The 47933-nt window shown below is 70.3% G+C and carries 41 protein-coding genes and 1 riboswitch; of the genes, 13 read left to right on the plus strand and 28 right to left on the minus strand.

All coding sequences use genetic code 11. The features are described 5' to 3' along the window. The 7 genes from B0W88_RS32500 to B0W88_RS03560 all read right to left on the minus strand — a co-directional run. Positions 1-765 (minus strand): carotenoid 1,2-hydratase (locus B0W88_RS32500; RefSeq protein WP_083748557.1); only part of this gene is annotated, 765 nt, incomplete at its 3' end. A 6-nt stretch (positions 766-771) separates the two neighbouring features. Next, positions 772-3306 carry an FtsX-like permease family protein gene (locus tag B0W88_RS03535; protein WP_077033274.1) on the minus strand — a complete coding sequence of 845 codons (2535 nt, stop codon included), beginning with the start codon at positions 3304-3306 and terminating at the stop codon, positions 772-774. Beyond that, positions 3303-3950, minus strand: a complete 648-nt coding sequence (locus B0W88_RS03540) for an ABC transporter ATP-binding protein (protein WP_077033275.1) — start codon at positions 3948-3950, stop codon at positions 3303-3305. The genes B0W88_RS03535 and B0W88_RS03540 overlap by 4 nt, the downstream gene beginning before the upstream one ends. Then, complete coding sequence (miaA, locus tag B0W88_RS03545) at positions 3947-4909, minus strand: tRNA (adenosine(37)-N6)-dimethylallyltransferase MiaA (protein ID WP_233151613.1); 963 nt, start codon at positions 4907-4909, stop codon at positions 3947-3949. The genes B0W88_RS03540 and miaA overlap by 4 nt, the downstream gene beginning before the upstream one ends. Further along, positions 4876-6174, minus strand: a complete 1299-nt coding sequence (locus B0W88_RS32505; protein ID WP_083748552.1) for a pseudouridine synthase — start codon at positions 6172-6174, stop codon at positions 4876-4878. Before B0W88_RS32505 ends, miaA begins: the two co-directional genes overlap by 34 nt. A gap of 21 nt (positions 6175-6195) precedes the next feature. Continuing rightward, positions 6196-8055 (minus strand): DNA mismatch repair endonuclease MutL, encoded by a 1860-nt coding sequence (gene mutL, locus B0W88_RS03555; protein ID WP_077033276.1) that lies wholly within the window; start codon positions 8053-8055, stop codon positions 6196-6198. Between the two features lie 7 nt (positions 8056-8062). Further along, positions 8063-9304, minus strand: coding sequence for a cystathionine gamma-synthase family protein (locus B0W88_RS03560; RefSeq protein WP_077033310.1), 1242 nt, complete (start codon positions 9302-9304; stop codon positions 8063-8065). A 55-nt stretch (positions 9305-9359) separates the two neighbouring features. On the opposite strand from B0W88_RS03560, the gene B0W88_RS03565 reads away from it, so the two are divergent. From B0W88_RS03565 to B0W88_RS03575, 3 genes are all read left to right on the plus strand, one after another. Further along, positions 9360-10019, plus strand: a complete 660-nt coding sequence (locus tag B0W88_RS03565; RefSeq protein WP_077033277.1) for a VTT domain-containing protein — start codon at positions 9360-9362, stop codon at positions 10017-10019. Then, the gene (locus B0W88_RS03570; RefSeq protein WP_077033278.1) at positions 10016-13351 is read left to right on the plus strand and encodes a S41 family peptidase; all 3336 of its coding nucleotides are present in this window, start codon (positions 10016-10018) and stop codon (positions 13349-13351) included. Before B0W88_RS03565 ends, B0W88_RS03570 begins: the two co-directional genes overlap by 4 nt. A gap of 119 nt (positions 13352-13470) precedes the next feature. After that, positions 13471-13565: riboswitch (cyclic di-GMP riboswitch) on the plus strand. Positions 13566-13677: 112 nt separating this feature from the next. Beyond that, positions 13678-15720 (plus strand): bifunctional diguanylate cyclase/phosphodiesterase, encoded by a 2043-nt coding sequence (locus tag B0W88_RS03575; RefSeq protein WP_077033279.1) that lies wholly within the window; start codon positions 13678-13680, stop codon positions 15718-15720. Between the two features lie 18 nt (positions 15721-15738). Here B0W88_RS03575 and B0W88_RS03580 read toward each other — a convergent pair whose 3' ends face one another. Beyond that, positions 15739-17004 (minus strand): M28 family peptidase, encoded by a 1266-nt coding sequence (locus B0W88_RS03580; RefSeq protein WP_077033280.1) that lies wholly within the window; start codon positions 17002-17004, stop codon positions 15739-15741. Between the two features lie 87 nt (positions 17005-17091). On the opposite strand from B0W88_RS03580, the gene B0W88_RS03585 reads away from it, so the two are divergent. After that, positions 17092-17571 (plus strand): VOC family protein, encoded by a 480-nt coding sequence (locus tag B0W88_RS03585; RefSeq protein ID WP_077033281.1) that lies wholly within the window; start codon positions 17092-17094, stop codon positions 17569-17571. Between the two features lie 9 nt (positions 17572-17580). Here the strand turns inward: B0W88_RS03585 and B0W88_RS03590 are convergent, their stop codons facing one another. After that, positions 17581-18132 carry a PadR family transcriptional regulator gene (locus tag B0W88_RS03590; protein WP_077033282.1) on the minus strand — a complete coding sequence of 184 codons (552 nt, stop codon included), beginning with the start codon at positions 18130-18132 and terminating at the stop codon, positions 17581-17583. Between the two features lie 84 nt (positions 18133-18216). Here B0W88_RS03590 and B0W88_RS03595 point away from each other — a divergent pair, with 84 nt between their 5' ends. Continuing rightward, positions 18217-20247, plus strand: coding sequence for an NADPH-dependent 2,4-dienoyl-CoA reductase (locus B0W88_RS03595; protein WP_077033283.1), 2031 nt, complete (start codon positions 18217-18219; stop codon positions 20245-20247). Positions 20248-20267: 20 nt separating this feature from the next. After that, a complete protein-coding gene (locus B0W88_RS03600; protein WP_077033284.1) occupies positions 20268-20690 on the plus strand; it encodes a nuclear transport factor 2 family protein in 423 nt (140 codons plus the stop codon). A gap of 6 nt (positions 20691-20696) precedes the next feature. Here B0W88_RS03600 and B0W88_RS03605 read toward each other — a convergent pair whose 3' ends face one another. From B0W88_RS03605 to B0W88_RS03660, 12 genes are all read right to left on the minus strand, one after another. After that, positions 20697-21377: a GntR family transcriptional regulator gene (locus B0W88_RS03605; RefSeq protein ID WP_077033285.1), complete on the minus strand. Its 681-nt coding sequence runs from the start codon at positions 21375-21377 to the stop codon at positions 20697-20699. 17 nt (positions 21378-21394) lie between these two features. Beyond that, positions 21395-21781: an oxalurate catabolism protein HpxZ gene (gene hpxZ, locus B0W88_RS03610; RefSeq protein WP_077033286.1), complete on the minus strand. Its 387-nt coding sequence runs from the start codon at positions 21779-21781 to the stop codon at positions 21395-21397. Beyond that, positions 21778-23580 carry an allophanate hydrolase gene (gene atzF, locus B0W88_RS03615; protein WP_077033287.1) on the minus strand — a complete coding sequence of 601 codons (1803 nt, stop codon included), beginning with the start codon at positions 23578-23580 and terminating at the stop codon, positions 21778-21780. The genes hpxZ and atzF overlap by 4 nt, the downstream gene beginning before the upstream one ends. A gap of 3 nt (positions 23581-23583) precedes the next feature. Continuing rightward, positions 23584-24252 (minus strand): cysteine hydrolase family protein, encoded by a 669-nt coding sequence (locus B0W88_RS03620; protein ID WP_077033288.1) that lies wholly within the window; start codon positions 24250-24252, stop codon positions 23584-23586. Continuing rightward, positions 24249-25811 (minus strand): ABC transporter ATP-binding protein, encoded by a 1563-nt coding sequence (locus tag B0W88_RS03625; RefSeq protein WP_077033312.1) that lies wholly within the window; start codon positions 25809-25811, stop codon positions 24249-24251. The genes B0W88_RS03620 and B0W88_RS03625 overlap by 4 nt, the downstream gene beginning before the upstream one ends. A gap of 16 nt (positions 25812-25827) precedes the next feature. Beyond that, positions 25828-26673, minus strand: a complete 846-nt coding sequence (locus B0W88_RS03630) for an ABC transporter ATP-binding protein (protein WP_083748553.1) — start codon at positions 26671-26673, stop codon at positions 25828-25830. After that, positions 26670-27425: an ABC transporter permease gene (locus tag B0W88_RS03635; protein ID WP_369973843.1), complete on the minus strand. Its 756-nt coding sequence runs from the start codon at positions 27423-27425 to the stop codon at positions 26670-26672. Before B0W88_RS03635 ends, B0W88_RS03630 begins: the two co-directional genes overlap by 4 nt. Positions 27426-27430: 5 nt before the next feature. Then, entirely contained in the window at positions 27431-28402 is a 972-nt protein-coding gene (locus B0W88_RS03640) for an ABC transporter substrate-binding protein (protein ID WP_077033290.1), read from the minus strand. Between the two features lie 14 nt (positions 28403-28416). Further along, on the minus strand, positions 28417-29112 hold the full coding sequence (locus B0W88_RS03645) for a cysteine hydrolase family protein (protein ID WP_077033291.1): 696 nt from the start codon (positions 29110-29112) through the stop codon (positions 28417-28419). 12 nt (positions 29113-29124) lie between these two features. After that, positions 29125-30045, minus strand: a complete 921-nt coding sequence (locus B0W88_RS03650; RefSeq protein WP_077033292.1) for an ABC transporter permease — start codon at positions 30043-30045, stop codon at positions 29125-29127. 173 nt (positions 30046-30218) lie between these two features. Beyond that, positions 30219-31346 (minus strand): ABC transporter permease, encoded by a 1128-nt coding sequence (locus tag B0W88_RS03655; RefSeq protein ID WP_077033293.1) that lies wholly within the window; start codon positions 31344-31346, stop codon positions 30219-30221. 4 nt (positions 31347-31350) lie between these two features. Continuing rightward, positions 31351-32466 carry a BMP family ABC transporter substrate-binding protein gene (locus tag B0W88_RS03660; RefSeq protein WP_077033294.1) on the minus strand — a complete coding sequence of 372 codons (1116 nt, stop codon included), beginning with the start codon at positions 32464-32466 and terminating at the stop codon, positions 31351-31353. Positions 32467-32729: 263 nt separating this feature from the next. Between B0W88_RS03660 and B0W88_RS03665 the strand changes: the two genes are divergently transcribed. After that, the gene (locus B0W88_RS03665; protein ID WP_077033295.1) at positions 32730-34031 is read left to right on the plus strand and encodes a DUF6445 family protein; all 1302 of its coding nucleotides are present in this window, start codon (positions 32730-32732) and stop codon (positions 34029-34031) included. 55 nt (positions 34032-34086) lie between these two features. Beyond that, positions 34087-35358: an MFS transporter gene (locus B0W88_RS03670; protein WP_077033296.1), complete on the plus strand. Its 1272-nt coding sequence runs from the start codon at positions 34087-34089 to the stop codon at positions 35356-35358. Here B0W88_RS03670 and B0W88_RS03675 read toward each other — a convergent pair. Next, entirely contained in the window at positions 35314-36084 is a 771-nt protein-coding gene (locus B0W88_RS03675) for a TetR/AcrR family transcriptional regulator (protein ID WP_077033297.1), read from the minus strand. The two genes, B0W88_RS03670 and B0W88_RS03675, sit on opposite strands and share 45 nt — an antisense overlap. A gap of 201 nt (positions 36085-36285) precedes the next feature. Between B0W88_RS03675 and B0W88_RS34360 the strand changes: the two genes are divergently transcribed. From B0W88_RS34360 to B0W88_RS03690, 3 genes are read left to right on the plus strand one after another with little or no spacing between them, the layout of a single operon-like run. After that, complete coding sequence (locus tag B0W88_RS34360; protein ID WP_077033298.1) at positions 36286-37440, plus strand: PEP-CTERM sorting domain-containing protein; 1155 nt, start codon at positions 36286-36288, stop codon at positions 37438-37440. Between the two features lie 17 nt (positions 37441-37457). Further along, positions 37458-38585 (plus strand): PEP-CTERM sorting domain-containing protein, encoded by a 1128-nt coding sequence (locus tag B0W88_RS03685; protein ID WP_144006585.1) that lies wholly within the window; start codon positions 37458-37460, stop codon positions 38583-38585. A 3-nt stretch (positions 38586-38588) separates the two neighbouring features. Continuing rightward, positions 38589-38846 carry a hypothetical protein gene (locus B0W88_RS03690; RefSeq protein WP_077033300.1) on the plus strand — a complete coding sequence of 86 codons (258 nt, stop codon included), beginning with the start codon at positions 38589-38591 and terminating at the stop codon, positions 38844-38846. Here the strand turns inward: B0W88_RS03690 and B0W88_RS03695 are convergent. From B0W88_RS03695 to B0W88_RS03720, 6 genes are all read right to left on the minus strand, one after another. Next, the gene (locus tag B0W88_RS03695; protein WP_077033301.1) at positions 38785-39591 is read right to left on the minus strand and encodes a quinoprotein dehydrogenase-associated SoxYZ-like carrier; all 807 of its coding nucleotides are present in this window, start codon (positions 39589-39591) and stop codon (positions 38785-38787) included. The genes B0W88_RS03690 and B0W88_RS03695 overlap by 62 nt on opposite strands. Positions 39592-39594: 3 nt before the next feature. Then, a complete protein-coding gene (locus B0W88_RS03700; protein ID WP_077033302.1) occupies positions 39595-40509 on the minus strand; it encodes a quinoprotein relay system zinc metallohydrolase 2 in 915 nt (304 codons plus the stop codon). Between the two features lie 8 nt (positions 40510-40517). Next, on the minus strand, positions 40518-41534 hold the full coding sequence (locus B0W88_RS03705) for a sulfurtransferase (RefSeq protein ID WP_158080788.1): 1017 nt from the start codon (positions 41532-41534) through the stop codon (positions 40518-40520). Further along, positions 41531-43657 carry an ATP-binding protein gene (locus B0W88_RS03710; RefSeq protein ID WP_083748555.1) on the minus strand — a complete coding sequence of 709 codons (2127 nt, stop codon included), beginning with the start codon at positions 43655-43657 and terminating at the stop codon, positions 41531-41533. The genes B0W88_RS03705 and B0W88_RS03710 overlap by 4 nt, the downstream gene beginning before the upstream one ends. A 131-nt stretch (positions 43658-43788) precedes the next feature. Beyond that, positions 43789-45669 carry a ferrous iron transporter B gene (locus tag B0W88_RS03715; RefSeq protein ID WP_077033305.1) on the minus strand — a complete coding sequence of 627 codons (1881 nt, stop codon included), beginning with the start codon at positions 45667-45669 and terminating at the stop codon, positions 43789-43791. After that, positions 45666-45917, minus strand: a complete 252-nt coding sequence (locus tag B0W88_RS03720) for a FeoA family protein (protein ID WP_077033306.1) — start codon at positions 45915-45917, stop codon at positions 45666-45668. Before B0W88_RS03720 ends, B0W88_RS03715 begins: the two co-directional genes overlap by 4 nt. A 110-nt stretch (positions 45918-46027) precedes the next feature. On the opposite strand from B0W88_RS03720, the gene B0W88_RS03725 reads away from it, so the two are divergent. Both B0W88_RS03725 and B0W88_RS03730 read left to right on the plus strand, forming a co-directional pair. Next, positions 46028-47005, plus strand: coding sequence for a BMP family protein (locus tag B0W88_RS03725; protein WP_077033307.1), 978 nt, complete (start codon positions 46028-46030; stop codon positions 47003-47005). Continuing rightward, positions 47005-47933: ABC transporter ATP-binding protein (locus tag B0W88_RS03730; RefSeq protein ID WP_144006586.1), on the plus strand; the 929-nt coding region annotated here is incomplete at its 3' end. The genes B0W88_RS03725 and B0W88_RS03730, both read left to right, overlap by 1 nt.

Here is a 47933-nt window from a genome sequence, read left to right on the forward strand (position 1 = left end):
CGCAGCACTGGGCCTGCGCCAGCTGCCGCCGGCCCAGTGCTGCGAGCCGTCGGCCCGGCGCAGCCGGAAGAGCGTCAGCGCGCCGCCGTCGTCCAGGTTGAGGCCCGCCCAGTCCCAGCCGACCGCCTCGCCGCCGAGGAAGCGGTCGCTCCATTCATGATCGAGCCAGGAGCGGCCGGCCAGGCGCAGCTCTTTGCCGTCGCGTCGCAGCCGCGCCTCGGTCGCCAGCTGCGGTTCGCTGTAGTAGTGGCTCCAGCTGTCCGGTCCCTTGCGCGACCAGCCCTGGTCGCCCTGGGCCAGCACCGGCTGCGTCGCGCGCAGTTGCAGGTCCAGCTCGAAGCGCTCGCAGCGCAGTGCGGCGCGGTAGCCGCCTTCGTGGCGTTGCAGCGACCAGTCGCGGATGTGTACGTCGGTATCCGCCTCGCCCGCTTCGGCCAGGCCGAATCCCGCCCGCGCCAGGCGCTGCTCGTGCAGCAGCCGGCCGGCCTGCAGATCGCTCAACGCCGCATGCCCGATCAGCAGTTGCCGCGCCGCGAAGGCGCTCGGATGACCAGCCGGGGCGGGGCCCTTCAGGCGGAAGAAGGTCAGCTGGTAACCGAAGCGTGACTTGCCGGCCTCGTCCGCGAGGATGCCGGTGAGGTACCACCATTCGAGCTGCGATCCGGGATGCGAGCCGAAGTCGCGGGGAAAGGCGAGGCCCGGCTGCGCACGGGCAGCGCCGGCACCGAGCGATGCAAGAAGGATCAGCAGGGCACGTCGGTCCATCGTCACCTACCAGTCCTCCTTGACCGCCTGCACCGCATCGGCCGTCGCCGCCTTGTGCCCGGCCGCCAGCGCCGCCAGCACGCCCGCCGCGAACATCGCCGCCAGCAGGGCGATCAGCCGCGGCCACGGCAGGCTCATGTCCATGCTCCAGTGGAAGCTCTGCGGGTTGACGACGAAGACCAGCACCGCGCTCAGGGCCAGGCCCAGCGCCAGCCCGGCCAGCGCGCCGACCCCGCAGGCCAGCGCCGCCTCCAGCGCCAGCAGGCGCAGCACGCCGGCGCGCGTGAATCCCAGGTGCAGCAGCAGCCCGAATTCCCTGCGTCGCGCCATCACCTGGGCCGACTGGCTGGCGGCGATCCCGAACAGGCCGATCGCCAGCGCCACCGCCTGCAGCCAGTGGGTGACGGCGAAGCTGCGGTCGAAGATGCGCAGCGAGATGCCGCGCAGGTCGGCCGCGGCGGCGAAGTCGAGGTCGGCGGCACCGGGCAGGCGCTTCTTCAGCCGCGCGATGGCCTCGGCCGGCGCCAGCCCCTCGGGCAGCCAGAGGTAGGCCTCGGTGATGCGCGCATCGCCACCGGATGCGCGCCAGCCGGCCAGCGACAGCAGCAGGGCCGGGCTCTGGCGGGCGTAGTCGCGCCAGACGGCGCGCAGGTGGGCGGTGATCGGCGGGCCATCCGGCTTCAGGCGCAGGGTCAGCGCCTGGCCGGGCGTGAGCTTCAGCGCATCGCGCAGCGCCTCGTTGGCATAGACCGGCAGGCCGGGGCCGTCGAGCAAGGGCGAGGCGGCCGGCAGCCCGGCCTCGTCGATCTCGCGGGCCAGCATCGTCACCGGCTCGGCGCTGCCGTCAACCACGATGCTGCCACTGCGCTGCAGCGTCATCCGCCGGACCAGGTCGTCCGCCCCTTCGAGCGCCTGCAGCGTGCGCGCCGGCAGCGGCGCGCCCTGGGTCAGCGAGACGCGCAGCGAGGAGCGGATGTAGACATCGGCTGGCAGCATCTGCGTGAGCCAGCGCTCCAGCGAATCGCGGAAACTGCCGATCATCACCACCATCGCCACCGACAGGCTCAGCGCCACCAGCACGCCCGCCAGCGCGCGCGCCGCCTCGCCGGCCTGGTCGCGCGAGCGCTCTCGGGCGAGCAGTTGCAGCGGGGCGTGGCGTCCGAGCATGCTGACGGCCAGCCTCAGCAGCATCGGCACGCAGGCGATGCCACCGAGCAGCAGCGCGAGCATCGAGGCGTAGGCCGCCAGCGGCACGTCGTCTGCCAGTGGCGGCAGCAGGGCCAGGCCCGTGCCGGCCGCCAGCAGCACCGGGCCGATCCAGGGCGGCAGTTCGCTCGCCTGGCTGCCCAGGCCCTTGAGCACCTGCGCCACCGGCATGCGGCGCACGGCCAGCGCAGGCGCCAGCGCGCTGGCCAGGCTCACGCCCAGGCCCAGCGCGGCGAACAGCAGGGCCAGCGGCAGCTGGTCGAGCCCGAAACGCAGGCTCGCATGCAGGCCGGTCGTACCGTTCTGGCCGAGGTCCGCGCCGAGCAGGCGCAGGCCCAGGGCGGCCAGCTGCCAACCCAGCAGCAGGCCCGCGGCGCTGCCGACGATGCCCAGCAGCAGCCCCTCGGCCAGCACCAGGCGCATGCGCTCGCGGGCCGTCATGCCCAGCACGCCCAGCAGCGCCAGCTGCGGCAGCCGCTGCGCCACCGACAGCGACATCACCGCGAAGACCAGGAAGCTGCCGGTGAACATCGCCATCAGCGAGAGCACGCCGAGGTTGACGCGGTAGGCCCGGGTCAGCTCGGCGAGCTTCGCGTTCTCGTCCGGCGGCGGTGCCGCGGCCAGATCCGCGAGGCCGGCGGGCAGGGCAGTCTCGCGCAGCCAGCGTTGCGGGTCCTGCCCGGCGGCGAGCTTCAGGTCGATGCGGTCGATGCGGCCCAGCTTGTCGAGCAGCACCTGGGCCGCCGCGATGTCCAATACCGCCCGCGGTCCGCCGGCGGCGGCGTTGTCAGGGCCGAGATGCAGGCTCAGGCTGCGGGCGGTGCCACTCTCGTCGGAGGCGGCGCGCAGGTTCACCAGGGGCACGGCCTGGCCCTGGAAGCGGGCCCGCGCCGCGGCGTTCAGCGAGAGCTGCATCGGGTCGAGCAGCCCCAGCGGGCTGGTGGGCCGGGTCGGCAGCAGCTCCGGGCTCAGCGGGCCGGCCTGCAGCGCGTCCCAGCCGATCACGCGCAGCAGGAAGCGCTCGCCCTTGGCATCGCGGGCCATCGCCACGCCCTCGACCGCCGGGGCGGCGAGGGCCACGCCGGGCAGTTGCGCGGCCTGGGCATAGAGCTTTTCGTCAAAGGCCTCGCCCGAGCGCGCGCGCAGCACCAGGTCGGGCCGGCCGTTCAGGCTCGCGGCGGCACTGCCGAACTCGGCCAGCGCGGTCGTGTTGAGCAGTTGCACCGCATAGCCCAGCGCCACGCCCAGCGCGATCGCCAGCAGGGCCAGCAGCTGCCGGCCGGCCTGGTGCTTCAGGGCCGGCCAGGACAGCTTGGCAAGCCACTGCAGGTTCATCCGAGCCCTTGCTCGCCGAGATGCAGGCATCGGTCCGCCCGCGCCGCCGCCTTCTCGGAATGGGTGACCAGCAGGCAGGCCGAGCCCTGCTCGCGCGTCTGCGCCAGCAGCAGGTCCAGCACGGCCTGAGCATGGCGCGGGTCGAGGTTGCCGGTGGGCTCGTCGGCGAGCACGACCAGCGGCCGGTGCACCAGCGCGCGGGCGATGGCCACGCGCTGCAGCTGGCCGCCGGAGAGCTGGCGCGGCATGCGCTGGGCATAACTGCCAAGCCCGACGGCATCCAGCATCTCCGCCACCCGTACGGGATCCGGCCGCTTCAGTAGCAGCAGCGGCAGGCCCACGTTGTCGGCCACGTTCAGGTGCGGCAGCACATGGAAGGCCTGGAACACGAAACCCAGCTTCTCGCGCCGCAGCCGGGCGCGGCCCGCTTCGTCGAGTGCACCGAGGTCCTGGCCGTCGACCAGCACGCTGCCGGCATCCGGCTCGTCCAGGCCGGCCAGGCAGTTCAGCAGCGTGGATTTGCCGGAGCCGGACTCGCCCACCAGCGCGACCAGCTCGCCGCGCTGCAGGCTCAGTTCGATGCCGTCGAAGACCGGCGTCGAGCCGTAGCGCTTGGCCAGGCCCCTGGCTTCGAGCACCGTCATGCGGCGAGCAGCCTCTGCATCGCGGCGAGCAGCGCCGCCTGCGCGTCCGGCTCGTCGCAGGCAATCACCTGGCGCTGCGGCATGCTGCGCAGCCAGGTGATCTGGCGCTTGGCCAGCTGGCGGGTGGCGGCGATGCCGCGCTCGGGCAGGGCGGCGAAGTCGCCGCTGCCCAGCCCGGCGTCAAGGGCCTCCCAGGCCTGGCGATAGCCGACGCAGCGCATCGAGGGCAGGTCGGGCGTCAGGTCGCCGCGCGCGCGCAGCGCCTTCACCTCGTCGACCAGGCCGGCAGCCAGCATCTGCTCGAAGCGCAGCGCGAGGCGTTCGTGCAGCCAGGCGCGGTCCTTCGGCTCCAGCGAGAGCAGCGGCCAGTCCACACCCTCGCTGCGCTGCTGGTGCAGCTCGCTCATCGGCCGGCCGGCCAGCGTGCAGACCTCCAGCGCGCGCTGGATGCGCTGCGAGTCGTTCGGCGCCAGCCGGGCGGCGGTGACGGGGTCAAGTCTTGCCAGTTCGGCATGCAGGGCCGGCCAGCCTTCGGCGGCGGCGCGGGCGTCGATCCTGGCGCGCAGCGCCTCGTCGGCCTGTGGCATGTCCGAGAGGCCGTCGAACAGGGCCTTGAAATACAGCATCGTGCCGCCCACCAGCAGCGGCAGCCTGCCGCGGGCCAGGATCTCGTCGGCCAGCCGGCGGGCGTCGCGCACGAACTCGGCGGCCGAATAGGCCTCGGTCGGTTCGATGATGTCGATCAGATGGTGCGGCACTGCGGCCAGTTCGGCCTTCGTCGGCTTGGCCGTGCCGATGTCCATGCCGCGGTACACCAGCGCCGAATCGACGCTGATGATCTCCACCGGCAGCAGCTCGGCCGCCGCCAGCGCCGCTGCCGTCTTGCCGCAGCCGGTCGGGCCGGCGATGCAGATCGGGCGCAGCTTCAGAACCGTTCCCAGGGCGACAGGAAGCGCCACTGCCCGGCGGGCAGGTGGCCCAGGTTGATCTGGCCGATGCGCACGCGCTTCAGGCCCACGACCTTCAGCCCCACCAGCTCGCACATGCGGCGGATCTGGCGCTTGCGGCCTTCCTTCAGCACGAAGCGCAGTTGGTCGTCATTGATCCAGCTGACCTTGGCGGGCTTGAGCTGCACGTCGTCGAGCATCAGGCCGTGGTTCAGCAGCGCGATGCTTTCGGCGGGCACGCGCTGCATCGGCGCGCCCTGGCCGTCGTACTCGACTCGCACCAGGTATTCCTTCTCGACCTTCGAGTCCTCGCCGATCAGCGTCTTGGCGATGCGGCCGTCCTGCGTCAGCACCAGCAGGCCGGTGGAGTCGATGTCCAGCCGTCCGGCGGGCGCGAGGCCGCGCGCATGGCCGATGTTGAACTTCAGGCCGGAAGGATCGTCCTTCCACTGGTTGGCGCTCTTCACCAGCACCGAGGCGGGCTCGTAGCCGTCCTCGGCCTGGCCGGAGACGTAGCCGATCGGCTTGTGAATCAGGATCGTCACCTTGCCGGCCTGGTGCTTGAAGGCCTGCGGGTCGATCTCGATCTTCACGTCACCGACGACCCGGTGGCCCAGCACGGCAAGCTTGCCGTCCACCTTGACCCAGCCGGCGCCGATCCATTCGTCCGCCTCGCGGCGCGAGGCCATGCCCAGCGCCGTCATGCGCTTGGACAGGCGCTCGCCCTCGGGGCGGGTGTGGACGACGAAATCGTCGTCGTCGTCATCGTCGTCGTGATGCGGGCGCGCCTGTTGCTGAGGGCGCTTGGCGTAGGGCTGGGTCTGGTAGGCCTGCGGGGCCGGGTAGCTGGCGGGCCGTGCCGGGCCGCGCGGGCCCGGGGCGCCTGCCGTCGCGCGGCGCTGGTCGCGGCGCGGCTCGGCGAAGCGCTGCTCGTCGCCCGGGCGCTGCCCATAGGCCTGGCGGTGCTGCTCGGCGTGGCGCCGCGGTTCGTCACGCTGGAAGCTGCCCGGCTGGGCCGGCCGGCCGGGGCGGCGATCGTCACGGCGCGGCTCCTGGGACTGCGGCTGCGGCCGGGCATAACGCTCGAATCGCTCGGCTTCCGCCGCGCGGCGCTGCTCGAATTCGGCCTGTTTCTGCGCGCGCTCGGCCTGGGCGGCCTCCAGCGTCTGGCGCGGGCGCGAGACGCCCTTGCCGCGCAGCGGGGCGCGGCGTTCCTCGCCGGGCGCGGCCTTCTTGGCGGCGGGTGCCGGCTTCTTGTTCAGTTTCAAAGTGGCCATGACGGCTCCGTTTCTTGTTGCTTAGCGCCCGCGCAGGAAGAGGGCATCGAGCTCGCGCATGGTGAGTTGCCGCCAGGTGGGGCGGCCGTGGTTGCACTGGTCCGCGCGTTCGGTGCGCTCCATGTCGCGCAGCAGGCCGTTCATCTCGTCCAGCGTCAGCTGCCGGTTGGCGCGCACCGCGCCGTGGCAGGCCATGGTGGCGAGGATCTCGTGCTGGGCCCGCTCGATCGCCTGGCTGGCCTCGAACTGGCCCAGCTCGGCCAGCACGCCGCGCGCCAGCTCCACCACGTCGCCGCCGGCCAGCAGGGCCGGGCGGGCGCGGATGGCCAGCATCTTGGAGGACAGCGGCGCCACGTCCAGGCCCAGCTTCGTGAGCGTCTCGGCATGGGCCTCGGCGGTGGCGATCTCGGCGGCGGTGGCGGCGAAGGTGACCGGGATCAGCAGCGGCTGCGATTCGATCGTGCGCTCGCCGAGGCTGGCCTTCAGCCGTTCGTAGACGACGCGCTCGTGGGCTGCATGCATGTCCACGATGATCAGCCCTTGAGCGTTCTCGGCCAGCACGTAGACGCCCTGGATCTGCGCCACCGCGCGGCCCAGTGGCCAGTCGTGCGCGGGCAGCTCCTGGCGGGGCGCCGCAGGTACGGGGTCAGGTCTTGCCGGCGCGGCAGGCTGGCCGTACAGCGTCGCCACCTCGGCCAGGCCCAGCGAGGGCTGGGTGTTCATGCGCCAGCTGGGCGTCGCGCCGTAGCTGGGCCGCGGTTCGGCGGCGAACCAGGCGGGCGGGCTGCCGGGCGCGGGCTTGCTGGCACCGGGCAGGTCAATCTGCTGCGTGACCGGCATCTGCACGACGACGGGCGCCGCCGCTTCCGACGAGCGCGACACCGCCAGCGCATCCTGCACCGCATAGCGCACCCGCTGGTGCAGCTCGCGCCCGTCGCGGAAGCGCACCTCGATCTTGGTCGGGTGCACGTTGACGTCCACCAGCGCCGGCGCGATCTCGATGAAGAGCACGTAGCAGGGCTGGCGATGGCCGTGCAGCACGTCCTCGTAGGCGGAGCGGATGCCGTGGGCGATCAGCTTGTCGCGCACGAAGCGGCCGTTGACGTAGACGTACTGCATGTCCGCGCGGCTGCGCGCCGCCTCGGGCAGGCCGGCGCGGCCGTAGCAGCGCAGCGGGCCGGTCTCGGCGAAGAGCGGGCGGCTCTCGGTCATGAAGTCCTCGCCGAGCACGTCCTTCAGGCGCAGCTCCGACGTGGCGGCGCGCCACTGCTCGACCAGCTTGCCCTCGTGCCAGACCGAAAAGCCCACGTCCGGCCGCGCCAGCGCATGGCGGCGCACGGCCTCCAGGCAGTGGGCCAGCTCGGTGGCATCGGTCTTCAGGAACTTGCGGCGGGCCGGGGTGCTGAAGAACAGCTCGCGCACCTCCACGCTGGTGCCGCGGGCGCGCGCCGCGGGGCTCAGCTCGCCGCTGCGCGCGTCGAGCCGCTGCGCGTGGGGCGCGCCTTCGCTGCGGCTGACGATGGCCATCTCCGAGACCGAGGAGATCGCGGCCAGCGCTTCGCCGCGGAAACCCATCGTGGCGACAGACTCCAGTTCATCGAGCGAGCGGATCTTGCTCGTCGCATGGCGCTTCAGCGCCAGCGGCAGCTCCTCGACCGGGATGCCGCAGCCGTCGTCCTCGACGACGATGGCGCGCACGCCGCCGGCCATCAGCTTGACATTGATCTGCGTGGCGCCGGCATCCAGCGCGTTGTCCACCAGCTCGCGCACGACCGAGGCCGGGCGCTCGACGACCTCGCCGGCTGCGATCTGGCTGATCAGTTCATCGGGGAGTTCGCGGATCGCGCGGCGTTGCACAACGTTGGCGGCTTCTGCTTCCATCGGCGGATTATCCCGCCAGCGCTTGCGCGAAGTCCGCGATCAGGTCTTCCGCCTCCTCGATGCCGATGGACACGCGCACCAGCCCGTCGGCAATGCCCATCTCGGCCCGCACCGCGGCGCCGGCCTCCCAGAAGATCGTCGGCGCCACCGGGATGATCAGCGTGCGGGTATCGCCCATGCCGGTGGCCTTGACCGGGATGCGCAGCTTGTTGAGCACGGCGTTCATCGTCGACGGGTCCTTCAGTTCGAAGGACAGCAGCCAGGAGCTTGCCTTGAACCACTCGCGCGCCTTGGCGTGCTGCGGGTGAGTCTCCAGCCCCGGGTAGTGGACCGCGTCGATGGCCGGATGCGCGGCCAGGAACTGCGCCAGCGCCAGCGCCGTCTCGCTGGTCTGCCGCACGCGCAGGCTCATCGTCTCCGCGCCCACGGCGATCTGGTTCGCCTGCTCCGACGACAGCGAGCCGCCCATGTCCCGCAGGCCCTTCTTGCGGATCTGCTGCAGGCCCCACTGGCCAGCGTCGCCCTTGCGGTAGTTGGTGAAGATGTTCGGGTAGGTGGACCAGTCGAACTCGCCGGTGTCCGTCACCGAGCCGCCCAGGGCGCCGCCGTGGCCGCTGATGGTCTTGGACAGCGAGTTCATCACCAGGCCCGCGCCCAGCGCCTTGGGCTTGAACAGCGCCGGCGAGGTGACCGTGTTGTCCACCACGTAGAGCAGGCCCTTGTCGCGGCACAGCTGGCCGATGGCGGCCATGTCGGGGATCTGCGTGCCGGGGTTGGCGATGGTCTCGACGAAGACCATGCGGGTGTTGGGCTTCACGGCCGCGGCGACGGCGTCCACCGAGCGGGCATCCACCATGTCGATCTCGATGCCGAGGTCGCGCAGCGTGCCGAACACGCTGTTGGTGTTGCCGAAGACATAACGGCTGGACACGACGTGGTCGCCGGCCTTCAGCAGCGTCAGGAAGATGGCGCAGAGCGCGGCCATGCCCGAGGAGAACACGATGGTCCCGCGGCCGCCTTCCAGCGCCGTCAGCTTGGCCTCCAGCGCCGCGGTGGTGGGCGTGCCCTGGCGGGCGTAGTTGAAGCCGCCCTTGACCGTGCCCTGGAACACGCCGATCAGGTCCTCCACCTTGTCGAAGCCGTACTGGGTGGACGGATGGATGGGCTTGTGCAGGCCGCCGTGCTCGACGTTGCTGCGGCGGTCGGCGTGCACGAGGCGGGTGGTGATCTGTTCTGGCTTGGCTTCCATCTTGCTAACGCTGCTCGGGGAGATCGTCACATTGTCGCCGCCATAATCCGCCGCCATGGAATTCCTTGCCGCCATCCTCGATTTCGCCCTTCATGTCGACAAGCACCTCGAAGGCTTCGTGCTCGCCTACGGCCCCTGGATCTATGCGCTGCTGTTCCTGATCATCTTCATCGAGACCGGCGTCGTCGTGATGCCCTTCCTGCCCGGCGATTCGCTGCTCTTCATCGTCGGTGCGATGTGCGGCACCGGGCTGCTGGACTGGCGCGTCGCGATGCCGCTCATGACCGCGGCGGCCATCGCCGGCAACCAGAGCAACTACACGATCGGGCGCTTCTTCGGGCCCAAGGTGTTCCAGTGGGAGCAGTCGCGCTTCTTCAACAAGAAGGCCTTCCTGCAGGCCCACGAGTTCTATGAGAAGTACGGCGGCGTGACCATCGTGATCGCGCGCTTCATGCCCTTCGTGCGCACCTTCGCGCCCTTCGTGGCCGGCGTGGCGCAGATGACCCGCGCCAAGTTCACGATGTACGACGTGGGCGGCGGGCTGCTGTGGGTGGTGGGTGTCACCAGCCTGGGTATTGCTTTTGGCAATGTGCCCTGGGTGCGGCAGCATCTGGAGATCATCATCTGGGCAACGATCTTCATACCCGGCCTGCTGGCGATCTATGGTGGCTGGAAGGCCGGCCGCAAGAAGAAGAGCAAACAAGGACTTCAATGAACCGAGGATTCAAGCGGGCCGCCACGGCCCTGGCCGCTGCATTGGCGCTGATCTCCACCGCCGGCGCCGCGCCGGCCCTGCTGCGCCAGCCGAGCCTCTCGAAGGACCGCATCGCCTTCGTCTACAGCGGCGACATCTGGACCGCCGACCGCAACGGCGCCAATGCCCGCCAGCTGACCAGCGCCGCCGCCGCCGAGACGGCCCCGCATTTCTCGCCGGACGGCCAGTGGATCGCCTTCTCCGCCAGCTATGACGGCAACACCGACGTCTACGTGATGCCCGCCGCCGGCGGCCAGCCGCGCCGCCTGACCTGGCACCCGGGCGCCGATCTCGTCAACGGCTGGAGCGCCGACGGCCAGCGCGTGCTCTTCACCTCCGCCCGCGAAGTGGCCAACAGCCGTAGCCGCCAGCTCTGGGAAGTGCCCGCCGCCGGCGGCGCCGAGAAGAAGGTGATGGACGCCGTCGTCTTCGCCGGCGAATGGTCGCCGGACGGCCAGCGCATCGCCTACCAGAACTACCTGCCGGCCTACTCCGGCGCCTCCGGCTGGCGCCAGCACCGCGGCGGCTCGACGCCGGCGGTCTGGATCATCGACCCGGCCAGGAAGACCTGGGAGAAGATCCCGCACGTCAACGCCAACGACATCAACCCGGTCTGGTCCGGCGCCGACGAGGTGATCTTCGTCTCCGACCGCGCGGACGACACCGCCAACCTGTTCGCGTACTCGACGAAGACCAGGCAGCTGCGCCAGCTGACCCACGAGACCACGTGGGACGTGCACAGCGCCGCGGTGCAGGGCGGCATCGTGGTCTACGAGGCCGGCGGCGTGCTGAAGGAGCTGACGCTTGCCAGCGGCGCGATCCGTAAGCTCGACATTCAGCTGACCACCGCTGCTCCGCTGGCCCGCCCGCAGTGGAAGGACGCCAGCCACACGATCACCTCCGCGCAACTGTCGGCTACCGGCAAGCGGGTGCTGGTCAGCGCCCGCGGCGAGGTGTTCACCGTGCCGGTCAAGGACGGCTCGGTGCGCAACCTCACCCACAGCGGCGGCGTGCGCGAGAAGGACGCGCTGTGGAGCCCGGACGGCCAGTCGGTCGCCTACATCGCCGAGGCCGGCCACGGCCCGCAGCTGCACCATCAGCTGGTGATGCGCGACCAGGCCGGCATGCTGCCGGTGCGCACTTATGCCCTGGGCGGCACCGGCTATTTCACGCTGCTCGCCTGGTCGCCGGACGGCAAGCGCCTGGCCTACCAGGACAACCACCTGAACCTCTATGTGATCGAGCCCGGCGCGGCTGGCAAGGACGCGATCCGGAAGGTCGCCACCAGCCAGTACCGCTCGAGCTTCGAGGTCGCCTTCTCGCCCGACGGCCGCTGGCTGGCCTACACGGTGGCCGGCGCCAACTACTTCAGCCAGGTGCGCATGCAGGACCTGGCCACGGGCAAGGACATCGCCGTCAGCGACGGCCTGAGCCAGGCCGGCAACCCGGTCTTCGCCACCAAGGACGAGAGCGACTGGCTGTTCTTCACCTCGTCCATCAACTCCGGACCGCAGCAGTGGGGCCTGGACATGTCCACCCAGGAGCGTGCGCTGCGCAGCGGCATCTTCGTCGCGGTGCTGAACGCGGCCGGCAAGTCGCCGCTGGAGCCCAAGGACGGCGACGAGGACACCAAGACCGAGCAGCGCACCGAGGAGAAGAAGAAGGAAGAGGCCAAGGACAAGCAGGAGAAGCCTGCCTCCACCGCCAAGCCGCCGAAGCTGCTGCGCGTGGACGAGGCCGGCCTGCAGCAGCGCATCGTCGGCCTGCCGGTGGCCGAGCGCAACTACGACTCGCTGGCCGTGGCCTCGGACGGCGCGCTGTTCTACCTGGAACACCGCCAGCCCGGCATCAGCCACGAGCCGCCCGGCGCCGGCGAGGAGAACGACGCCGAGCTCTACCGCTTCGACTTCGAGGAGAAGAAGAGCAAGTCCTTGAAGGACGGCCTGCGCGACTTCAGGCTCAGCGCCGACGGCAAGGTCCTGCTGCTGCGCTACGGCGAGGGCAAGCTGGAGACCGCCGAGGCCAAGGACAAACTCGACGCCAAGCCGGTGGACCTGTCGGGCCTGAAGACCTTCGTCGACCCGCGCCAGGAATGGGCGCAGATCTTCGACGAGACCTGGTGGATGGAGAAGGAATTCTTCTACGACCCGAAGCTGCACGGCATCGACTGGGACGGCATCTACAAGCGCTACCGCCCGCTGGTGGATGCGGTGCAGCGCCGCGAGGAACTCAACGACCTGATGGTGGAGATGATCGGCGAGCTGCAGGTGGGCCACAACCGCGTGAGCGGCGGCGACGTCTACAGCGAGCCCTCGGCCAAGGTGGGCCTGCTGGGCGCGGACTTTGCCGTCGAACATGGGCGTTATCGCATCAAGACCATCCTCGGCGGCGATCGCTGGAATCCCTTCCTGAAGGCGCCGCTGGCGGTGCCGGGGCAGGGCGCCCGGGTGGGCGAGTACCTGCTGGCCGTCAACGGCCGGCCGCTCGATGCCACCGCCGGCAACCTTTACGCGCTGCTGGAGAACACGGTGGGCAAGCAGGTGGTGCTGACGCTGGCGCAGGACGCCGACGGCAAGGTCGGCTCGCGCCAGATCACCGTCCAGCCGGTGGCCAGCGAGACGATGCTGCGCCGCTGGGCGTGGATCGAGAAGAACCGCCAGTACGTGCAGGACAAGAGCGGCGGCCGCGTCGCCTACGTCTACCTGCCCGAAACCGCGGACGAGGGCTTCCAGCACTTCAACCGCATGTTCTTCGCCCAGGTGGACAAGGACGCGCTGATCGTCGACGACCGCCGCAACAGCGGCGGCCAGGCGGCCAACTACGTGATCGACGTGCTGAGCCGGCCCTACCTGGCCAGCTGGAAGGACCGCGACGGCCTGGTGGCCGACACCCCGGCCGGCGCGATCTACGGCCCCAAGGCGATGCTGATCGACCAGGACGCCGGCTCCGGCGGCGACTTCCTGCCCTATGCCTTCAAGCGCCAGCAGCTGGGCCCGCTGATCGGCAAGCGCACCTGGGGCGGGCTGATCGGCATCTCGGCCAACCCCGACCTGATCGACGGCGGCAAGCTGGTCGTGCCCTTCTTCCGCTTCTTCACGCCGGACGGCGAGTGGCGCGTGGAGAACGAGGGCGTGGCGCCGGACATCGAGGTGGACCTGGACCCGCTGCAGGTCAACGAAGGGCGCGACGCGCAGCTCGATGCGGCCATCGCCCAGGTGATGGGCCAGCTGAAGGACGCCAAGGCGCGCAGGCTGAAGAGCGCGCCGGCGATGCCTGTCAAGCTCGGCCACTAGTTCGCGAGCGCGCATGCCGCGCAGCCGTGCATTGCGTCACGGCCGCGGCGGCGTGTCGGTACTAATAACGCGTTACTTCAGCGCATTCCGGCACGTTGCGGGCTCATACTGGGCCCATATCGACAACAAGGCACCCCCGCGCGAAAGCCGGGCTCGCAAAGTCACCGGTCTACAGCCCAGCGCCTGCTGGGGCCATGACAGAGGGACTGCCGGTCGTGTCGGCCCGCCAGGAGCGCCATGAGGAAAGGCGCCGGCAGCAAGGGCCGTCGCAGCCGTGATCCGCGGGCTCGTGTCGTTCGCGTCGCCAGGGTGCCGCCCACGCTGCGATGAGCACGAGCTATGACGTCTGGCTGGTCCTGCTGTCCTATCTGGTGGCCTGCTATGCCGCCTATACGACGCTGGGCCTGGCGCCGCGGGTCTCCCGCCCCGACGGGAGCCTGGCTCGCGGCTGGATGGCCGCCGGCGCGCTGGCCATGGGCCTGGGCGTCTGGGCGATGCATTTCATCGGCATGCTGGCGCTGCACCTGCCCGTGCGCCTGTCCTACGACCTGACGATCACCCTGCTGTCCATCCTGCCGGCGGTGGCCGCCTCGGCCATCGTGCTGGTGCTGATGCGCCGCCCGGTGGTGAGCCGCGGCCTGCACCTGGCGGGGGCCGTCGCCATGGGCGTGGGCATCGGGGCGATGCACTACAGCGGCATGCAGGCGATCCGCATGCAGCCGGACCTCAGCTACCACCCGGCGCTGGTGGCCCTGTCGGTGGCGATCGCAGTGGGCGCGTCCTGGCTGGCGCTGGCGATTGCGCTGCGTGCCCGCGCCCGGGCCTCGGCGCGTGCCCGCGGCGCCGCGGCGCTGGTGATGGGCGCGGCCATTGTCGCCATGCACTACAGCGGCATGGCTGCCACCGACTTCGCCGAGGGCAGCGTCTGCATCTCGCCGCCACTGGGGGTGGAGCCGCTGTGGCTGGCGGTGATGGTGGGCCTGGGCAGCTGCGTGCTGCTGTTCGCCACGCTGCTGGCTTCGCTGCTGGACGTGCGGCGCCTGGAGCGGCTGCGCCGCAGCGATGCGCAGATGCTGGAACGCGCCACCGCGCTCGCCACCACGCTGGCCGCCGACGCCCGCGCCAGCGAGGCGCACAAGCGCGCGATCGTCGAGGCCTCGCTGGACGCCGTCGTCACCATCGATGCCCAGGGCCGCATCGTCGACTTCAACCCGGCGGCGGTGGCCATCTTCGGCTATGCCCGCGACGAGGTGCTGGGCTGGCCGCTGTCGCAATGCATCGTGCCGCCGGACCTGCGCGAGCGCCACGAGCGCGGCTTCGCGCGGGTGATGGCGGGCGGCCCTTCGCATTTGCTGGGCAAGCGCATCGAGATCCGCGCGATGAGGAAGGGCGGCGCGGAGTTCCCGGTCGAGCTGGCGCTGACGCGCACGCCGATCAGGGGCGAGCCGGCCTTCACCGCCCACCTGCGCGACCTGACGGAGCGCCAGGCGGCCGAGCAGTCGCTGCAGCTGCGCAGCGTGGCGCTGGACACGGTGGACAACGGCATCTGCATCGTCGACGCGCAGGGCCGCATCGACTACTCCAATCCGGCCTTCGCCGAGATCGTCGGCCGCGCCGCGCTGGTGGGGCGCGACTTCGGCTGGCTCTTCGCGGAAGGCCGGGACGGCCAGCCGCGCATCCCGCGCGCGCTGCGGGCGGCGGTGGCCCGCGGTGGCCTGCCGCTGCGGCGCATGCGCTATCGCAAGCCCGACGGTCGCGAGATCTGGTGCGACGTGGTGGTCAAGATGCTGCGCGACACGGCCGGCATGGTGACGCACAGCGTGGCTGTGGTCAGCGACGTGACCGATGCGGTGCTCCATGAGCAGCAGCTCAGCAAGCTGGCCAACTTCGACGCACTGACCGGCCTGCCCAACCGCGCCAACTTCCGCCGCCAGCTGGAGCAGCGCCTGGCGCGCGACCGGGACCGCGCCATGAGCCTCTTCTTCGTGGACCTGGACGAGTTCAAGCAGGTCAACGACCGCCACGGCCACGAATGCGGGGACGCGCTGCTGGTGGTGCTGGGCCAGCGGCTGAAGGCCTGCGTGCGCGACGGCGACCTGGTGGCGCGCCTGGGCGGCGACGAGTTCGTGATGATGGTCGAGGCCCGCGGCCTGGCCTGCGAGATGGTCGAACGGGCGCTGATCGAGCGGGTGCTCCACAGCATCGGCCAGCCGATCCACCTGGACGGCCGCCTGCTGCACGCCAGCTGCAGCATCGGCGTGAGCCGTTTCCCCGACGAGGGCATGGACGCCGACACGCTGCTGCGCAAGGCGGACCAGGCGATGTACGCCGCCAAGAGGGAAGGGGGCCGCCCGGCGCTGCTGAACTGAGGCGATGCCGCTCCAGGATCAGGGAGCGATACGCAGCCCCACCAGCCCGGCGATTGCCGCCCCGGTCGTCTGCGCGGCGTTGAGGCCCAGCAGGAAGTCCTTGTCCGAGTAGTTCACGTAGAGGTCGGTCGGCTGGTGCCAGTGCGGGTTCCAGCCGGCGCCGATCTGCTGGCCGCGCTCGTTCTCGCGCAGCGAGATCGCCGGCACCCAGTCCATGAAGGGCGTGGAGTCGGTGTTGGTCATGTGGAAGCCCACCGCCGCGGGGTAGTTCGTCGCGTACTTGTCGTTGGCGGCGCGGAAGGTCCAGGCCAGCTTGGCGGCCGCGTCGGCGAAGCGCGAGTTGGCCTGGTACTCGATGTTGACGTCGGCCTCGGCGCGCTGCTCCTTGGGCGGGGCGTAGCGCGGCTTGCCGCTGGCATCGAGCACCGGCTTGCCCTTGGCGTCCAGCACCGGCACCGGCATGCCGTGGTCGAACATCATCATGTCGTGCTGGATCATGCCCAGCCAGCGCGGCTCGGGGTACTTGCCCGAGCCCTTGGGCGACTCGATGCCCTGCAGCTGCAGGCGCTGCTGCACATAGGCGGCAGCGCCGTTGAGGCCGGTCTCCTCGTTGTTCCAGAGGATGAAGCGGACCGAGCGCTCGGTCTCCACGCCGGGCATGCTGAAGATGCGCGCCAGCTCCATCACCAGCGCCGTGCCGGAGCCGTTGTCGTTGGCGGCCTCGCCCCAGCCGATGCCGTCCATGTGGGCGCCGACGATGTACATCTCCTCGGGGTGGGTCTTGCCGATCTTGGTGCAGTAGACGTTCTCGCGCAGCGAGGTGCCGGGCGGCGTCGGTTCCTCGTTGAGCTTGCGCAGGCGCTCGTCGGGCTGGGCCATGGCGTCCTGGTTGACGCCGGTCGGCGCGCGCTGGCCGAACAGCGTGCTGCCGCCCTGGCCGGCGGGTCCGCCGGCGCGGGCCGGCAGCGGCGCGGCCGAGCTGCCGTAGCTGCGCTTCTCGGGCTCGGTGAACATGTACTGCAACCGCTCGGTGTTCGTGCAGCCGTAGGACTTGAGCTGCGCCTCGATCCAGTCGAGGGCCTTGCGGTTGCGCTCGGTGCCCTGGCGGCGGTCGCCGAACTGGGTCAGGCCCTTGATGGTGGCCTTGTAGTTCTCGAGCTTCAGTTCCGCGATCACCTTGGCGATGGGATCGGCGGCCGGCTGCTGGGCATGGACATTGCCCAGCAGGGCGAGCAGCGAGGTGGCGGCCAGAAGGGCTTTGCGTGTGGGATGGGCGTTAGGCATGATCCGCATTCTGGCCCGGCGGCCGATTCGCGCACCTCGGGCCTTCACCACCCCGGATTTCGCACATCCATGCACAAGGAGACACCTATGCCTGCCAAGAACACGATCTGCATCTGGTATGACCGCGATGCGCTGGATGCCGCCACCTTCTACGCCGCCACCTTCCCGGACAGCAAGGTCGGCGCCGTCCACTACGCGCCGGGCGACTTCCCCAGCGGCAAGCAGGGCCAGGCGCTGACGGTGGACTTCACCGTGGCCGGCATCCCCTGCGTGGGCCTCAACGGCGGCCCGCAGTTCAAGCACAGCGAGGCCTTCTCCTTCCAGATCTCCACCGAGACCCAGGAAGAGACCGACCGGCTGTGGAACGCCATCGTCGGCAACGGCGGCGCCGAGAGCGCCTGCGGCTGGTGCAAGGACAAGTGGGGCATCAACTGGCAGATCACGCCGCGCACGCTGATCGAAGGCGTCACGAGCAAGGATCCGGCCGAGGCGAAGAGGACCTTCGAGGCGATGATGACGATGGGGAAGATCGATATTGCCGCGATCGACAAGGCTCGCCGCGGCTGAGCCCGTGCTTCAGGGCTTGGCGCTGCGCTTCGGCTTGGCCAGCGCCGCCAGCGCCTCCTTGAGGATGCCCAGCCAGTTCTCCTCGTAATGGATACCGACCCGCAGCACCAGGTGCTGCAGCGCGGCCTCGCGGTCCTGCGGCTCGGTGGGGAAGTCACGCGCCTCGATGCGCTGGTACTGGGCCAGCTTTTCCTCGTGCAGCGCGATGCGCCGGCGCAATTCCTTGTCCAGCCCGGTCGGCCCGACCGCAGCCTCGGCCCGCAGCCGCACCAGGAACTCCTCGCGCAAGGTGGCCGGCTCCGCCTCCTGCCGGATCCAGCGCTTCAGCTCTGCGCGGCCGGCGGGCAGGATGCGGTAGTCGCGCTTGCGGCCCCGCGCCGCTTCTTCCTCCGACAGGCCCTCGATGAAGCCGGAGGCTTCCAGCCGCGCCAGCTCGCGGTAGATCTGCTGGTGCGTGGCGTGCCAGAAATAGCCGATCGAGCGGTCGAAGCGGGAGGCCAGTTCGGAGCCTGAGCTGGCGCGTTCGACCAGGGCGGTGAGCAGGGCGTGGGGCAGGGACATGGCGCTGATTCTCGCCGCGGCTTGACAGCGAATGCAACTGGTTGCACCATCCGCCCCATTCGATTTGCAACCAGTTGCATTACCATGACCCCTCCCTATCCCCACCTGCTGAAGCCGCTGGACCTCGGCTTCACCACCCTGAAGAACCGCGTGCTGATGGGCTCGATGCACGTCGGCCTCGAAGAGCTGCCGAACGGCTTCGAGCGCATGGCCGCCTTCTATGCCGAGCGCGCCCGCGGCGAGGTGGGCCTGATCGTCACCGGCGGCATCTCGCCGAACGAGCGCGGCCGCCCGATGAAGGGCGGCGCGATGCTGACGACGGAAGCCGAGGCGGAGCACCACCGGCTGATCACCGACGCCGTCCATGCCGAGGGCGGCAAGATCGCGATGCAGATCCTGCACTTCGGCCGCTACTCCTACCAGAAGGACCTGGTGGCGCCGAGTGCCCTGAAGGCGCCGATCAACCCGTTCACGCCGCATGCGCTGAGCGAGGAGGAGGTGGAGCAGACGATCGAGGATTTCGTCCGTTGCGCCGCGCTGGCGCAACAGGCCGGCTATGACGGCGTGGAGATCATGGGCTCCGAGGGCTACCTGATCAACGAGTTCATCGCCGCCCGCACCAACCAGCGCGACGACCGCTGGGGCGGCGCCTACGAGAACCGCATCCGCTTCCCCGTCGAGATCGTGCGCCGCGTGCGCGAGCGGGTGGGCCGCGAGTTCATCCTGATCTACCGCCTCTCGATGCTGGACCTGGTGGAAGGCGGCTCCACGCTGGACGAGGTGATCCGGCTCGCGCAGGCGGTCGAGAAGGCCGGCGCCACGATCATCAACACCGGCATCGGCTGGCACGAGGCGCGCATCCCGACCATCGCCACCAAGGTGCCGCGCGCCGCCTACGCCTGGGTGACGAAACGGGTGATGGGCTCGGTCTCGATTCCGCTGGTGGCGACCAACCGCATCAACACGCCGGAGATGGCCGAGGCGCTGCTGGCGGATGGCGCCTGCGACATGGTCTCGATGGCCCGGCCCTTCCTGGCCGATGCCGATTTCGTCGCCAAGGCCCGCGCCGGCCGGGCCGACGAGATCAACACCTGCATCGGCTGCAACCAGGCCTGCCTGGACCATACCTTCGGCGGCAAGGTGACCTCCTGCCTGGTCAACCCGCGCGCCTGTCATGAGACCGAGATCGTGATCCGGCCGGCGGCGCAGGCCAAGCGCGTCGCCGTCGTCGGCGCCGGACCGGCCGGCCTGGCCTGCGCGGTGACGGCGGCCGAGCGCGGCCATGCGGTCACGCTGATCGAGGCCGGCTCCGAGATCGGCGGCCAGTTCAATATCGCCAAGAAGGTGCCGGGCAAGGAGGAGTTCTACGAGACGCTGCGCTATTTCAAGCGCAAGCTGGAGACCACCGGCGTCGAGCTGCGGCTGGAGACCCGCGTCAGCGCGGACGAGCTGCTGCAGGAGGGCTTCGACGAGGTCGTGCTGGCCACCGGCATCGTCCCGCGCCGGCCGCCGATCGAGGGCCTGGACCATGCCAAGTCGCTGGGCTACCTGGACGTGCTGCGGGACGGCGCTCCGGTGGGCGAGAAGGTCGCCATCGTCGGCGCCGGCGGCATCGGCTTCGACGTGGCCGAGTACCTGATGCATGGCGAGGGCGAATCGGCCAGCCTCGACGCCGCGAAGTTCTTCGCCGAATGGGGCGTGGACACCCACTACGCCGAACGCGGCGGCCTGGCCAAGGCGCCGCGCCTGGAACCCGCGCCGCGCCGCGTGCACCTGCTGCAGCGCAAGGCCAGCAAGGTCGGCGAGGGCCTGGGCAAGACCACCGGCTGGATCCACCGCACGGCGCTGAAGGCGCGCGGCGTGGACATGGTGTCCTCGGTCGACTACCGCCGCATCGACGATGCCGGCCTGCACATCGCCATCGACGGCCAGCCGCAGACGCTGGCGGTGGACCATGTGGTCATCTGCGCCGGCCAGGAACCGCAGCGCGAACTGCTGCCGCCGCTGCAGGCGGCGGGCGTGCGCGTCTACCTGATCGGCGGCGCCGCCGAGGCCTCGGAACTCGATGCCAAGCGCGCCATCCACCAGGGCACGACGCTCGCCGCCGGCCTGTGAACCCCAAGGAGACAAGAAGCATGAACAAGGCCCATCCCGCCGTCGCCCGCTCGCTCGAACTCTGGCACGAGATGGTCGCGAGCCGCGATCTCTCGAAGCTCGCATCGATCGTCCATCCCGAGGCTACCTTCCGCTCGCCGATGGCCTTCAAGCCCTATGCCCCCGCGCCGGCGCTGATCCTCGCGCTGAACACCGTGGTCAAGGTCCTCGAGGACTTCAGCTACCACCGCCAGTTCGCCAGCGCGGACGGCCTGGACGTCGTGCTGGAGTTCAGCGCCGTCGTGCAGGGCAAGCAGCTGAAGGGCATCGACATGGTCCGCTTCGACGAGGAAGGCCGCATCGTCGATTTCGAGGTGATGGTGCGGCCCTTCAACGCACTGCAGGCGCTGGGGGCGGAAATGGGGGCGCGGCTGGGCGAGCTGCTGCCGAAGTTCAAGGGCTGAGGAGGCTCAGCCGCGCCTTGCGCGGTGCAGTGCGGCCAGCGTGATGTGCCGCACCTCCAGCTTGCTCTGCTCGATGTGGGCGCGCAGCAGGCGCTGCGCCTCGTCCGCGCGGCGGCGCACGATGGCGCGCAGGATGCGGGCGTGCTCGTCGTAGGTGGCGGCGATGCGGGCGGGCTTGGTGAAGTCCAGCCGGCGCACGATGCGGATCCGGTCGGTCAGCCCGAGGTGCACGCGGGCCATCTCGCGGTTGCCGCTGCTGGCGACCAGTTCGGAGTGGAAGGCCTCGTCCAGCGTGCCGACCTCGACCGGGTCGGCCAGCCGCTGCTCGGGAGGCACCATCCAGATGTCCACCAGCGCCTGCAGGTCAGCGCGGTCCTCGCTGGTGGCCAGCAGCTGGGCCGCATGGCATTCGATCAGCAGGCGCAGGTCGTAGAGCTCGTCGATGACGTCGAAGTCCAGCGGCGCCACCTGCCAGCCGAGCTTGGGGAACACCTGCAGGAAGCCCTCGCGGGCGAGACGCTGCAGCGCCTGGCGCAGCGGCGTGCGGCTGAGCTGCAGCTTGGCCACCAGGTCGGCCTCGGAGAAGCGGTCGCCGGGCATCAGCGAGAAGTCGAAGATCATTTCCTTGACCTGCGCATAGGCCTGGTCAGCCAGTGATTCGGGCAGGTCTTGAGGGAGCGCGCTCATGATCCGGCGATTGTCGGTCAGGCTCCGAAGGGAATCATCGAGACATGCGCCGCGACGATGCGCCAGCCGATGCCGGGCAGCCGCATCCAGCTCTGGGTCTGGAAGCCGCGCAGGGGGGTGTCGCTGCGGATGAACTCGACCTGGGCGACCGCGGCATCCGTGCCGAAGGTGGTGATGCGCAGATTCTCCAGCTCGCGCGTGAAGTCCGGCGCCGGCGTGGCCGCACGGAAGGCGCGCATCTCGTCGATGCCGAGCTGCCTGTCGGCGATGCCATAACGCGTCAATCGAGCGTCATCCCAGAAGAAGCCGGTCAGCGCGGCGACGTCGTTCGTCATCAGCGCGCGCTCATAAGCGTGGAACAGCTCGGTCACTTCGGCGAGCACGCCGGGTTCGTCGATGGTCATGGTTGGAGTGAAGCCATGTAGGCGCGCCAGCCGCCGTGGGCGCTGATGTCCGGCGCGCCTTCCAGCGCGGCCGGTTCGCAGATGAAACCCTTGACGCAGCGGCCGTCTTGGAGCTCCACGGTGCCCAGGCCCAGCGGCGGCGGGATCAGGGCGAGGAAGGAGCCGACATCCGCCTGCGGCATCTCGTAGACCTCGACCTCGATGGCCGTGCCGGGCGCGCCATCGGCCACGCGCGCCAGGCCCGGCTTGGGCGGCACGGTGCCGGGCAGCGCATGCAGCCGGTAGTGGGCGGCGGTGCGGGTCTTCTCGACCAGCCGGCAGCCGCGCTCCAGCAACTGGCCGTGGAGCGGCATGCCCGAGAGATGGGCGCCGACGACGGCAATCTCCAGCGTCGGTGCCGCCACGGGCGCCTTCAGCAGGGTCAGGTCTTGCCCGCGCTTCGCGCGCAGCTTTGCGCCGAGCGGCAGGTGAGCATGGGCCGCCTCCCAGCGCAGGCCCCAGTGGGTCAGCGCGGCATCGGCGCCGGGAGCGGCCACGAAGGTGACACCGAACGGCAGGCCGAAGGGCGTGAAGCCGCTGGGCATCGCCAGCGCCGACAGGCCCAGCAGGTTGACGAAGTTGGTGTAGCGGCCGAGTTCGCTGTTGCGCAGGATCGGCCCGTCCAGCACCGCGGTGCGGGTGGGGCAGGTGGGCGCGGTGGGCAGCATCAGGAAGTCCAGCTCGTGCCACAGCGGCACGATCTGCAGGCGCAGCTGCTCCAGCCGGTAGCGTGCCGCGAAGCCGTCGGCGGCGGTGAAGGCACGCGCCTGGTCGATCACCTCGTGCACGGTCGGGTCCAGCTGCTCCGGCTGGCGCTCCATCAGCTGCGCGACGATGGCGTAGCGCTCGGCCACCCAGGGGCCGTGGTACAGCAGCCGGGCGACGGCATCGAAGGGCGCCATGTCGACCGGCTGGATCATCACGCCCATCGAGGCCAGGCGGGCCTTGGCCTCCTCGAAGGCGGCGGCATAACCGAGATCCTCATCGCATCCCGGATCGCGCGGCACGCCCACGCGCAGCGGCCGGCCTTCGAGACCCAGCCAGGGCACGCGCGGCGCGTGGCGCTGGAAGCCCGGCTCTCCGCTGGCGCCCTCCATCAGCGACATCACCAGCGCTGCGTCGGCAGCGGTGAGGGCGAAGACGGAGACGACATCCAGCGTGCGGCAGGCCGGCAGCACGCCATGCATCGGCACGCTGCCCGGCGTCGGCTTCAGGCCGACGATGTTGTTGAAGCCCGCCGGCACGCGGCCGGAGCCCGCGGTGTCGGTCCCGAGCGCGAAGGGAACGAGCCCGCGCGCCACCACCGAGGCCGAGCCCGAGCTGCTGCCGCCGCTGACGTAGGCCGGATCGAAGGTGTTGGGCACCTCGCCGTAGGGCGAGCGGGTGCCGACCAGGCCGGTGGCGAACTGGTCCAGATTGGTCTTGCCGACGACGATCGCCCCGGCCGCCTGCAGCCGCCGGATCACCGTGGCGCTGCGCATCGCGCGGTGGGCGAAGGCGGGGCAGGCGGCGGTGGTGACGAGGCCGTCCACGTCGATGTTGTCCTTCACGGCGAAGGGCACGCCCCACAGCGGCAGCTCGTGCGGGGCGATGCCTTCGAGCCGGGTGATCTGGGCCTCGATGAAGGCCGGCTCGCAGCGCAGCAGCCAGGCCGTGTCATCGGCAGCGAAGGACGCGACGAGGCGTCCGATCAGGTCGCGTGGTGTGGCCCCGTCCTCGCAATATGCTTTTCTCCAGTCCGCCAGTGTGTGCAATGCCATCGACTACAGCTCCTTCAACACCATTCCGCTCGTCGCGCTCCAGCCGACGATGCCCCCCTGCGCCGTCATCATGGCCAGCGCAGCCTTGTGGAACTCGGGGAAGTAACTCGCCGTGCCGTCCTCGACGATCAGGCATTCGTAGCCGCGGTCATTGGCCTCACGCATCGAGGTCTGCACGCAGACTTCGGTGGTGACGCCCATGAACAGCAGGTGCGTGATGCCCGCCGCCTGCAGCCGTTCGTGCAGCCGTGTCGCGTAGAAGGCGCCCTTGCCGGGCTTGTCGATCACCCACTCGCCTTCAATCGGGGCCAGCTCGGGCACGATGTCGTTGCCGGGTTCTCCGGCGATCAGGATGCGGCCCATCGGGCCCTTGTCGCCGATGCGCAGGCTGGGTGCGCCGCGCAGGCGCTTGGGCGGCGGGCAGTCATGCAGGTCAGGCGCATGGGCTTCGCGGGTGTGGATCACCAGCCCGCCGGCGCGGCGCCAGCCGGCCAGCATCGCGGCCACGGCGGGGATGATGGACTGCAGCAGGCTCACGTCGTTGCCCAGCGTCTCGCCGAAGCCGCCGGGCTCGACGAAGTCGCGCTGCATGTCGATGATGACGAGGGCGGTCCTGCTGAGGTCGAAACTGTAGGGATAGGGCGTGGCCGTGGCGATCGTCGCGGTCGTCATGCGGCCTCCGCGACGGCGGCGCTCGGCTGCGGCGCGTCGTGATGATGGTGGCCGTGGCCGCCCATGTAGGCGCCCAGCGCCTGCCGGTTCGCATCGGCCGCCGAGACCTCGTGGACGATGCGGCCCTCGCTGATGACGACGATGCGGTCGGCCAGCTTCAGCAGCTCGTCCAGGTCCTCGCTGACCAGCAGCACCGCCGCGCCGCGGTTGCGCGCGGCCATCAGCCGGCCGTGGATCTCGGCGACGGCGGCGAAATCCAGGCCGAACACCGGGTTGCTGACCAGCAGCAGCTCCGGCTCGCCGGCCAGTTCGCGGGCCAGCACGGCGCGCTGCACATTGCCGCCGGACAAGGTGCGGATGGCCGCGCCTTCGCCCTGGGTCTTGACGCCGTACTCGGCGATCCACGCGCGCGCCCGGGATGCCAGCGCACCCCAGCGCACCCAGCCGGCCGCGGCCTGCGGCGCCGCGTCGAAATCGCGCAGGCCCATATTGGCGGCGACGCTGAGATTGCCGACGCAGGCATTGGCCAGCGGCTCCTCGGGCAGGCTGCGCACCTTCAGCTCGCGGTTCTCGGCGCGGGTGGCGTGGAACTCGCGCCCGGCCACCTGCACGGAGCCACCCTCGCGCCGGCGCTGCCCGACCAGGCTCTGCATCAGCTCCCGCTGGCCGTTGCCGGAGACACCGGCCACGCCGACGATCTCGCCGGCCCGCACGTCCAGGTCCAGCTTCTGCACCGCCATCTCGCCGCGGTCCCCGCGCACGTCGAGGCCCTGGATCGCCAGCCGCACCGCACCCCGCTCGGCCTGGACGCTGCGTTCCAGCGCCGCGCTGATCTTGGTCTCGCCGATCATCGCGGCGGCCAGGCGCACCGAGTTGGTCTCGGCCACCCGGCCGGTCTCCACCAGCCGTCCATGCCGCAGCACGCTGACGTCGTCCGCATGCTGCTCCACCTCGCGGAACTTGTGCGTGATCATCAGCACCGAGCAGGCGCCCGAATGGGCCCGCTCGCGCAAGGCGCCCAGCACCTCGTCGGCCTCCTGCGGCGTCAGCACCGAGGTGGGCTCGTCCAGGATCAGCAGGCGCGGCTTCAGGAACAGCTGCTTGAGGATCTCGAGCTTCTGCTTCTCGCCGGCGGAGAGCTGCACCGGCGTCACGTCCAGGTCCAGCTTGAAGGGCGTGGTCTGCATGAAGGCGTCGAGTTCCCGCCGGGCCGTCTTCCAGTCGATGACGGCGGGCAGGTGGCCGCGGGCCAGCAGCAGGTTCTCGGCCACGGTCATGCCGGGCACGACGGTGAAGTGCTGGTAGACCATGCCGATGCCCAGGTCGCGCGCCACCGTCGGGCTGTCGATCTGAAGCTCGCGGCCGTCCACCAGCACCGAGCCGCTGGTGGGCTTGTGGTAGCCGACGACCGCCTTCACCAGCGTGCTCTTGCCCGCGCCGTTCTCGCCCAGCAGCGCGTGGACGGTGCCGGGGCGCACCTCGAGCGACACGCCTTCGAGCGCGGTGAAGGCGCCGAAGCGCTTGGTGAGCTGATAGGTCTGGAGGGTCAGTGCATTCATGGCCATATGCGTAGGTTCAGGCGTTCATTTCCCGACGGAACACTTCCAGCGTGTGGCCCTTGACCCGGATGAACTCCGGATCGACGGTGCTCTCCGGCGTGCGCGGCCGCGGCAGCGTGAAGGGCACGATCTCGGCGATGCGGGTGGGCCGGCGCGTCAGCAGCAGGATCTGGTCGGCGAGGAAGACGGCGTCCTCCAGGTCGTGCGAGACGATCACCATCGTCACGCCGGTGGCGGCCTGCGCCTGCTGCAGCTTCTCGCGGATGAACAGCGTCATCTCGAAGTCCAGCGCGGAGAAGGGCTCGTCGAGGAACATCACCTCGGGCTTGGTGGCCAGCGCACGCATGATGCAGACGGTCTGCATCTGGCCGCCGCTCAGCTCGTAGGGGTAGCGCTTCAGGTCGAAGCGGATCTCGAACAGCGCGGCCAGCTCGTCCACGCGCGCCTTGACCGCGTCGGGCTTCATGCCGCCGCGGCGCAGCGGGTAGGCGATGTTCTCCCAGGACGTCAGCCAGGGGAACAGCGCGTCGCGGTAGTTCTGGAACACATAGCCGATGCGCGTGTCCTTGAGGCTCTTGCCGTCGAACAGGATCTCGCCGGCATCGGGCTTCGTCAGGCCGGCGATCATGTTCATCAGCGTGGACTTGCCGCAGCCGTTGGGGCCGAAGATCGAGACGATCTTGCCGCGCGGCAGGTCGAGGTTGAAGTCGCTGTATAGCGGCGAGCCGGCGAAGGCCTTCGAGAGGCCGCGCACGGTGACGTGCGCCTCGACTGGCGCGGGCCGCACGGCCACGCTGTTGGCGATGGCCGCGCCTGCAGCGACCGCAGCCTGCGCCTCGGTGAACTCGGGGGTGATGTTCATGCCTTGCCGCTCCAGTGGATCAGCTTCTTCTCGATCAGCAGGAAGCCGAGGTTGAGCACATAGCCGAGCGCGCCGGTGACGATGATCGAGCTGTACATGGACTTGACGTTGAACACCTGCTGCGCGTCGATGATCCGGTGGCCGAGGCCGGTCTCCGAGCCGATGAACATCTCGGCCACGATGACGATCACCAGCGCCATCGAGACCGCGCTGCGCAGGCCGACGAAGGTCTGGGCCAGGCTCTCCATCAGCATCACGTCCTTGAACTGGTGCCAGCGCGACACGCCCATGATCTGGGCCGCCATCACGCGGGTCTTCTTCGCGTGCATCACGCCGTAGGCGCTGTTGAACAGCACGATCAGCATCGCGCCGAAGCTGGAGATGGCGATCTTGTTCACGTCGGTGATGCCGAAGATCAGCATGAACAGCGGGATCAGCGCGGAGCTGGGCGTGGAGCGGAAGAAGTCCACCAGGAACTCGACGCTGCGGTAGGCGCCTTCGCTGGCGCCCAGCATCACGCCCAGCGGCACGCCGACGGCGACGGCAATGGCGAAGGCGCTGAGCGTGCGCATCACCGTGACCTGCAGGTCCGGGAAGATCGCGCCGCTGGTGAAGTCGTGGACGAGGAAGGCCAGCGTCTCGCCGGGCGGCGGCAGCAGCACCGGCTTGATCCACTGGGCGGACAGGGCGAGCTGCCAGAACGCGAGCAACAGCAGCGGGCCGATGATCGGCAGGAGGCGGCGCTTGTCCATGAGGGTCATGCCGTGTAGAGCAGCGGCTTGACCGCCAGCTTGCTCGGGAAGATCTTGCGCTCGGCGAACACGTCGAAGAACTTCTGGAAGTAGTCGATGTCGCTGGCGGTGAACTCGTTGTAGAGCGTGAAGCCCGACAGCGGCACCTCCTTGGCCAGCGCCTCGTCGATGGCGGTGAAGCCGTCCAGGTGCGTGCGCGACTCGTCAGGGTTCTTGCGCACCCAGTCGACCGCCTTGGCGTAGGCCGCGACATAACGCTTGGCCACAGCGGGCTGTTCCTTCAGGAAGCTGCTGGTGACGGTGGCGGAGCCGCCGAACCAGGGCGCGTCCTTGCTGCCGAGCGCATAGCTGGCGATGACGCCGGTCTCCAGCACGCGGGTCAGGCCCTTCAGCCGGCCGGCAGTGCCGGTGGGTTCCAGCGTGTAGACCGCGTCGAGCTGGCCCGCCGCGAGGGCGGCCACATGCTGGCCGATCGGCAGCTCAACGACGCGCGCGTTCGTCACGCCGTTCTTCTCCAGCACGATCTTGGCCAGCGTCACGTTCTGGATGCCGGGGCCGCTGCCGACCGTCTTGCCCGCCAGGTCGCCGATCTTCCTGACCGGGCTGTCCTTGGCGACGACGAACTCGTCCAGCACCAGCTTGTGGTTGGACGGGTTGGCGCAGATGATCTTCAAGAGGCCCGGGTTGGCCAGTTCCGCCAGCGCCAGCGCGGCGGAGGCGGTGCCGTTGGCCGAGCCGTGGATGCGGCCGGAGATCATTGCCTCGGCTACCTGCTGGGCGCTGGCGAATTTCGTGGCCTCGACGTTGAGCCCCTCGGCCTTGAAGATGCCGCGCTCGACGCCGACGAACAGCGGCAGGCCGGAGGCCACCGGCCAGAAGCCGATCTTGATCGGCTCGTCATTGGCGGCGCGGGCCTTGGGCAGGCCGGCAGCCAGCGCGGCGCCGGCCAGGAGAACGTCACGACGGGTGGGTTTCATAACGTCGAATCTCCTCAGAGTGCCTTCAGCGCCGCGATCAGCGGGCCGGACGATGCGACGGCGCCGAACACGCCGCCCTGCATCTGGATCATCTTCAGCGCCGCCGCGTGGTTGGCCGGGTCGGTGGCGCCGGTGCAGTCCTCGACCAGCACGCACTCGTAGCCGCGGTCGTTGGCGTCGCGCATGGTCGTGTGCACGCAGACGTCGGTGGTGATGCCGGTCAGGATCAAATTGCGCACGCCGCGGGTGTGCAGGATCAGCTGCAGGTCGGTGGCGTAGAAGGAGCCCTTGCCCGGCTTGTCGATGATGGGCTCGCCCGGCAGCGGGGCCAGTTCCTCGATCAGCTCCCAGCCCGGCTCGCCGCGCACGAGGATGCGCCCGCAGGGCCCCTCGTCGCCGATGCCGATGCCGTTGGTGCCGATCTGGCGCGAGCGCCAGCGCTTGTTGGCGGGCAGGTCGGAGAGGTCGGGCCGGTGGCCTTCGCGCGTGTGGATGATGTGCAGGCCCGCATCGCGCGCGGCAGCCAGCAGCGCCTGCAGCGGCTTGATCGGGGCGCGGGTGTAGGACAGGTCGTAGCCCATCTTGTCCACGTAGCCGCCGATGCCGCAGAAGTCGATCTGCATGTCGATCAGGATCAGCGCCGTGTTGCCGGCGGACAGGTGGCCGTCATAGGGCCAGGCGTAGGGCAGGGTGCCTTGGACGAAGGGCATGTCATCGACTCCTTATCGTGAAACACCAAGTTCCATGGGTGCGCCGCGCAAGGCGCGCTGCGGCGAGCAACTGGCGACCAGGATCACCAGCGTCAGCACGTAGGGCATCGCGTTGAACAGGTAGTAGCCGCCGCTGACGCCGACCGACTGCAGGGCCGGCCCCACCGCGCCCGCGCCGCCGAACAGCAGCGCCGCGCCGAGGCAGCGCCACGGGCTCCAGCGCGCGAAGATCACCAGCGCCACCGCGATCAGGCCCTGGCCGCTGGACAGGCCCTCGTTCCAGCTGCCCGGGTAGTAGAGCGAGAGGGACGCGCCGCCGAGGCCGGCGATGAAGCCGCCAGCGGTCGTCGCGGCGATGCGCACGCCGTTGACCGAATAGCCGGTGGCCCGCGCGGCATCGCTGGAGTCGCCGGCCATGCGCAGCACCAGGCCCCAGCGGGTGTTCTTCAGGCCCCAGGCGATCAGGCCGGCCAGCAGCACGCCCAGCGGGAACAGCGCGTTGATCGACAGCGCGCTCTGCACGGCCGGGTCGCTGCTCCACGCGCCCAGCGGCAGCGAGGGAATCTGCGCGGCCTGCGGCTGGATCAGCGGCTTGCCGAGGTAGAAGGCAAGACCTGACCCCAGCAGCATCAGCGCGATGCCGGTGGCGATGTCCGACACCCGCGGCAGCGAACAGAGCAGCCCGTGCAGCATCGCCAGCAGCGCGCCGCAGACGCCGGCCAGCGCCACGCCCAGCCAGGGCGAGCCGGTGAGGTAGGAACCCGCGAAGCCGGCCATCGCCGAGAACACCAGCACGCCTTCCAGGCCCAGGTTGATGCGACCGGACTTCTCGGTCAGGCATTCGCCCAGCGAGACGAAGAGGAAGGGCGTGCCGACGCGGATGGCGCCGCCGGCGACGGCGAGGGAGAGATCGATCCAGGCGTGTGCGTCCATATCAGTTGTTGTCCATGGCGCCCGGCGCCATACGTTGCCGATGAAGCAAATGCCCGTTCGCCCTGAGGTATCGAAGGGCCCAGGAGAGACGTCCGCGAAAGTGGGCTGTGGGCTTCGATACCTCAGCCCGAACGGAGTCTGGGCCGACGCGGAGAGCGAAAGGCTGCTTCATCTCAGGTGGGCGTGGAGGAAGGGATCGGGCCGATCGCGGGCGGTGTCTCGGGCGGCCTCGGCCGCAGCGTCAGCAGCAACTGCCACATCCGCCCGCGCAGTGCCTCGGCGGCCAGGATCATCACGAAGGCGAAGCCCTGCAGCACCAGCACCGAGGCGTCCGGCAGGCCCAGGCGCCGCTGCAGCAGGCTGCCCGCGGCCGCGAAGCCGCCGAACAGCACGGCCACCGGCGGGATCGCCCACGGGTTGTGCCGCGCCACGAACGAGACCAGGATGCCCGTGTAGCCCATGCCGGCGATCACCGAGGCATTGGCCGCCGTGTGCACCGCCGCCACCTCGATCGCGCCGGCCAGGCCCGCGCAGGCGCCGCCAGCGAGGCAGGCGACGAGGATCAGCCTGTCGGCCGGCAGGCCCACCAGCCGCGCCGTGCGGACGTTGCCGCCGACGACGCGCACCGAGAAGCCCGAGGCGGTGAAGCTCAGCCACGCGCCCGCCAGCAGGCTCAGCACGATGCCGATCACCAGGCCCCAGTGCACGTCGCCGAGGAACTCGCCGATCGGGCCGATCAGCAGGCCGTCGACCAGCGGCTTGGTCGATGGCTTGTTGAGGCTCGCCGGGTCGCGCAGCGGCCCCTCGACGATGTGCTTGAACAGCGCGATCGCGATGTACCCCAGCAGCAGGCTCGAGATCGTCTCGTTGACGCCGCGCCACTGGCGCAGCCAGCCCGCCAGCATCACCCAGAGCCCGCCCATCAGCGCGCCGCCGGCGAGGATCACGACGAGGCCGAAACCATTGGCCGGCACCAGGCCGCCGAGCGCCGCGCAGCCCAACGCACCGAGCACCAGCGCGCCCTCGCCGCCGATCATCGTCAGCCCTGCCGCCGCCGGCAGCGCCACCGCCAGCGCCGTCAGCATCAGCGGCGCGGCGCGCTGCAGCGTGTTCTGCCAGGAGAAGGCATCGCCGAAAGCGCCGCGGAACAGCAGGCCCCAGGTCTCGACCGGGTCCTTGCCGTCGAACCACACGAACACGCCGAACAGCAGCAGCGCGGCAAGCAGCGCGAAGGTGGGCAGCAGCAGGTTCTCCGCGGCGGTGTACCAGCCTTCGGCGTATTTGGTGGGTGCGCGGGCCATGGAGTCAGACCTTGCCGACGACGCCTTCGACGAGGTAGTTCATGCCTTCCAGCGTCGGATCGGTCTGCTTCAAGGCCGTGCCCTTCGGGATCACCACCTTGCCGGTGTTGTCCTTCAACTCGCCCGCGAAGATGTCGAAGCTGCCCGCCATCATCTTGGCCTTGACCGCATCGGCGTTCTTGCGCGCGGGCTCCCCGACGCTGCTGCCGTAGGCCGAGGGCTTGACGAAGCCGTCCTTCAGCCCGCCGCGCACGAAGTTCGGATGCGGCTTGCCGGTGGCGGCGGCGTCGATGAACTGCTTGTAGGCGACGATCCAGTTCCACTCGGCGCCGGTCAGGTAGGCGGCCGGCGCCAGCTTGGCCTGGCTGGCGTGATAGCCGCAGACGAACTTGCCGCGCTTCGCCGCGGTCTCGACGATCACCTTGGGCCCGTCCACGTGCATCGTGAAGACGTCGACGCCCTGGTCGGCCAGGCTGTTGGTGGCCTCGGCCTCCTTGACCGGCATCGACCAGTCGCCGGTGAAGATCACCGTCGTGGTGATCTTCGGGTCGACCGAGCGCGCGCCCATCGTGAAGGCGTTGATGTTGCGCAGCACCTGCGGGATCGGCTTGGCGGCGATGAAGCCGAGCTTCTTGCTCTTGGTGCTGTAGGCGGCGACGACGCCGTTCAGGTACTGGCACTCGTCGATGTAGCCGAAGAAGCTGCCGACGTTCTTCGGGTGCTTGCTCGCGTCCCACAGGCCGCCGCAGTGGGCGAAGCGGATGTTGGGGTTCTTGGCGGCCAGCGCCAGGATGTGCGGCTCGAAATAGCCGTAGGAGGTGGGGAAGAGCAGGGTGACGCCGTCCTGCGCGATCATGCCCTGCATGGTCTTCTGCACGGCCATCGTCTCGGGGACGTTCTCCTCCTCGACGATCTTCATGCCCGGCATCTTCTTCACCATCGCCGCCGCGTCGGCGTGCGACTGGTTGTAGCCGTAGTCGTCGCGCGGGCCCACGTAGATGAAGCCGTCCGTCGAGCCCTTCTGCGCCCAGGCGCTGGTCCCGCCCATGCCGGCCGCGCCCAGGGTGCCGAGCGCGCCCATCGTCTTGATCCATTCCCGCCGGTTCGTCTGGTGATCCATGTCCTCACGCTCCTGTTGGTTGGGTTCAGTCAGGTATCTCAGCTTGTATACAAGCAAGTCGCGGGCCAGCCTGCTGGATCGGGGCGCTCACCGGGATGGGCGCCGGTACCGGTCGGGCCGGCGCTCCGCTTGCGGGCCCGAAGCGCCATTCCGGAGTGCATCGGCGCACCGGCGATGTGCGGCCGTAAACTGCCGCCGCCTCCTGGTCATGAACGCCCGCCGTGAATCGCAGCAAGACTTCTTCCCCTTCCCCCGCCGACCTGTTGAACGAAGGCCGCGCCCTGCATGCGCAAGGGCGCATCAACGAAGCCTTCGCCCGCTACCAGGCCGCGCTGATCGCGGCCCCCGACGATGCGGACGCGATGCAATTGCTGGGCCTGGCCTACCTCGGCCTGGGGCAGGGGCAGGTGGGCATCGCCTTCCTGCGCCGTGCGGTGGATCGCCAGCCGGGTTCGGCGGCCTTCCGGGCCAACCTGGCGACGGCCGAGGCGCAACTCGGGCGGCTGGACGAGGCGGTGGCGCAGATGCGCCAGGCCTGCGCGCTGGAGCCCGGCGATGCGCGCCTGCTGGCCGGCCTGGCGGGCCTGCTGCGCGAGCAGGGCCAGGCCGACGAGGCTGAGGGCTGCTACGAGGCAGCGATCGCCCAGGGCGCCGCCCAGCCCGCCGGCCTGCTGGCCGACTGGCATGCCACGCTCGCCCAGATGCGCTATGCCCGCTGGGATATCGAGGCCGCGCAGGCCAGCGCCGAACGGCTCGGCACCGTGGCGCCGGCACGGCGCCTGGACATCGGCGCGGCCTGGGCCGACGGGCCCCTGCCCGACGCCGAGTCGATGGCGCGCCAGTTGCTGGCACTGGCACCGGGCCTGGACGAGGCGGCCCTGCGCCAGGCCAGTGCGGCGCGCGACCTGGTCGTCATCGACGATTTCCTGCCCGACCCGCTGGCCTTCCGCGCCGAGGCGCTGCGCCTGTGCGCTGCCCAGGCGGCGGCGGGCGGCAGCGGCTTCGAGGGCAACTTCCCCGGCGTGCAGACGGCGGCCCTGCCGGTGCAGCAGGCGATGCAGCGCATCGCCCAGGCGCTGGGCCGCCCGGTCAAGTGGAACTCGCCCGACAACGGCGCGCTGCGCATCAGCCTCGCCCGCGACGACGCCCGCGCCGACGTCCACGTGGACAACCCGACGCTGAGCGATATCTTCGGCGGCGTGCTGTATCTCAGCCTGCCCGGGGACTGCCGAGGCGGCACCCGTTTCTACCGCCACCGCGCCAGCGGCTGGGAGCGCCGGCCCGATGCGGCCGAGCTCAGGGCGCGCGGCTATTCATCGTTCCTCGACTTCCAGAAGCGCAGCCTGCCGGCCAACCGCAGGCAGGGCTTCGGCGAGTGGCTGCAGCGCCGCGACGCGACCTGGGAGCCGCTGATCGAACTGCCGATGCGCTTCAACCGCCTGGTGCTGTTCCGCAGCGACTGGTTCCACGCGATCACCGAGCTGTTCGGCGACCGCCCGGAGAACGGCCGGCTGGTGCAGCTGTTCCACTTCGAGGCGAAGCCGCTCGGCGCCAGCAGCGCCTGAAGTGAAACACACCGTTCAAACCCGAACGGATCCTGTTTCGCCATGGAAAACTGAAGTGAGCCCCTCTCCCTACCAGCCCGGCCCCGCCTGGCGCATCGCCGCGCTGCTGTTCCTGTTCATGCTGGTCAACTTCATGGACAAGATCGTCGTCGGCCTGCTGGCGGTGCCGATGATGGCGGAGCTGGGGCTGAGCCCGGCGCAGTTCGGCCTGCTGTCCAGCAGCTTCTTCTGGCTGTTCGCGCTGGCCGGCGTGGCCGGCGGGCTGCTCGCCGACCGGCGGCCGGCGACCGGGCTGCTGCTGGCGATGGCGCTGCTGTGGTCGCTGTGCCAGCTGCCGATGGCCTTGTCCGGCAGCCTGGCGGGGCTGATGCTCGCGCGGATGCTGCTCGGCGCGGGCGAGGGGCCGGCGGCGCCGGTGGTCACCCATGCCCTCTACAAATGGTTCCCCGATCACAAGCGGCATCTGCCGGTGGCGGTGATGACGCTCGGCGCGGCGGCGGGGCTGCTGCTGTCGGGCCTGCTGGTGCCGGCCGTGACGGCGCGCTGGGGCTGGCGCAGCAATTTCATCCTGCTGGCGCTGCTGGGCCTGGCCTGGGCGCTGGCCTGGTGGCGCTTCGGCAGGGAGGGGCCGCTGGACGATGCAGGGCCGGCCGCAGGCGAGACCCGGCCGCTGCCCTGGCGCCGCCTGCTCGGCCGGCGGCCGGTGCTGGCCAGCCTGCTGATGCGCTTCGCGGCGTACTGGGGCCTGGCGCTGATCCTGACCTGGGTGCCCGCCTACCTGCAACTGGGCCTGGGCTACGGGCCTGCCCAGGCCGGGCGCCTGTTCGCGCTGGTGGTGGTGCTGATGATGCCGTTCGGCCTGCTGTTCGCCGGCCTGTCCGAGCGGCTGCTGGCGCGCGGCGTGGCGCCGCTGATCGCCCGCGGCCTGCTGGCGGCGGGCGCGCTGGCGGTGGCCGGCCTGCTGTTCCTCGGGCTGCAGCAGCCGGGCCTGTCGCCGGCGCAGCGCATCGCGCTGCTGACGCTGGCCGGTGGCCTGGCTCAACCGATCTACACGCTGGGGCCGGCCATGATCGCGGCGGCCGTGCCGGCGCGGCAGCGCGGCGCGGTGCTGGCGGTGGACAGTTCCGCCGGCTCGCTGGCCGGCGTCATCGCGCCCTATGCCACCGGCTTGCTGATCCAGCAGCAGCTCGGCACGGCAGGCGGCTACGAGCGCGGCTTTGCGCTGTGCGGCGGCCTGATGCTGCTGGGCGCGGCGGCGGGCGCCCTGCTGCTGGGGCTGCGCTCAGGTGAAGCGCCGGCCGATGCCACGCTGGCTGACGGGCCCTGACGCCGGCGCCGGCGCGGTGCTCAGCGGCGCGACCAGCGCGCCGGCGGTGAAGTCGATCAGGTTGTCCAGCGTGGCCGGCGTGAGCCGGGCCACCGGGTCGCGCGCCATCAGCGCGAGCGCCACCACCACCGATTCGGTGGCCCAGGCCAGCCGTTCGTCCAGCGCCCGGCCCGACAGGCCGGGCAGGGCCCTGACGGCCATCCGGCGCAGCCGCAGCAGCGCGGAGATCACCTCGTCGGGGATGTTCTCCTCGGCCAGGGCCCGCGGGCTCAGCGTGGCCTGCGCGAGGATCTGCGCGTAGCGCGGGCCCCAGCTCGTCTCGCGGATCGCGCGCGCCAGCGGCTCGACGATGGCCCGCGCCAGCGCGCGCGGATGGCGCTCCTCGCCATCGGCCACCAGCCGGTCCACGTACTGCTCGCGCATCGCATTGATCAGGCGCAGCCGTCGCTCCAGCATCCGCGCCACCAGCTCCGGCCGGGAGCCGAAGTGGTAGTGCAGGGCCGAGACATTGCGCTGGCCCGCCTCGGCCACCACCTGGCGCAGCGGCGCGTGCTCCACGCCCAGCTCCGCGAACAGCCGCTCGGCGGCCTCCATCAGCTGCTCGGCGGCGTCGGTCGGTGCCTGCTCGGGGGGATAGACCGGCAGCGGCGGAGCGGCCTGCGGGCGGGCTGCCTTCGGCGGTTTCGCGGACTTCGTCGAGGCTGGGGGCTTGCGCGGCGCGGGCATGTCGGGTCGAGGGCCTTCGTGGGTTCTTCTTCTCGTGCGCCTGCCGCAATGCGGCGAGGTGCGCAAGTTGGAGTATGCCCGCCCCGCCGATGAGGGGGTGGTCCTCGGGACATCCCCCTAGGTGTCTTAATTCCGTGAATTAATACAGTGAATCAATTGATGCATTAATCGATGCATTGATGAAACACACAGGAGCCGCGCATGCTGAAGAAGAAGTCCATTCCCCTCTCTCTGGCCATGGCCGCACTGGCGGCCAGCACCGGCGCCGCGGCGGCCGGTCCGCAGTACACGATCGTCGATCTCGGCGCGCTGAGCGGCGACGTCTCGCAGGCCTTCTCGATCTCGGCCAACGGCGCCAACATCGGCGGCCGCTCGTTCAACGACACCTTCTCCACGCCGGCGACCTGGAGCGCCGCCAAGGGAACGATGACCGCGCTGCCGGAGCTGCCCTCGCGGATGAGCGCCCGGGTCAACGGCATCAACAACGCAGGCACGGCCGTCGGCACCGCCTCGGTGACGGTGTCGGGCCTGAACCCGCTGCCGGTGGTCTGGCAGAACGGCTCGGCCACGCAGCTGCAGCTGCCCACCGGCATCAGCACCGGCCGCGCCACCGCGATCAGCAACAACGGCCTGATCGTCGGCTCCGCCGGCGGCGGCACCAACCAGATCGCCGCCATCTACTCCACCAAGGGCGCAGCCACGGTGATGCCCAAGCTGGCCAACGGCGGCTGGATGGTCGATGCCATGGGTGTCAGCGACACCGGCCTGGTGATCGGCACGGGCTTCGACCCGGACAACCAAGCGCGCAACGCGGCGCTGGTCTACGACACCACGACCGGCATCACCACCGACCTCGGCGCCGTGGCCGGCAAGAACGGCGCGATCCCGTTCGCGATCACCGGCAGCGGCAACTACATCGCCGGCGTCAGCTCGCAGAACCAGGGCAGCGGCGTGCCCTTCATCTGGAGCGCCGCCACCGGCATGCAGGCGATCCCGCTGCTGGACGGCACCGGCTACGGCCAGGCCACCGGCGTGAACTCGTCGGGCTGGGCGGTCGGCTCCGACGGCGGCCTCTACTCGAACCCCTTCCTGTGGGCCGACGGCACCCTCTACAGCGTGGCCAGCCTGGTCACCGATGCGAGCTGGGACTTCAGCTACAACACCGCGTCCTCGGCCTACTCGATCAGCGACAACGGCACGATCGTCGGCACCGCGTACCACAACGGCGTGGCCCATGCCTACGAGATGGTGCTGACCTCGGCCGTGCCCGAGCCGGGCAGTTGGGCGCTGATGGCCGCCGGCCTCGCCGCCGTCGCCGGCGTGGCGCGCCGCCGCAGCCGTTCCTCGTCGTGCTGATCCGGGAGGGCACCACCATGCGTTTGAATAAGCTCCTACTTGCACTGACCCTGCTGGGCAGCGCCTCGGTCTTCGCGGCGCCGAGCTACACCATCGTCGACCTCGGGCCGCTCGCCGGCGACGCCTCGTCGAACGCCTACAACATCTCCGCCGGCGGGCTGATCACCGGCCGCTCCTACGGCAGCGCCAGTTCCACGGCCATCCTCGCGAGCGCGGGTGGCGGCGTCAGCGGGCTGGGCGGCCTGAGCGGCAGGAACTACGCCTGGTCCTACGGCGCCAATGCCGGCGGCACCGTCGTCGGCGCGGCCGCCAGCACATTGGTCGGTTCGGGCGCACTGCCCGTGGCCTGGCAGGGCGGCGCCGCCACGCAGCTCGCGCTGCCCGCCGGCACCACCGGCGGCACGGCCTACGACGTCAATGCGTCGAACCTGATCGTCGGCCAGGCCAGCGGCGCGACGCCGCAGGCGGCGATCTTCGGCACCGGCGGTTCGAGCCTGGTGCCGACGCTCTCCGGCGGCACGACGATGGCGATCGCCTACGCGGTCAACGACTCGGGCCTGGCGGTCGGCTACGGCACCAGCGCGGCCACCGGCTCGGCGCGCATCGGCGTGGTCTACGACACCGCCTCGGGCGCGGCCACGCTGCTGGGCGCGCTGCCGGGCAAGAACGGCTCGATCGCCTACGACATCAGCAACAGCGGCTACGTGGTCGGCGCCAGCGTGCAGAACACCTCGCAGACCGGGCTGCCCTTCATCTGGACCGCAGCCGGCGGCATGCAGGCGATCCCGCTGCTGAACGGCGCCACCACCGGCACCGCCCGCGGCGTCAACGACAGCGGCTGGGTGGTCGGCACGGTGGGCGTGGGCAACACGACGCCCTATGTCTACGACGGCACGAACGTCTACGACCTGGGCACCCTGGTGGGCAGCGCGCCCGGCTGGTCGATGACCAGCTCGTTCACGCAGGTGATGGGCATCAGCGGGAGCGGCATCATCGCCGGCACCGCGGTCTACAACGGTGCCGCCCATGCCTTCGCGCTGATGCCGACGGCCGTGCCCGAGCCGGGCAGCTGGGCGCTGATGCTGGGCGGCCTGGCGCTGGTGGCGGCTGTGGGCGCGCGCCGCGGCCGCAGGCAGGCGGGCTGAGCGATGCCGTCGGCCCACCTCGCGCGCGACCGCTTCGCGCAGATGCTGCAGGTGCTGGAGGTGGAGCTGGCCGCGATCCGCCGCATGCCGAGGCCGGAGCTGGCGGCCCGCGAGGACGAGCTCGTGGGCGTGATCGGGGCGCTGCGTTCGACGATGCAGCGCTTCGGCACCGAGCCGGCGAGCTGGCTCGACCCGCTCGCTACTGCAAGCGTTGCTGGGCCTCGAAGCGCCGGTCGTGGGAGTCCTCGACTTCGGCCTTGAGCAGGCCGCCGCCGGCCGCGGGCATCACGTAGAAGCGGAAGTTCGGGTTCTCGCTGATCGAGATGTCCAGGTCGGCGTCCATCACCCGCTGGCCGGCGTAGCTGACGTTGATGCGGCGCACGTAGTGGGCCGGTGCGTACTGGCGGGTGTACTGGTCCATCGCCAGGCCGCTGTTGTTCGGATGGCTGATCATCAGCTGGACCAGCTCGGGGCCGCTGGCCTGATCCTGGTGGAGGAACTTCATCCTGCCCAGCGTCTTGGCCGCCTCGGCCGCATCCTTGCTGGCCGGGGCCGAACAGCCGCCCGAGGCCTTGACCCACTGGCGGCCCATGTAGAGGCTGCCATCGTTGAGCTCGGCGATCGCGCGCACGTAGCCGTAGTCGTTGATGCGCACGCGGGTCTCGATGTCGGCCCGGCCGCTGCGCGGCGTGAAATGGAAGACGCCGGCGATCGGCGAAGGGTTGTTGTCGATGACGAGGTAGACGGCGTCGATGTAGCGCTTCTCGCTCTGCGGCACCAGCGTGCGGATGGCCACCGGCACGACGGCAGCATCCTCGGCGCGGGTGGGCGCATCGAGCGCGATCACGCCCTCCGCCGCGGCGATCGGGCGCTTGTCGAACAGGCTGGTGCGTACCTTGTCCCAGATGGCTTCGGCGTCGGCATCGTCCGGGGTCTTGATCTGGGCGAAGCTGCCGGCGGGCAGGCCGAGGCCGGCGAAGAGCATTGAGCGTCGTGTGAACCGCATGGATCAGTCTTCCCACTCCAACTCGGCGAAGGCCGCCGTGACGTTGCGCTTGTGGAACTGGTCCACCAGCAACCAGGACGATGCGCCGTCGCAGGGGATGGTGTCAACCGCTTCCTTCAGGCTGCGGCCGGCCTTGATCGCCGCGCGGGTGTCGCGCAGCAGGGCGGCGAGGTAGTGGCGCTGGGCGTCGAGGGCGGCAGGCCAGTCGGTGCTGGGCGCGCCGTGGCCGGGGATGGCACGCTGCACGTCACTGCGCTGCGCCAACTGGTCCAGCACCTGGAGCCAGCCGCGCAGGCTCCCGTCGAGCACCGGCAGGTGGCCGGCGAACAGCAGGTCGCCGAGGACCAGCGTGCCGGTGCGTTCGTCGAACACGCTGAGGTCGTTGTCGGTGTGGGCGGTAGGCCAGGCCTGGACCTGGAGCTTGCGTCCACCCAGGTCGAGTTCGAGCGGCTTGCCAGGCGCTGCGGTGAGCGTCGGGGCGGGCAGGTCGGCCGGCGTCAGCGCGAGGCGGAAGTCGCGCTCGACGGTGCGGCTGACGTACTCCCGCCGTGCACCCAGCGCCGCTGCATAGCGATCGCTCGCGACGAAGCGGGTGGCCGGGTCCGCGGCGAAGGCGGCCTGGCCCAGCATGTGGTCCACATGGGCATGCGTCGTGATCACGTAGCAGACGGGCAGGGCGCTGCGCTCGCGGATCGCGGCCAGCAGGCGCCGCCCGACGACCGGGCTGCCGCCGGTGTCGACGACGGCGATGCAGCGGCTGCCGATGACGACGGCCAGGTTGGCGATGTCCCCGTCGTTGGCGGCCAGCCAGTCTTCCTGGCGGCCTTCGTGGAGCAGCAGGCCCGGCGCGATCTCGCGCAGCGCCGCCGCATGCGCGGTCGTGACCGCCAGCAGCAGGCCCAGCACGAGCGCCCGCATGGCGCCGCTCAGGGCTTGGCGGCCTTCATTGCCGCCATCTCCTTCTCCATCGCATCCAGCCGCTTCTGCAGCGCGCTCAGGCGCCCGGTCAGCATGCCCACGTTGACAAAGCTCACGTCCTCCGCCGGCGCCGCCAGCGTGTTGCCGTAGCCCAGCCACGAGGAGTCGTAGACCTTGACCTTGGTGAAGCCGATCTCCTGCAGCACGGTGGCGGTCTCGGAGGCGCGCACGCCGCTCTGGCAGTAGACGATGGTTTCCTTGTCCGGATCGAGGGCGCTGTACAGCTTCTTCAGCTCGTCGCGGCTCTTGAGGTTCAGGCCGTCCTTGTTGGCGACCAGGCGGCGCTCGAACTTGGTGACGGCGTCGGGGTCGACCTGGTTGTTCTGGTAGTCGATGGCGATCGCGCCCGGGATGTGGCCGCCGCGGATCGCGCGGATGTCCTCGCCGCGGAACTCGGCCGGCGTACGCACGTCCAGGATCTGCACCGACGGGTCCTTCAGCCTGGCGATCACGTCCTTCGTGTCCACCAGCAGCTCGGGCCTGGTGCCGAGCTTCAGCGTCACCGGCCTGGCGACGGTCGCCTCGGCCGTCACCGGCTTGCCGGCCGCCATCCAGTCGTCGATACCGCCGTGGTAGATGAGCGCCTTCGTGGCGCCGAAATACTGCAGCGTGACCAGCGCGAAGTAGACGCCCGGCGCGCCCTTGGGCCCGTAGACGACGATCTCGCGCTGCGGGTCGATGCCGGCCCGGCCCAGCTTGCGCTCGATCTCCGGCAGCGGCAGGTAGTCCTCGGTGTTGTCGTTGCGCAGCGCGCCGGTGACCTCGTCGATGTTGACGGCGCCGGGGATGTGGCCCTGGCGCCAGGCGCCGGCGCCGCGCACGTCCCAGACCAGCGCTCCATGCTGGCGGGCGGCCTCGACCTGCTCGGTGTCGAGGATGACCGACGGGGCCGCGAACGATCGGCCGGCGAGGGTCAGCAGCAGCAGCGCCAGCGTTGCCGCCGCGGCGGGCATCCTTGATGTCATCGATGTGTCTCCGTGCTTGTCGTCGTCACCCACCGCGCCAGGCATTGCTTGAGGTCGCTGATGCCGAAGGGCTTGGCCAGGAAATCGTCCATGCCGGCGGCCAGGGCCGCATCGCCCTCGTCGGCGCGGGAGTTGGCGGTCATGCAGACGATCGGCAGCCGGGTCGGGCCGGCCTCGATGCGGCGCCATTCGCGGGCGGCGCTGAGGCCGTCCATCTCGGGCATCTGCATGTCCATCAGCACCAGGTCGAAGCGCTCGCTGCGCAGCTTCTCCAGCCCGGCGCGGCCGTTGTCGGTGATGACCACGCTGGCGCCCAGCTCCATCAGCATGACCTGCACGACCACCTGGTTGACCGGGTTGTCCTCGCACAGCAGCACATGGGGACCGCCGGTGCCCTCGGGGGGCGAGAGCGCCGCGATGGAAGCCGGCGCCACGGCCGGGCGCGGGGCGTCGCTGTGTTCCAGGAAGTTCTCCAGCGCGCTGCGGCGCACCGGCTTGTACAGCGAGGTCGTGCCTTCCACATGCAGGTCCGAGCCCAGCGACTGCATCAGGCCCAGCTTGAAGGGGCCGTGGCGCAGCGACATCGGCGGCGGCTCGCCGGGCGGCAGCAGCGCGGCGTCCAGCAGCAGCACCTGGCAGCCCTGCAGCGCGGCGGCCGAGGGCAAGCCCAGGCAGATGCGCGGCTCGATGCGCAGCTCGTTGAACAGCGAGCGCATGTGCCGGGTCAGCGGCTCGCCGGCGCAGGCGACCAGCAGTTCGTCATGGCGCAGCAGCGGCGGCATCGGGCTCTGGCCCTCGCCCGGCCGCAGGGGCAGCAGCAGCGTGAAGGTGCTGCCCCGGCCGGCCACCGACTCGACCTCGATGCGCCCGCCCATCAGCTCGGCCAGCTCCTTGCTGATCGACAGGCCCAGGCCGGTGCCGCCGTAGCGCCGGGTGACGGACTGGTCGGCCTGGCGGAAGGGGTCGAAGACGTCGTTCAGCGCGTCCGGCGCGATGCCGGGGCCGGAGTCACGGACCTCGATGCTCAGCCAGTCCTGCGCGTCCTTGCGACGGCTGGCCACGTGGATGTGCACGCTGCCCTTGTCGGTGAACTTGACCGCATTGCCGACCAGGTTGGACAGCACCTGGCGGATGCGGGTCGGGTCGCCCAGCAGCAGGCGCGGCACCTCGGGCTCGCAGCTGTTGCACAGCTCGATCTGCTTGTTGAACGAGGTGGCCGCGAACAGTTCGTTGACGTCGCTCACCAGGGCGCGCACCGCCAGCGGATGCTGCTCCAGCTGCACCTTGCCGGCCTCCAGCTTGGACCAGTCCAGGATGTCGTTGATCAGCGCCAGCAGGGTCTTGGCGCTCTGCTCCTGCAGCATGGCCAGCTGCTGGCGCTGGTCCTCGTCGGTGCGGCGCGAGCGCAGCAGCTCGGCGGCACCGATCACGCCGGACAGCGGCGTGCGGATCTCGTGGCTCATGTGGGCCAGGAAGCGCGCCTTGGCGCTGGCCGAGGCCAGGGCGGCGTCGCTGGCCTCGCGCAGGGCCGTCTGCAGCTTGCCGCGCCAGAAGGTGGCGAACACCAGGTTGGCGCAGACGTACAGCGAGCTGAGGATCACGGCCATGTGCAGGCGCAGCGAGGGCGAGGCGAGGGCCTTGCCCTCGTGCTCGCCCATCAGGAAGGAGGCGCAGGCATAGGCCATCACCAGCACGCCCTGCAGCACGCCCAGGCGGGTCAGGCCGCTCATCAGCGTGACCACCGGGATCATGGCCATCCACCAGAACGAGGGCGTGTCCACCGCGAAGTGCTGGACCGCGCCCAGGCCCAGGCCGAGGCTGAAGAAGGAGGCCGTCTGCAGCCACAGCAGGCCGCGCCGGTAGTCGCCGTGGCGGCGGGTCCACAGATGGATCAGCAGGGCGCCGCCGAACACCGCGCCGGTCATCCACCAGTTGGCCACCGAGCCACGCACGATGGCCGAGGCGATGTACAGCGGCGCCAGCGCGAAGATGAAGCCGATGTTGAAGTGGAACATGCGGCGCTGGAACAGCCGCTCCAGTTCGGGGCCCGAAGTCAGCGCCGGGCGTGCCGCCGCGCGGTCATCGAGTGACGGAGCGGCAGGGCGGTCGGGCTCTTGGGGCATCGGGAGGGGCGACGCCGGCACCGTCAGGTGTCGACGTTAGGGTGGCACGCCACCGAATCCTGCCATGGCTTCGCCGGCTTGGCGAGCATGTCGGGGCGCGCAAGTCCGCGACCCCGGCCGAGGGGTGCGCCTCAGCCGATCAACCAGGTGCTGACCCTGAAGGTGATGAAGGACGCCAGGTAGGCCAGCCCGAACAGGTAGGCCAGCATGATGGCCGGCATCTTCAGCCCGCCGGTCTCGCGCCGCACCGCGGCGAGCGTGGACAGGCACTGCGGCGCGAACACATACCAGGCCAGCAGCGAGAGCGCGGTGGGCAGGCTCCAGCTGGCGGCGATCAGCGGGGTCAGGGCTTGCGCGGCGTCCTCGCCGGCGGCGGAGAGCGCGTAGACCGTGCCCAGCGAGCTGATCGCCACCTCGCGCGCCGCCATGCCGGGGACCAGGGCCAGGCTGATCTGCCAGTTGAAGCCGATCGGCGCCAGCAGGTGCGAGAGGCCGCGGCCGATCCAGCCGGCGATGCTGTACTCGATCGGGGCGCCGGTGGCGCCCGCCGGCGCACCGGGGAAGCTGGACAGCGCCCACAGCACCAGCGTCATCGTCAGGATCACGCCGCCGACTCGTCTGACGAAGATCTCGGTGCGCTGCCACAGCCCGATGGCGATGCTGCGCGCATGCGGCCAGTGGTAGATCGGCAGCTCCATCATCAGCGGCCGCACCTGCGAGCCGGTGCTGGTGAAGGTCTTGAGGACCCAGGCCACCGCCATCGCGCCGACGATGCCGGCGAGGTAGAGGCCGAACAGCACCAGGCCCTGCAGCTCCAGCCCGCCCCAGACCTCGCGGTTCGGGATGAAGGCGCCGATCAGCAGTGCGTAGACCGGCAGCCGGGCCGAGCAGGTCATCATCGGCGCGATCATGATGGTGACCAGCCGGTCGCGCGGGTTGGCGATCGAGCGGGTGGCCATGATGCCGGGGATGGCGCAGGCGAAGCTCGACAGCAGCGGGATGAAGCTGCGGCCCGACAGGCCGACGCTGCCCATGATCCGGTCCAGCAGGAAGGCGGCGCGCGGCAGGTAGCCGGACTCCTCCAGGATCAGGATGAAGAAGAACAGGATCAGGATCTGCGGCAGGAACACCAGCACCGAGCCGCAGCCGGCGATGATGCCGTCGACCAGCAGGCTGCGCAGCAGGCCTTCGGGAAGGTGGGCGTTGATCGCCTGGCCCAGCCATTCGACCGCGGCCTTGATCGCGTCCATCGGCGGCTCGGCCCAGGAGAACACCGCCTGGAACAGCAGGAACAGCACCACCATCAGGATGATCGGGCCGGCCACCGGATGCAGCAGCACGCGGTCCACGCGGTCGCTGGGGAGGTGGGGCAGGTGCTTGTCCAGGCTCAGCGAGCGCAGGATGTCCCGCACGGTGGCGTGGTCGGCCTCCTGGCTGGTGGTGGCGGCGGTGACGACGTCGCCGCGGGTCGCCCAGACTTCGGGCCGGTCCAGCAGCGCCTTCAGTTCGTCGATGCCCTCGCCCTTGGTCGCCACGGTGCGCACGACCGGCACGCCCAGCGCCCGGCCCAGCGCTTCAACATCGATCGCCAGGCCGCGGCTGGCGGCCAGGTCGGCCATGTTCAGCGCGATCACGACCGGCAGGCCCTGGCGCTTGACGGCCAGCACCAGGCGCAGGTTGCGGCGCAGGTTGGTCGCGTCCAGCACGCAGACGACCAGGTCGGGCCGCTTCTCGCCGCGGGCGCGGCCGGCCAGCACGTCGCAGGTGACCCGCTCGTCCGGGCTGCGCGGGTGCAGGCTGTAGGTGCCGGGCAGGTCCAGCAGCCGCAGCGTCTTGCCGGCGGCGCTCTTGAGCCGCCCTTCCTTGCGCTCGACGGTGACGCCGGCGTAGTTGGCGACCTTCTGGTTGGAACCGGTCAGGCGGTTGAACAGGGCGGTCTTGCCGCAGTTCGGGTTGCCAACGAGCGCGAGGAGCTTGCCGCCGGGATGGATGTGGACGACGGCCTCGTTCATTTCGTGACTGCCACGCAGGCCGCTTCAGCGCGGCGCAGCGCGAAGGTCGACTGCCCGACTCGCACCACCAGCGGGTCCGAGCCCGGCAGGCCCTTGGCCATCACCCGCACCGGCTCGCCCGCCAGGAAGCCCAGTTCTTCGAGCCATGCAGCCCATTCCGGTGCATGGTCGGGCGCGCTGACGTGGCGCACGAAGAGGGCGTCGCCGATGGCGGCCTCGGCAAGGCTGGCGTGAGAAATGCTGGACATGGAGTCGGAACAATCCAATCGAGAATGATTCGCATTGTACGGCTCCGCCGTCATATGCGTTTCTTACAATGCGCCCCGCCCGGTCAACCCAACCCCAACCCAGACCTGCCATGCCCACAAAGCTCCTGCCTGTTGCTGTCCTGCTGTCCTTGCTCACCGCTGCCGCCGCCCAGGCCCAGCAGCCCGCCGTCGTCTTCGACATGGGTGGCAAGTTCGACAAGTCCTTCAACCAGGCCGCCTACGAGGGCGCCGAGCGCTGGAAGAAGGAGACCGGCAAGGAGTACCTGTCCTTCGAGATCAGCAACGAGACCCAGCGGGTGCAGGCGATCCGCCGCATGGCCGAGCGGGGCGCCAACCCGGTGATCTCGATCGGCTTCTCGCAGAAGTCGGCGCTGGAGCAGGTGGCCAAGGAATTCCCCAAGGTCCACTTCGCGATCATCGACGAGGAGATCAAGGCGCCCAACGTCGAGTCCATCCGCTTCAAGGAGCAGGAAGGCAGCTATCTCGTCGGTGCGATGGCCGCACTGACGAGCAAGACCGCCAAGGTCGGCTTCGTCGGCGGCATGGACATTCCGCTGATCCGCAAGTTCCAGTGCGGCTACGAGCAGGGCGCCAAGGCGACCAATCCGAAGATCGAGATCACCTCCAACATGACCGGCACGACCTCGTCCGCCTGGGCCGATCCGACCCGTGGCGCCGAGCTGACCCGGGCCCAGTTCGCCAAGGGCGTGGACGTGGTCTTCGCCGCCGCCGGCGGCACCGGCGTGGGCGTCTACCAGGCCGCCAAGGACGCCGGCAAGCTCGCCATCGGCGTGGACAGCAACCAGAACCATGTGCAGCCCGGCACCATGCTGACCTCGATGGTCAAGCGCGTGGACGTGGCCGTCTACAACGTGATGAAGGGCTGGGAGCCGGGCCTGCAGGTGCTGGGCCTGAAGGAAGGCGGCGTGGACTATGCGATGGACGAGAACAACGCCAAGCTGGTGACGCCCGCCGTGAAGGCCAAGGCCGAGGCGCTGAAGGCCGACATCGTGGCCGGCAAGATCAAGGTCGCCGACTACATGGCAGGCGACGCCTGCAAGTTCTGATGCCGGCATCGGCCGTCAGGCTCCAAGACATCAGCAAGCGCTTCGGCGCGGTTCAGGCGAACCGCGAGGTCTCGCTGGAGGTGGCTGCGGGCACCGTTCACGGCCTCGTCGGCGAGAACGGCGCCGGCAAGAGCACGCTGATGGCCATCCTCTACGGCTACTACCAGGCCGATGCGGGCGCGATCGAGATCGACGGCCGGCCGGTGTCGATCACCAACTCGCACGAGGCGATCGCGCTGGGCATCGGCATGGTGCACCAGCACTTCATGCTGGTGGACACGCTGTCCGCGCTGGACAACGTGATGCTCGGCGCCGAGCCCGGCTGGCTGCTCAAGCCCGCCGCCCGGCAGGTGCGCGAGAAGCTGGTCGCGCTGATGGCCGAGACCGGCCTGCAGGTGCGGCTGGACCTGCCCGCGGGCGAACTGCCGGTGGGCGAGCTGCAACGGCTGGAGATCCTCAAGGCCCTGTACCGCGGCGCCCGCATCCTGATCCTGGACGAGCCCACCGCGGTGCTGACGCCGCAGGAGACCGAGCAGCTGTTCGCCACGCTGCGCCGCCTGCGCGAGCGCGGCACCACCATCCTGCTGATCACGCACAAGCTGAAGGAAGTGATGGCGCTGTGCGATGCGGTCACCGTGATGCGCGCCGGCGCGGTGGTTCATTCGACCGCCATCGCGGACACCAGCCCCGAGGCGCTGGCCGAGGCGATGGTGGGCCGCAAGGTGCAGCTGGGCCGCGTGGCCGATGCGATGCGCGCCGGCGGCGCCCGGCTGGCGGCGCAAGACCTGACCCTGCTGGGCGAGGGCGGCGCGCCGCTGCTGGACGGCGTCAGCATCGAGCTGCGCGCCGGCGAGATCGTCGGCGTGGCCGGCGTGTCGGGCAACGGCCAGAGCGAGCTGCTGGAGGTGCTGGCGGGCATGCGCGCGCC

Origin of the sequence: Pelomonas sp. KK5 (assembly GCF_001984095.1) — a bacterium.
Lineage (GTDB): Bacteria > Pseudomonadota > Gammaproteobacteria > Burkholderiales > Burkholderiaceae_C > KK5.

Bases quoted from the DNA above. Each gene is read 5' to 3' on its own strand.
- B0W88_RS03535 (WP_077033274.1), bottom strand. From the start codon at position 3,306: ATGAACCTGCAGTGGCTTGCCAAGCTGTCCTGGCCGGCCCTGAAGCAC.
- B0W88_RS03540 (WP_077033275.1), bottom strand. From the start codon at position 3,950: ATGACGGTGCTCGAAGCCAGGGGCCTGGCCAAGCGCTACGGCTCGACG.
- B0W88_RS32505 (WP_083748552.1), bottom strand. From the start codon at position 6,174: ATGGCCACTTTGAAACTGAACAAGAAGCCGGCACCCGCCGCCAAGAAG.
- mutL (WP_077033276.1), bottom strand. From the start codon at position 8,055: ATGGAAGCAGAAGCCGCCAACGTTGTGCAACGCCGCGCGATCCGCGAA.
- B0W88_RS03560 (WP_077033310.1), bottom strand. From the start codon at position 9,304: ATGGAAGCCAAGCCAGAACAGATCACCACCCGCCTCGTGCACGCCGAC.
- B0W88_RS03565 (WP_077033277.1), top strand. From the start codon at position 9,360: ATGGAATTCCTTGCCGCCATCCTCGATTTCGCCCTTCATGTCGACAAG.
- B0W88_RS03570 (WP_077033278.1), top strand. From the start codon at position 10,016: ATGAACCGAGGATTCAAGCGGGCCGCCACGGCCCTGGCCGCTGCATTG.
- B0W88_RS03575 (WP_077033279.1), top strand. From the start codon at position 13,678: ATGAGCACGAGCTATGACGTCTGGCTGGTCCTGCTGTCCTATCTGGTG.
- B0W88_RS03580 (WP_077033280.1), bottom strand. From the start codon at position 17,004: ATGCCTAACGCCCATCCCACACGCAAAGCCCTTCTGGCCGCCACCTCG.
- B0W88_RS03585 (WP_077033281.1), top strand. From the start codon at position 17,092: ATGCCTGCCAAGAACACGATCTGCATCTGGTATGACCGCGATGCGCTG.
- B0W88_RS03590 (WP_077033282.1), bottom strand. From the start codon at position 18,132: ATGTCCCTGCCCCACGCCCTGCTCACCGCCCTGGTCGAACGCGCCAGC.
- B0W88_RS03595 (WP_077033283.1), top strand. From the start codon at position 18,217: ATGACCCCTCCCTATCCCCACCTGCTGAAGCCGCTGGACCTCGGCTTC.
- B0W88_RS03600 (WP_077033284.1), top strand. From the start codon at position 20,268: ATGAACAAGGCCCATCCCGCCGTCGCCCGCTCGCTCGAACTCTGGCAC.
- B0W88_RS03605 (WP_077033285.1), bottom strand. From the start codon at position 21,377: ATGAGCGCGCTCCCTCAAGACCTGCCCGAATCACTGGCTGACCAGGCC.
- hpxZ (WP_077033286.1), bottom strand. From the start codon at position 21,781: ATGACCATCGACGAACCCGGCGTGCTCGCCGAAGTGACCGAGCTGTTC.
- atzF (WP_077033287.1), bottom strand. From the start codon at position 23,580: ATGGCATTGCACACACTGGCGGACTGGAGAAAAGCATATTGCGAGGAC.
- B0W88_RS03620 (WP_077033288.1), bottom strand. From the start codon at position 24,252: ATGACGACCGCGACGATCGCCACGGCCACGCCCTATCCCTACAGTTTC.
- B0W88_RS03625 (WP_077033312.1), bottom strand. From the start codon at position 25,811: ATGAATGCACTGACCCTCCAGACCTATCAGCTCACCAAGCGCTTCGGC.
- B0W88_RS03630 (WP_083748553.1), bottom strand. From the start codon at position 26,673: ATGAACATCACCCCCGAGTTCACCGAGGCGCAGGCTGCGGTCGCTGCA.
- B0W88_RS03635 (WP_369973843.1), bottom strand. From the start codon at position 27,425: ATGGACAAGCGCCGCCTCCTGCCGATCATCGGCCCGCTGCTGTTGCTC.
- B0W88_RS03640 (WP_077033290.1), bottom strand. From the start codon at position 28,402: ATGAAACCCACCCGTCGTGACGTTCTCCTGGCCGGCGCCGCGCTGGCT.
- B0W88_RS03645 (WP_077033291.1), bottom strand. From the start codon at position 29,112: ATGCCCTTCGTCCAAGGCACCCTGCCCTACGCCTGGCCCTATGACGGC.
- B0W88_RS03650 (WP_077033292.1), bottom strand. From the start codon at position 30,045: ATGGACGCACACGCCTGGATCGATCTCTCCCTCGCCGTCGCCGGCGGC.
- B0W88_RS03655 (WP_077033293.1), bottom strand. From the start codon at position 31,346: ATGGCCCGCGCACCCACCAAATACGCCGAAGGCTGGTACACCGCCGCG.
- B0W88_RS03660 (WP_077033294.1), bottom strand. From the start codon at position 32,466: ATGGATCACCAGACGAACCGGCGGGAATGGATCAAGACGATGGGCGCG.
- B0W88_RS03675 (WP_077033297.1), bottom strand. From the start codon at position 36,084: ATGCCCGCGCCGCGCAAGCCCCCAGCCTCGACGAAGTCCGCGAAACCG.
- B0W88_RS34360 (WP_077033298.1), top strand. From the start codon at position 36,286: ATGCTGAAGAAGAAGTCCATTCCCCTCTCTCTGGCCATGGCCGCACTG.
- B0W88_RS03685 (WP_144006585.1), top strand. From the start codon at position 37,458: ATGCGTTTGAATAAGCTCCTACTTGCACTGACCCTGCTGGGCAGCGCC.
- B0W88_RS03690 (WP_077033300.1), top strand. From the start codon at position 38,589: ATGCCGTCGGCCCACCTCGCGCGCGACCGCTTCGCGCAGATGCTGCAG.
- B0W88_RS03695 (WP_077033301.1), bottom strand. From the start codon at position 39,591: ATGCGGTTCACACGACGCTCAATGCTCTTCGCCGGCCTCGGCCTGCCC.
- B0W88_RS03700 (WP_077033302.1), bottom strand. From the start codon at position 40,509: ATGCGGGCGCTCGTGCTGGGCCTGCTGCTGGCGGTCACGACCGCGCAT.
- B0W88_RS03705 (WP_158080788.1), bottom strand. From the start codon at position 41,534: ATGACATCAAGGATGCCCGCCGCGGCGGCAACGCTGGCGCTGCTGCTG.
- B0W88_RS03710 (WP_083748555.1), bottom strand. From the start codon at position 43,657: ATGCCCCAAGAGCCCGACCGCCCTGCCGCTCCGTCACTCGATGACCGC.
- B0W88_RS03715 (WP_077033305.1), bottom strand. From the start codon at position 45,669: ATGAACGAGGCCGTCGTCCACATCCATCCCGGCGGCAAGCTCCTCGCG.
- B0W88_RS03720 (WP_077033306.1), bottom strand. From the start codon at position 45,917: ATGTCCAGCATTTCTCACGCCAGCCTTGCCGAGGCCGCCATCGGCGAC.
- B0W88_RS03725 (WP_077033307.1), top strand. From the start codon at position 46,028: ATGCCCACAAAGCTCCTGCCTGTTGCTGTCCTGCTGTCCTTGCTCACC.